Annotated in this window: 47 protein-coding genes, 1 tRNA gene and 1 pseudogene (1 of these 49 running past the window's edge); 20 read left to right on the top strand and 29 right to left on the bottom strand. The window is 63.9% G+C overall.

Translation table 11 applies throughout. The annotated features are described in order from the left end of the window. From ACHWUQ_RS10825 to ACHWUQ_RS10800, 6 genes are all read right to left on the bottom strand, one after another. Positions 1 to 538, bottom strand: partial view of an ANTAR domain-containing response regulator gene (locus tag ACHWUQ_RS10825; RefSeq protein WP_239812571.1) — the 5' portion only. It extends 86 nt beyond the left edge of the window; 538 of the gene's 624 nt are visible here — the first part of the coding sequence; the start codon lies at positions 536 to 538; its stop codon lies off the left edge, out of view. A 2-nt stretch (positions 539 to 540) separates the two neighbouring features. Continuing rightward, a complete protein-coding gene (locus tag ACHWUQ_RS10820) occupies positions 541 to 1,686 on the bottom strand; it encodes a transporter substrate-binding domain-containing protein (protein ID WP_394681119.1) in 1,146 nt (381 codons plus the stop codon). A gap of 141 nt (positions 1,687 to 1,827) precedes the next feature. Further along, positions 1,828 to 3,630: a nitric oxide reductase activation protein NorD gene (locus ACHWUQ_RS10815; protein ID WP_394681118.1), complete on the bottom strand. Its 1,803-nt coding sequence runs from the start codon at positions 3,628 to 3,630 to the stop codon at positions 1,828 to 1,830. Between the two features lie 13 nt (positions 3,631 to 3,643). Further along, positions 3,644 to 4,486, bottom strand: coding sequence for a CbbQ/NirQ/NorQ/GpvN family protein (locus tag ACHWUQ_RS10810; protein ID WP_394681117.1), 843 nt, complete (start codon positions 4,484 to 4,486; stop codon positions 3,644 to 3,646). A gap of 5 nt (positions 4,487 to 4,491) precedes the next feature. Further along, complete coding sequence (locus ACHWUQ_RS10805) at positions 4,492 to 4,974, bottom strand: AmiS/UreI family transporter (RefSeq protein ID WP_239812575.1); 483 nt, start codon at positions 4,972 to 4,974, stop codon at positions 4,492 to 4,494. Between the two features lie 74 nt (positions 4,975 to 5,048). Beyond that, positions 5,049 to 6,086, bottom strand: coding sequence for an aliphatic amidase (locus tag ACHWUQ_RS10800; RefSeq protein ID WP_239812576.1), 1,038 nt, complete (start codon positions 6,084 to 6,086; stop codon positions 5,049 to 5,051). Positions 6,087 to 6,717: 631 nt separating this feature from the next. Between ACHWUQ_RS10800 and ACHWUQ_RS10795 the strand changes: the two genes are divergently transcribed. Continuing rightward, positions 6,718 to 7,017, top strand: a complete 300-nt coding sequence (locus tag ACHWUQ_RS10795; protein ID WP_394681116.1) for a hypothetical protein — start codon at positions 6,718 to 6,720, stop codon at positions 7,015 to 7,017. Between the two features lie 112 nt (positions 7,018 to 7,129). Here the strand turns inward: ACHWUQ_RS10795 and ACHWUQ_RS10790 are convergent, their stop codons facing one another. Together ACHWUQ_RS10790 and ACHWUQ_RS10785 are read right to left on the bottom strand one after the other, a co-directional pair. After that, the gene (locus tag ACHWUQ_RS10790) at positions 7,130 to 8,902 is read right to left on the bottom strand and encodes an ATP-binding protein (protein WP_394681115.1); all 1,773 of its coding nucleotides are present in this window, start codon (positions 8,900 to 8,902) and stop codon (positions 7,130 to 7,132) included. Positions 8,903 to 8,911: 9 nt separating this feature from the next. Further along, positions 8,912 to 9,586 carry a response regulator transcription factor gene (locus ACHWUQ_RS10785; protein WP_312526973.1) on the bottom strand — a complete coding sequence of 225 codons (675 nt, stop codon included), beginning with the start codon at positions 9,584 to 9,586 and terminating at the stop codon, positions 8,912 to 8,914. Positions 9,587 to 10,513: 927 nt separating this feature from the next. Between ACHWUQ_RS10785 and ACHWUQ_RS10780 the strand changes: the two genes are divergently transcribed. Next, on the top strand, positions 10,514 to 11,431 hold the full coding sequence (locus tag ACHWUQ_RS10780; protein ID WP_394681114.1) for a midcut-by-XrtH protein: 918 nt from the start codon (positions 10,514 to 10,516) through the stop codon (positions 11,429 to 11,431). A gap of 138 nt (positions 11,432 to 11,569) precedes the next feature. On the opposite strand, the gene ACHWUQ_RS10775 is transcribed toward ACHWUQ_RS10780, so the two are convergent. Together ACHWUQ_RS10775 and ACHWUQ_RS10770 are read right to left on the bottom strand one after the other, a co-directional pair. Then, on the bottom strand, positions 11,570 to 11,956 hold the full coding sequence (locus tag ACHWUQ_RS10775) for a hypothetical protein (protein WP_394681113.1): 387 nt from the start codon (positions 11,954 to 11,956) through the stop codon (positions 11,570 to 11,572). Positions 11,957 to 12,074: 118 nt separating this feature from the next. Next, a complete protein-coding gene (locus tag ACHWUQ_RS10770; protein ID WP_394681112.1) occupies positions 12,075 to 12,542 on the bottom strand; it encodes a GNAT family N-acetyltransferase in 468 nt (155 codons plus the stop codon). A 246-nt stretch (positions 12,543 to 12,788) separates the two neighbouring features. On the opposite strand from ACHWUQ_RS10770, the gene ACHWUQ_RS10765 reads away from it, so the two are divergent. Further along, positions 12,789 to 13,424, top strand: coding sequence for an HAD family hydrolase (locus ACHWUQ_RS10765; protein WP_394681111.1), 636 nt, complete (start codon positions 12,789 to 12,791; stop codon positions 13,422 to 13,424). On the opposite strand, the gene ACHWUQ_RS10760 is transcribed toward ACHWUQ_RS10765, so the two are convergent. Next, positions 13,418 to 14,335: a LysR family transcriptional regulator gene (locus ACHWUQ_RS10760; protein WP_312463214.1), complete on the bottom strand. Its 918-nt coding sequence runs from the start codon at positions 14,333 to 14,335 to the stop codon at positions 13,418 to 13,420. The genes ACHWUQ_RS10765 and ACHWUQ_RS10760 overlap by 7 nt on opposite strands. Positions 14,336 to 14,470: 135 nt before the next feature. Here ACHWUQ_RS10760 and ACHWUQ_RS10755 point away from each other — a divergent pair, with 135 nt between their 5' ends. Then, a complete protein-coding gene (locus ACHWUQ_RS10755; RefSeq protein ID WP_394681110.1) occupies positions 14,471 to 15,220 on the top strand; it encodes an SDR family oxidoreductase in 750 nt (249 codons plus the stop codon). Positions 15,221 to 15,319: 99 nt separating this feature from the next. Here ACHWUQ_RS10755 and ACHWUQ_RS10750 read toward each other — a convergent pair whose 3' ends face one another. Continuing rightward, entirely contained in the window at positions 15,320 to 16,162 is an 843-nt protein-coding gene (locus ACHWUQ_RS10750; RefSeq protein WP_394681124.1) for an aminoglycoside phosphotransferase family protein, read from the bottom strand. Positions 16,163 to 16,259: 97 nt separating this feature from the next. Here ACHWUQ_RS10750 and ACHWUQ_RS10745 point away from each other — a divergent pair, with 97 nt between their 5' ends. Both ACHWUQ_RS10745 and ACHWUQ_RS10740 read left to right on the top strand, forming a co-directional pair. Beyond that, on the top strand, positions 16,260 to 16,439 hold the full coding sequence (locus ACHWUQ_RS10745; protein WP_394681109.1) for a hypothetical protein: 180 nt from the start codon (positions 16,260 to 16,262) through the stop codon (positions 16,437 to 16,439). A gap of 287 nt (positions 16,440 to 16,726) precedes the next feature. Continuing rightward, positions 16,727 to 17,218, top strand: a complete 492-nt coding sequence (locus tag ACHWUQ_RS10740) for a hypothetical protein (protein WP_312463207.1) — start codon at positions 16,727 to 16,729, stop codon at positions 17,216 to 17,218. A gap of 331 nt (positions 17,219 to 17,549) precedes the next feature. On the opposite strand, the gene ACHWUQ_RS10735 is transcribed toward ACHWUQ_RS10740, so the two are convergent. Beyond that, complete coding sequence (locus ACHWUQ_RS10735) at positions 17,550 to 21,632, bottom strand: CheR family methyltransferase (RefSeq protein ID WP_394681108.1); 4,083 nt, start codon at positions 21,630 to 21,632, stop codon at positions 17,550 to 17,552. Between the two features lie 359 nt (positions 21,633 to 21,991). Here ACHWUQ_RS10735 and ACHWUQ_RS10730 point away from each other — a divergent pair, with 359 nt between their 5' ends. After that, a complete protein-coding gene (locus ACHWUQ_RS10730) occupies positions 21,992 to 22,432 on the top strand; it encodes a hypothetical protein (protein WP_239812590.1) in 441 nt (146 codons plus the stop codon). A 174-nt stretch (positions 22,433 to 22,606) separates the two neighbouring features. On the opposite strand, the gene ACHWUQ_RS10725 is transcribed toward ACHWUQ_RS10730, so the two are convergent. From ACHWUQ_RS10725 to ACHWUQ_RS10715, 3 genes are all read right to left on the bottom strand, one after another. Then, the gene (locus tag ACHWUQ_RS10725; RefSeq protein ID WP_394681107.1) at positions 22,607 to 24,199 is read right to left on the bottom strand and encodes an aldehyde dehydrogenase (NADP(+)); all 1,593 of its coding nucleotides are present in this window, start codon (positions 24,197 to 24,199) and stop codon (positions 22,607 to 22,609) included. A gap of 129 nt (positions 24,200 to 24,328) precedes the next feature. Further along, entirely contained in the window at positions 24,329 to 25,660 is a 1,332-nt protein-coding gene (locus tag ACHWUQ_RS10720) for an MFS transporter (RefSeq protein WP_394681106.1), read from the bottom strand. Between the two features lie 112 nt (positions 25,661 to 25,772). Then, positions 25,773 to 26,909, bottom strand: coding sequence for an iron-containing alcohol dehydrogenase (locus tag ACHWUQ_RS10715; RefSeq protein ID WP_394681105.1), 1,137 nt, complete (start codon positions 26,907 to 26,909; stop codon positions 25,773 to 25,775). A gap of 104 nt (positions 26,910 to 27,013) precedes the next feature. On the opposite strand from ACHWUQ_RS10715, the gene ACHWUQ_RS10710 reads away from it, so the two are divergent. From ACHWUQ_RS10710 to ACHWUQ_RS10695, 4 genes are all read left to right on the top strand, one after another. Next, positions 27,014 to 27,952 (top strand): LysR family transcriptional regulator, encoded by a 939-nt coding sequence (locus ACHWUQ_RS10710; protein ID WP_394681104.1) that lies wholly within the window; start codon positions 27,014 to 27,016, stop codon positions 27,950 to 27,952. Positions 27,953 to 28,195: 243 nt separating this feature from the next. Continuing rightward, positions 28,196 to 29,194 (top strand): hypothetical protein, encoded by a 999-nt coding sequence (locus ACHWUQ_RS10705; protein WP_394681103.1) that lies wholly within the window; start codon positions 28,196 to 28,198, stop codon positions 29,192 to 29,194. Positions 29,195 to 29,605: 411 nt separating this feature from the next. Next, complete coding sequence (locus tag ACHWUQ_RS10700; RefSeq protein ID WP_394681102.1) at positions 29,606 to 30,211, top strand: NTP transferase domain-containing protein; 606 nt, start codon at positions 29,606 to 29,608, stop codon at positions 30,209 to 30,211. Further along, complete coding sequence (locus ACHWUQ_RS10695) at positions 30,198 to 31,169, top strand: XdhC family protein (RefSeq protein WP_394681101.1); 972 nt, start codon at positions 30,198 to 30,200, stop codon at positions 31,167 to 31,169. Before ACHWUQ_RS10700 ends, ACHWUQ_RS10695 begins: the two co-directional genes overlap by 14 nt. A gap of 68 nt (positions 31,170 to 31,237) precedes the next feature. Here the strand turns inward: ACHWUQ_RS10695 and ACHWUQ_RS10690 are convergent, their stop codons facing one another. The 5 genes from ACHWUQ_RS10690 to ACHWUQ_RS10670 all read right to left on the bottom strand — a co-directional run bounded on the left by ACHWUQ_RS10690 (position 31,238) and on the right by ACHWUQ_RS10670 (position 37,136). After that, entirely contained in the window at positions 31,238 to 33,424 is a 2,187-nt protein-coding gene (locus tag ACHWUQ_RS10690; RefSeq protein WP_394681100.1) for a xanthine dehydrogenase family protein molybdopterin-binding subunit, read from the bottom strand. Positions 33,425 to 33,442: 18 nt separating this feature from the next. Then, a complete protein-coding gene (locus ACHWUQ_RS10685; RefSeq protein WP_394681099.1) occupies positions 33,443 to 34,435 on the bottom strand; it encodes an FAD binding domain-containing protein in 993 nt (330 codons plus the stop codon). Further along, positions 34,422 to 35,243, bottom strand: coding sequence for a 2Fe-2S iron-sulfur cluster-binding protein (locus ACHWUQ_RS10680; protein ID WP_394681098.1), 822 nt, complete (start codon positions 35,241 to 35,243; stop codon positions 34,422 to 34,424). Before ACHWUQ_RS10680 ends, ACHWUQ_RS10685 begins: the two co-directional genes overlap by 14 nt. A gap of 635 nt (positions 35,244 to 35,878) precedes the next feature. Further along, the gene (locus ACHWUQ_RS10675; protein ID WP_312463188.1) at positions 35,879 to 36,280 is read right to left on the bottom strand and encodes a BLUF domain-containing protein; all 402 of its coding nucleotides are present in this window, start codon (positions 36,278 to 36,280) and stop codon (positions 35,879 to 35,881) included. A 211-nt stretch (positions 36,281 to 36,491) separates the two neighbouring features. Further along, positions 36,492 to 37,136: an NAD(P)/FAD-dependent oxidoreductase gene (locus tag ACHWUQ_RS10670; RefSeq protein ID WP_394681123.1), complete on the bottom strand. Its 645-nt coding sequence runs from the start codon at positions 37,134 to 37,136 to the stop codon at positions 36,492 to 36,494. Between the two features lie 29 nt (positions 37,137 to 37,165). Between ACHWUQ_RS10670 and ACHWUQ_RS10665 the strand changes: the two are divergent. Then, positions 37,166 to 37,444 (top strand): annotated as a pseudogene (locus tag ACHWUQ_RS10665) (SDR family oxidoreductase); the annotation flags it as partial. A 44-nt stretch (positions 37,445 to 37,488) separates the two neighbouring features. After that, positions 37,489 to 39,129 carry an ABC transporter ATP-binding protein gene (locus tag ACHWUQ_RS10660; protein ID WP_394681097.1) on the top strand — a complete coding sequence of 547 codons (1,641 nt, stop codon included), beginning with the start codon at positions 37,489 to 37,491 and terminating at the stop codon, positions 39,127 to 39,129. Positions 39,130 to 39,202: 73 nt separating this feature from the next. Here ACHWUQ_RS10660 and ACHWUQ_RS10655 read toward each other — a convergent pair whose 3' ends face one another. Then, positions 39,203 to 40,129: a LysR family transcriptional regulator gene (locus ACHWUQ_RS10655; protein ID WP_312415548.1), complete on the bottom strand. Its 927-nt coding sequence runs from the start codon at positions 40,127 to 40,129 to the stop codon at positions 39,203 to 39,205. A gap of 98 nt (positions 40,130 to 40,227) precedes the next feature. Here ACHWUQ_RS10655 and ACHWUQ_RS10650 point away from each other — a divergent pair, with 98 nt between their 5' ends. From ACHWUQ_RS10650 to ACHWUQ_RS10635, 4 genes are all read left to right on the top strand, one after another. Beyond that, the gene (locus ACHWUQ_RS10650) at positions 40,228 to 41,181 is read left to right on the top strand and encodes a hydroxymethylglutaryl-CoA lyase (RefSeq protein WP_312415543.1); all 954 of its coding nucleotides are present in this window, start codon (positions 40,228 to 40,230) and stop codon (positions 41,179 to 41,181) included. A 57-nt stretch (positions 41,182 to 41,238) separates the two neighbouring features. After that, entirely contained in the window at positions 41,239 to 42,444 is a 1,206-nt protein-coding gene (locus ACHWUQ_RS10645) for a CaiB/BaiF CoA-transferase family protein (RefSeq protein WP_312835893.1), read from the top strand. 65 nt (positions 42,445 to 42,509) lie between these two features. Continuing rightward, positions 42,510 to 43,514: a Bug family tripartite tricarboxylate transporter substrate binding protein gene (locus ACHWUQ_RS10640; RefSeq protein WP_394681096.1), complete on the top strand. Its 1,005-nt coding sequence runs from the start codon at positions 42,510 to 42,512 to the stop codon at positions 43,512 to 43,514. A 293-nt stretch (positions 43,515 to 43,807) separates the two neighbouring features. Next, positions 43,808 to 45,784 (top strand): HEAT repeat domain-containing protein, encoded by a 1,977-nt coding sequence (locus ACHWUQ_RS10635; RefSeq protein ID WP_394681095.1) that lies wholly within the window; start codon positions 43,808 to 43,810, stop codon positions 45,782 to 45,784. Positions 45,785 to 46,001: 217 nt separating this feature from the next. Here ACHWUQ_RS10635 and ACHWUQ_RS10630 read toward each other — a convergent pair whose 3' ends face one another. Beyond that, positions 46,002 to 46,946 (bottom strand): LysR family transcriptional regulator, encoded by a 945-nt coding sequence (locus ACHWUQ_RS10630; protein ID WP_394681094.1) that lies wholly within the window; start codon positions 46,944 to 46,946, stop codon positions 46,002 to 46,004. Positions 46,947 to 47,074: 128 nt separating this feature from the next. Between ACHWUQ_RS10630 and ACHWUQ_RS10625 the strand changes: the two genes are divergently transcribed. Next, a complete protein-coding gene (locus tag ACHWUQ_RS10625; protein WP_394681122.1) occupies positions 47,075 to 48,640 on the top strand; it encodes an MFS transporter in 1,566 nt (521 codons plus the stop codon). Between the two features lie 304 nt (positions 48,641 to 48,944). Then, positions 48,945 to 49,877 carry a pyridoxal-phosphate dependent enzyme gene (locus tag ACHWUQ_RS10620; protein WP_394681093.1) on the top strand — a complete coding sequence of 311 codons (933 nt, stop codon included), beginning with the start codon at positions 48,945 to 48,947 and terminating at the stop codon, positions 49,875 to 49,877. A gap of 532 nt (positions 49,878 to 50,409) precedes the next feature. Here ACHWUQ_RS10620 and ACHWUQ_RS10615 read toward each other — a convergent pair. From ACHWUQ_RS10615 to cysS, 6 genes are all read right to left on the bottom strand, one after another. After that, positions 50,410 to 50,502 (bottom strand) — tRNA-Ser (locus tag ACHWUQ_RS10615). A gap of 25 nt (positions 50,503 to 50,527) precedes the next feature. Continuing rightward, positions 50,528 to 51,808 (bottom strand): aspartate kinase, encoded by a 1,281-nt coding sequence (locus tag ACHWUQ_RS10610; RefSeq protein ID WP_239808701.1) that lies wholly within the window; start codon positions 51,806 to 51,808, stop codon positions 50,528 to 50,530. A gap of 77 nt (positions 51,809 to 51,885) precedes the next feature. Next, positions 51,886 to 52,857, bottom strand: coding sequence for a tRNA lysidine(34) synthetase TilS (tilS, locus tag ACHWUQ_RS10605; protein WP_394681092.1), 972 nt, complete (start codon positions 52,855 to 52,857; stop codon positions 51,886 to 51,888). An 86-nt stretch (positions 52,858 to 52,943) separates the two neighbouring features. Then, positions 52,944 to 53,918, bottom strand: coding sequence for an acetyl-CoA carboxylase carboxyltransferase subunit alpha (locus tag ACHWUQ_RS10600; protein ID WP_116925082.1), 975 nt, complete (start codon positions 53,916 to 53,918; stop codon positions 52,944 to 52,946). A 77-nt stretch (positions 53,919 to 53,995) separates the two neighbouring features. After that, on the bottom strand, positions 53,996 to 54,646 hold the full coding sequence (locus ACHWUQ_RS10595; RefSeq protein ID WP_312463300.1) for a DNA-3-methyladenine glycosylase 2 family protein: 651 nt from the start codon (positions 54,644 to 54,646) through the stop codon (positions 53,996 to 53,998). 57 nt (positions 54,647 to 54,703) lie between these two features. Next, positions 54,704 to 56,089, bottom strand: coding sequence for a cysteine--tRNA ligase (gene cysS / locus ACHWUQ_RS10590; RefSeq protein WP_312463301.1), 1,386 nt, complete (start codon positions 56,087 to 56,089; stop codon positions 54,704 to 54,706). Positions 56,090 to 56,402: 313 nt separating this feature from the next. On the opposite strand from cysS, the gene ACHWUQ_RS10585 reads away from it, so the two are divergent. Then, the coding region (locus ACHWUQ_RS10585) for a tetratricopeptide repeat protein (RefSeq protein WP_394681091.1) at positions 56,403 to 56,687 on the top strand (285 nt) is incomplete at its 3' end.

The following is a 56,687-nucleotide window of genomic DNA, read 5'->3' as shown; positions in this document are numbered from 1 at the left end:
TGGCCTGCTCGCGCAGCATTTCGTAGGCGCGGTCTTCACTGACCTGGTGGGTGGCGATGAGGATGGCTTTGGCGTCGGTCACACGGCGTTGGCCCAGCAGCTTGTTTTGCAGTTTGTGCACGTGTTGCTGCATCTGCCGGTGCTCCTTGTGGATCTGGCGCGCAACGACCAGGGTGGAGAGCAGGCCAAAGGAGCGTATCGGCGAAGGCAGGACGGCCTGGGCCTTGAGTTCCAGCACGGCAGACACGATGGTGGGGTTTTCATAGTTCACCACCGCGACCAGGGCGGGCGCCTGCTCGCCGCTCGCCCACGGCATGAGCAGGTGTAAAAAATCAGGGCGTACCGCCAACAGCACGATATCCGGATCGCCCGGCAACTGCTGAACCGGTGGCCAGACGCTGCGCACCTGGCAGCCGATACGCTGGAGCTGCTGGGCCAGCAGCAAGCCATCGGCATCATCGGGGTGCATCAGGATGATGTTGAGTTGCCGCAGCTCTTTGAGGTGCTGCGAGGTGGCGCGGGGCTGCTGCTGGTTCACGCTCAGCCCTCGGTCTTCGCCGTCCAGTCGCCCAGGGAATGGGTGACCAGATAAGGGTCAGGCGATACGGCGCGTTTGGCCTCGCGCAGAATGCTGAACGCTCCTTGCGCATTGGCCCGGCCAATACGGGGGTAGACCCAGGTGTGGTGGTTGCCGGGATCGATGCGCACACGCCCCTGCGGGGCATCAAACTCGCTGCCCAGCAGGTGAGGCAGCAACTCGCTGATGGTGTCGCTGCCCGAGCGGCGAAAGGCATTGGCAAACATATGCATCTGGAAGTAGGAGGCTTCCCAGCACAGATTGGGGCGGCAATCATCGCCAAACAGCCGTTTGAGGTGGGCCAGGCAGCGCTGGTTGGCAGCAGACTGGATCGACTGGAAATAAGGCGCCGAGGTGATGTGGCCGGCTGCGATGTCAAAACCCATTTGTCCGATCTCGGCCTCCGACGTCGTGAGGCTGCAAATGGGCATTTCCTTGGTGTCGAACCCGGCATCGGCATAGGCGCGGTACAGCTTGGCGGTGGAGTCGCCGACCACCGTGGAGAAGATGAAGTCAGGGCGTTTCTGGCGTATATCGTCCATGACGGTCTGGTAGTCGTGCTCAGTGGCCGTCAGCGGCAGGTAGCGCTCGCCGAGGATGTCGCCCTCGGGGTGCTGCAGAACCAACTCGCGCAGTATGCGGTTGGATTCATAGGGGTAGATGTAGTCCGAGCCGATGAGGTATACACGCGCACCAAAGCTGCTGGTCATGAAATCGGCCAACTGCACGCTGTTCTGGTTGGGGGCAGCGCCGGTGTAGATGATGTTCGCCGAGAACTCGAAGCCTTCGTAGAGCGTGGGATAGAACAAGAGCTTGTTCCATTTCTCGACCACGGGCAGCACGGCCTTGCGGCTGCTGGACATATAGCAGCCAAAGATGGTGTTGACGCGGTCGTGCATGATCAACTGCTCGGCCAGGCGCGCGTACTCGGCAGGGTTGGACGCCGGGTCATAGCGCACGGCCACCAGCTCCCGCCCAAGAACGCCGCCGGCGTTGTTGATTTCGTCGATGGCCAGCAGGCTGCCCTGCAGCTGCGATTGACCGATGGTGGACGTGGTGCCAGTTTCCGAAAAAAGAATGCCGACGCGCAAGGGATCGTTGTTTGCCAAAACCTGTCTCCTGGTCTGTCCCGCCCCCCTGCGCTGTGCAGTGGGCCGGGCACGGTGAAATGGCTGCAAGCCAGCCAGCTTAGCGCAACTGCGGGCGCTGGCATGCCTGTTCTGTGCCAGGCTGGACAGCGCCCTGCGCATCTAGCGCCCAGCGGCCAGGCGCGCGCTCATCCTGGTCAGGCGCGGCACCAGTTGCGCGGCGTCGTCCGCGATGTCGTAACCCCGCCAGCCGAAGATGTGGCGCACATAGGCATCGGCCTGGGCATCGACGGCCAGACAGCAAACGCGCACACCGGCACGCTTGGCTTCCTGAACGGCATGCCGCGCGTCTTCGATCAGGTAGCGCTTGTCGTGCACATCGATATCGTGGGGCGCGCCGTCGGTGACCACCAACAGGCTGCGCTGCCCTTCGGGTTCATGGCGCAACAGGCTGCTGGCGTGGCGCAGCGCCGCGCCCATGCGTGTGGAAAAGCGCCCGCGCACCGCCTGGATGATGGCGGCCGTGGCGCGGCTGTGCACCTGGCCAAAATCCAGCAAGCGGTAGTAGTTGACTTCGGCACGGGTGTTGGACGAGAACGCATGGATGGCCAGGCGTTGCGTGCTGTGCGAGCTGGCCTGCGCCAGCAACAACGCGGCCTGCTTCTCCAACGCCAGCAGGCTCTGGCCCTGCGGGCCGATGTCGTTGACCGATTCGGAAATGTCGAGCAGCACCAACATGCTGCCAGGGCGTGGGCCCTTGCCGCTGCGCATAAAAAGGCGCGGGTCGGGGCGTAGCTGCATACGCATGTCCACCTGCACTTCGATGGCTGCATTGAGGTCCAGCGCATCGCCCTCCCACTGGCGGCGAAGCCGGTGGTGCCGGTCGAGGATGTGGGGATGGCGCAGCGCCAGACGGTCGACACGGGTGGTACTGGAGGGGCGCGGGCCACCGATCTCGCTCAGCCCCTGCCACGCAGGGAGCTTTTCGATCACCTGGCACCAGTCGTGCTTCATCTGCTCGCGCTGGCAGTCCCATTCCGGGTAGTGAAAGCGGGCGATCTCGAACTCTTCGGCCGCCTGGGGCGTTTGCGCCGGCTCGGGTGGCTGTTGCGCGTCTCTTGGGCGCGCCGCCTGCGGTTGCGCGGCGGCCTGGGGCAGATGCAAGGCCTCGTCCTGGTTGTCTTCGGATTCGGGATGTGCCCAGAGGTAGCTGTTGTCATCCCGGTAGAGCGTGGGCCCGGCGTAGTGCTGTGGATCCATCCGCACGCGCATCTGGCCAAGGTCATTGGCGAGGATGGAGGAAATGGCACGGAATGCCGCATAGTCTTCCAGTCCATGCCGGTGCACCGTGTCTTCAAAAAGCTGCTGCGCCTTGTGCACCCAGTGGTTGGCGCTACCGCTGTCCACCTGCAACAAGATCCGGTCCAGCCGCGCGATGAAGGTGACGAAACCCAGATTGTCAGCCTCGGGCTCAGGCGCGATCTGCGTCTGGAACCAGGGGCGTATGCCGGGGTAGTCGCGCAGCAACAGGCGCTCGACGCGGGCGTCTTCTATCGCAGAGACGACCGCCAGGCCCATGGGCTTCAAGGCCTGGCTAGGGTGGCGCGCTGGCGAATGCAGCAGATGCGCCGCAGCATGCGCCACCATCGCGGTGTGCCGGCGGGCACGCTCGGCCTCGGGCACATCGTGCAGCGGCGGCAGCACCAAGCGCACCGCGCTTGAAGACGCCCCCTCGTCTGCAGCCAGCACAATGGCGCGCTGCGCAGAGGCAGGTGGGGCCGCTGCGCCACCCAGCAGTCCGCCCGCCTGCTGACGCGGGCTGGCAGCCTGCAACGGATGGACTTGCACCTGCATCAACGCCAGACCGGATGCCAGCCTGGCCAGGCGCTCGAAAGCGGGTGTGCCGTCGTCGATCCAGCGTGTCGCTGAGCGCTCGCTGTACAGAGGCGCGGAGGGTGGGGCCATGGCGGTGTGCTTCCTAGCTACCAAATTTGGCATGCACGAGTTTCTTCAGCGCCTCGGTGGTGTCGGGGTCATCCGTCAAGGCCTGGGTGATGGTCATGTCGCAGCTGTCGGCGGGCGATACACCATCGCGCATCAGCAAGCCGGCATAGATGAGCATGCGGGTGGAGGCGCCTTCATCCAGGCCATGGTGTTTGAGCGCGCGCGTGCTGTGGGCCAGCGCGACCAAGCGCTCGGCCTGCGCATGGTCTATGCCCGCTTCGTGCGCGACGATGTCGGCCTCGGTGGCAAGGTCGGGGTAGTCAAACTCCAGCGCGGCAAATCGCTGCCGTGTCGAGGGCTTCATGTCCTTGGCGCTGCTCTGGTAGCCGGGGTTGTAGGAGACCACCAGCTGAAAATCCGGATGGGCGTGCACGACCTCCCCTTTCTTGTCGAGCGGAAGCACACGGCGCGCGTCGGTCAGCGGATGGATGACGACCGTCGTGTCCTGCCGTGCCTCCACGACCTCGTCGAGGTAGCAGATGGCACCGTAGCGCACCGCCATGGTGAGCGGCCCGTCGTGCCAGGCCGTGCCATCGGCATCGAGCAGGTAGCGGCCGACCAGGTCAGAGGCGGTCATGTCTTCATTGCAGGCCAGCGTGATGAGCGGGCGCTGCAGCGCCCAGGCCATGTGCTCGACAAAGCGCGTCTTTCCGCATCCGGTCGGCCCTTTCAGAATCAGCGGCATACGGTGCCGGTAGGCCTGTTCGTACAGCGCGATCTCATTGCGCGCAGACCGGTAAAACGGCTCTTGGGCCAGGCGGTACCCGGCCAGCGGGTCATCGCCGCGAGCGGCTAGCAGAGGGTCTTTTGCGTTCATCATGTTCACCATTTCCCCGTCAACAACATCAAACCTGGAATCCAGCAGGTCACAATGCCCACCAGCACCGTGTAGGCCGCCAGAAAGCGCAGTTGCTTGCCCAACCCCAGCGCAAGAAAGAAGAAAAACCACAGACTCGACCAGACCAGCCACATGGCGATGACGCGGACATCACCCGCAGTGGCGGCAAAGGCCAGCGCGCTGACCGCTACAAACAGACAGTACCAACCCAGGCCCACGCCTTTGAGGGCCCACCACTGCACCACCGCCAGGTACAGGTAGGTGAAAGCAAAAAGCAGGCCGCCTGCGGCAGCGAAAAAATCGGGGTCGGTGTCTGCACGCAGAATGCCTACGGCATTGAGGAACAAAGCCAGCAAACCCACGAGCAGATTGACCGGCGCAGAGTCCCGCGCATCCATGCGGCCGCTCAGCCCCACACCGTTGACGATCAGCACGACGCCAATGAAAAAAAGCGCAATACCCAGCATGCTTGTCTCCTTGTTTTTTATCGGATGGCATGGCTGCGCGCTACCGGGCGGCCATGCCCACTGGGGTGCCGGCTTTAGCGGTGCTGGGGCGCTTCGTGCGGAATCCCTTCTATGGGGCATTCAGGGGTGCCCACTGTCGTGCGCGTGAACGACTCGACCATCTCCCGCGTTCCCTCGGGATCGTTGACCCACTGGCTGTAGAAGCTGTAGGGGCAGGCGGCAACGCCCTTGTCGCCGTCGCCCGAGTTGATGGTGCCGGTGTAGCCCCGGTGCACCAATTTGAAGAGGTGGTTCTGCGACTGGCCGTTCTTGCGGGCATCGCGGATTAGCGATTTGGACAGCTCGGCATACTGGATGCCCATTTCCTCTTCACCCGTCTCGCCCAGGGTGCGGCCGTCAAAACCGATGATGGCGGAGTGCCCGAAATAGGAGTAGACCCCGTCAAAGCCTGCCGCATTGGCCACGGCCACGTAGGTGTTGTTCATGAACGCCATGGCCTTCGACACCATGATCTGCTGCTCTTTGGCCGGGTACATATAGCCTTGGCAGCGGACGATCAGCTCGGCGCCGCGCATCGCACAATCGCGCCAGATCTCGGGGTAGTTGCCATCGTCGCAGATGATCAGGCTGATCTTCATGCCCTTGGGGCCTTCGCTGACGTAGGTGCAGTCGCCGGGATACCAGCCTTCGATAGGCACCCAGGGCATGATCTTGCGGTATTTCTGCACGATCTCGCCCTGGTTGTTCATGAGGATCAAGGTGTTGTAGGGCGCCTTGTTGGGGTGCTCTTCATGGCGTTCTCCGGTGAGCGAGAAAATGCCCCAGACATTGGCCTTGCGGCAGGCATCGGCAAAGATGGCCGTCTCTTCACCGGGAATGGCCGAAGCGGTCTCGTACATCTCCTTGGCGTCGTACATGATGCCGTGCGTCGAATACTCGGGGAACACCACCAGGTCCATGCCCGGCAGCCCTCGCTTCATGCCCACTACCATGTCTGCGATCTTGCGGCAGTTGTCCAGCACCTCGGCCTTGGTGTGCAGGCGGGGCATCTTGTAGTTGACGACGGCAACCCCTACGCAATCATTGCTGCTCGAAATATCTCCATGTCTCATGGCTGTGCTCCAGGTTGGTGAGAGAAAAGTGCGACTGGTCCGGCGGACAGCAGCGCAGGGGTTTCAGAGCAGCGTAGGCAAAGCTCCGCCAGCGGACCGGTACAGGGTCCGAAAAACGGGAATGCAAAAGCGGACAAAAAAAAGCCCGAATCGACTCTGGAATGAATCGATTCGGGCTTTATTGCCGGACATCTGCGCTGGCAACCTTGGCAGCTGATGTCAAAATCTGCAACGAAATCTGCGTGGCGTTGGTCCGCCGCCAGGCCATGTTAAAGCGATTGTGGCGATGGCCGCCTAGAACATCTACCGGTTGCAGCTGGTGAGCGATGGTGGTATTTGGCAAGCCGCGCCTGGCCCTCTGCAGGAATCGGACCGAAGCGCGCCAGGCACAGCACCTAGGGGCACAGCGGTGCAAGGCTGGCAGTGCAGCGCCCCCGCGCGCCGGTCCAGTGCCCACCAAAACCACCTGCCGCCGTGGCCGCCTGCGCAGGCAGCGCGATGCCCAGCTTGACCTGTTTGGCCGGGGTGGCTCCGGTTTCCTGTTTTTCGGCTACATTCGCGATCGGGATCAGCGCGATGGACCCAGCCATCTGCTGAAGGCCCCAACCACTGCAACGAAAGCCGTTCCACCATGAGTCTCGTCACCGATCTTCTCGCCGGGGTCGCGGCATTCTTTGCCGATGTATGGGTGTTCAGGCGCCAGCGCCAGAAACGGGGCCATGCCAGTCGCGGCATCGCCGATGACGCCATCGCGGTGGCCCGTTTTGACTTCGTCACCGCTGTGTGGATCGCGCTGGTCAGCATCGGCCTGACCCTGCTGCTGGTATGGGGCTTCGGCGTCCCTGTGGCCTGGGGAGTCGGCATCGGGGTCGTCGTCGCAGCGGTATGGGGCTACCGACAATACGCGCAGCTGCTCCGGGAGCCGCAGTGATGCCGTTCAACGGCACCGGGCTGATCGGGCACGCGACCGGGGACCGGTAACAGTCTGTCTGCGGCCTGGGCCGGCTGGGCTGCGCGCATGCCCCAAGACCATGGCGCAGTGCCTAGGGATGCAAAAGCCGGATCAGCGCCTGCTGCAGGTCCGCCGTGGATACCGGTTTGTGCAGCAGCAGGGCCGCCGTGGACTGCGCATCACGCAGGCGTTGCGGCGAGGTGTCTCCGGTGACGATGATGGCGGGCACGGGATGCTGCCCATGCTCCCGCAGCAGCTGCAGCGCTTCCTTGCCGGTCTCGCCGTTGCGCAGACGGAAGTCGGTGATGATCGCATCCGGAAGCTGCTTTGTGGCGCTGAGTTGCTGCAATGCATCCGGTCCCGACTCTGCGCAGGTGCAGTGGCAATGCCAACTCTCCAGCAGCGATTGCATCGCGCGCCGCGCCGCCTCGTCGTCATCGATCACGACGATGTGCAGCCCGGCCAGGCGGTCTTCGGATGCCGCAGGGGCTGCGAGCGGGTCCGGCACGCTCTGCAGCGCACCCGACCACAGCGGCAAACACAGGCGGAACACCGAGCCACGCCCGGGCAGCGAGCGCACGTCGATGCGGGTATGCAGTTGCAAGGCCAGGCGTTGTGCGATGGCCAGGCCCAGTCCCAGGCCCTTGCGGCGATCGCGCTCGGGGTTGCCCAGCTGGTGGAACTCTTCAAAAATGGACTGCAGGTGTTCGGGCGCAATGCCGCAGCCGGTGTCCCACACCTCCAGCGCCAGTTGCTGGCCCCGGCGCCGGCAGGCCACCAGAACGCCACCGGTCTGCGTATAGCGCAGCGCGTTGGACAGCAGGTTGCGCATCACCAGATCCACCAATGCCTTGTCCGCCAATGCCGCTGCCGTGGTTTCGCGCGAGCGGTAGACCAAGCCTGTGGCATCGGCCTGCGCTCCGAACTCCCGCTCCAGCGCACTCAACAGCGGCTGGATGGCAAAGGGTGCCTCCTGCGTGCGCACGACCCCCGCTTCAACGCGCGAGTAGTCCAGCAGCGTCGTGAGCATTTCGGATGCGGCGACCGAGGCGGCGCGCGCATGCCCCAGCACCTCTGCCTGCCGCTCCGACAGGGCGCTGCGCTGCAGCGAGTCCAGAAACAGTCCCAGTGCGTGCAGCGGCTGGCGCAGGTCGTGGCTGGCGGCGGCCAGAAATTTCGATTTGGCCCGGTTGGCGGTTTCTGCGCGGTCGCGCTCTTTCTTCAACTGATCGACCAGCGCGGCATTCTCGAAGCGCAGGCGCACGCTGTCCACCAGCGTGCGGTAGGAGACCCGGGTATAGAACAGGTTGGCGCCATACAGACACAGCGCGAACACCCCGTAGACGAGCGGCAGCCCATGCCCCTGGCCCAGGTTGCGCACCGCAAACGGCAGTATCAGCAGCGTTTGCGCTGCCACGGCAGCTGGAGGAAACGCGGCGAAGGAGGTGATGGAGCCACAGGACATGCCCGCGATGACAAAGGCCAGGAACGCCAGCAACTGCGGCTGGTCTGAAAGGTAGAACGCCCAGCCCATGGCGCCCCACAGCGCGCTGGACAGCCCGCAGGCCACGGCAAAGCGCCAGGCCCAGACCCGGCTGGCGTCGCCCCTGGCAGCCATTGCGGGGTTCTGCGTATGGCGGCTCCAGCCACGTGCCAGCGCGATGCGTGCAAGCGTTACCAGCATGATCGATGCACCCCAGGCCAGCAGTAGCGCGTGCGGCAGATGGGACCAGAAGACGGCGACCGCTGGAATGGGGATCACGAAATTGATGAACAGCATCGCGTGCGACTGCCGGTAGAGCAGATCCACGAGCGCCGTCTGCTCGGCGGCACAAAGAGGGGCAAGGCTTGCGTCGTTGGGCATACCAGGCCTTCAAGCCGCGGACGCAGGCCCGGCATAGGCAGGCAATACATCCACCAGGCCCAGGTGCTGCGCGCGCAGCAAGGCGGCGCTGCGGTTGTCGACGCCCAGTTGCGCAAAGATCGCTGTCACATGCCCACGCACCGTGCTTTCGCTCAAGTCGAGCTGCCGCGCAATGACCTTGTTGGGCTTGCCGGCACTCAGCAGGCGCAACACGTCACGCTGACGCGGCGTAAGCGCAACCCCGTCCGGCAGCGGGCCGGAGGACGCTGGCACCGCAAAGCACGGCTGCCCCGCCAGCACCGCGCCGATGGCCTGCAGAATGTCATTGCCGCTGGCGGATTTGGACAGGAAGCCATCGGCGCCCCGTGCGCGCGCCTCGCGCACGCCATCAGGCGCCACGCTGGCCGACACAAACACGATGCGCGCCTGCGGAAATGCCTTGCGCAACGAGGGCATGCCATCGAACCCGTTCATGCCGGGCAGCATGATATCGAGCAACACCAGGTCAACCGCCCCACCCCCACCCGATGCTGGGGTACGCTGCGCGAGCGCACAGGCCTCGGCGATGGAGCCGGCCTCGGAAATGGCACCCACCTCCGGATGCTCCTGCACGATCAGGCGCAGACCTGTCCGAAACAAGGCGTGGTCATCAATCAACAGCAGATGGGCGGGACGGGCAGGCATATGCACAGTATGACGCGGACCGCGTGCAGGCAACCCCAGCTATTTGTCCTATAGACGGATGGCAGCACCGCTGCTGATGCGGGCTGACCGCTGCGGCGGCCAGGCGCTCCAGGGGGATCGTATGCAGACCCCATCGAATGGGCGCGGACCAGATGAGACGCAAGAGGTCGTTTGAAATCAGTGCAATGCGATAGACAAGAAAGACAACGCCGTAAATCGCCCGGGCCCGCATTCTGGCCACGGCAGGGAGTTTTGCAGAGAATCCCTAGCACAGCCAGATATTCAAATCCTTTTATTAATTTGAAGTATCTTTGGTTTTCTTAAAAAATTCATTGGAAAAGCATTTTATAAGCCATTAATAGGGATAGGAAAAACACGCATACAGAAAATAATAAATCACCAAAATAATGGTGCTGCACTGGAATAACTTCAGCTAGATATTCTCAAACGAGAGGCGGCACCATGATAAATTTCAAATCCTGTTTTGGCAGAGCACGACAGCGCATGATGTGCAGCTTGCTGCTTATGCTTGGCGGGCTGACGCAGGCGCAAGCGCAGGATTCATCGTTGCTGGTGTGTCCCGCTGGCCAAATCTACATGTCCACGCTCCAAGCCTGTCAGATAGTGTCGGATGCGACCTATCTCAGCGCGTCACCAGACTCGGGGAGTACGCCCTCCGGCGCGGACACGATCGCCATTGCCAATGTGCTGGCGAATGACACGGTGTTTTGGAGTATGGACGACACCTTTGAGCCGGACAGGGTGGAGCCAGCCAGCATCCACTATTTTCAACTGGCCGTGGTCACCCCGGCGTCCCATCCGGGAGTGACGCTGAATACATCGACGGGTGCAGTGAAAGCAGCCGCTTCGGTGCCCCCGGGCACGTATTCAATGGAATACCAGGTGTGCTTCCCTGGGGGATTCCGAATGAATAATTCCACCGGCGAGATGACCGCAGAAACCTTGTCGGAAAAATGCGCTCCACCGACTGCCGTCTCCATCACGGTCACCGACCAGGTCGTGAACACCTGCGACATATCCTTGGGCTATACGCCGGTGGTCACCGTGCCTGTGGGACCCACGACGCCAGTTCCCAGCCTGGGCATTTTTGCAGTGGCGGCGTTGGCAGCACTCATCGCAGTGCTTGCCTGGCGCAGCCGCCACGATGGCTACAAAGCGCGCATGCTGGCCGTCGCTGGCATGGCTGCAGCGGTCAGCGTGCTGTCGCTGGGGGGTGGATCATGGATCGAATCGGTGCGCGCAGCGGGCCCCTATGAACTTGTCAACCCAGCGGGCGGCACGCTGGCAGACAGCAGTGTGCCCTACGCCGATCCTGCGCCTCTGCTGACGGTCACCAACACCAGTGGCGTGCGCATGCGCATTACCGCCAACGGCAATTCCGCAGAGACGGGAAGCTGCGTGGTGAATTCAGAAATCGCACCGGGCGCCAGTTGCACCACGCAAGCCTATTCATGCACACCGCCCGCGCCGCTTCTGCCCATCAGCGTCACCGCTGCGCCCACCAACACCTGCACGACGGACATCATTGCAAGCTACCCCTACAACTCGTCCGAGCCACTGGATGGACTGCTCTATGCGTATGCACCGCGTCTCGTGAACGAGCCCACCTTCAATGAGACGGGCGTGACGACCGTCATCAGCTATGTCCGCAATGCCACCGAGGCCACCTACGACAGCAACAATTTCGTGTCGAACCGGGAAGCGCTGACCTCGGGGTTCACCATCGTCACCTCCACCGCGCCGGACGGCTATGTGTTTGTACCCGGCAACACCAAGACAATGACCTGGACACTGCCGTACTCCTGCTGGAACGAGCCGGCTTAAATCTGGCAACTGCCAATGATGGAGGCTTGATCAGCGGCCATGCGCAGCGGATCAGGCCTCCACCGTCTGATGGCCACGGGTCTTGATGGCCCCAGGCGGCGGCAGGCAGGCCCGTTTGGCGGTCCGGCACCGCCTGATCTAAGGCCGAACGATGAGATCCGCCCACAACGGGCGGATGCGCTCTTCCAGGTAATAGCCGCCGTATTCGGTGTACCGGAGAAACGCCCCCGAACAGCGGGCGCAGCGCCACAAGGTACTGCGGGTGTAGGGGTGCCAGCCAGGCGCTATCGGTGCATCGGGCGACCACAGGTTGGTGCCCGCTGGATGAAACTCTTCCAGCTGCTCCCACGACGCTTCGCTGCCCAGCGCGCCCAGTAACGCCAGGTGGTCGGTATCCGCTGCGGCAGACATCGACTCCCAACCCGGCCGCCACAGCGGTGTGCAGTCAGCGCAACGGGGTTGGGCTGCCGCCTCGGCCGCAAAGGCCTGGAGTTCGGCGTCGGTTATCTGGTGCTGGGTCGTCACGGTTGGGTTATAGCGCAATGGAGGGATGCGGGGGAGTGTATGCCAATCCCGGCTCCAGTGGGCCGGCAGAGGTGCGGGCAAGCAGCGCCAACGCCACGGCACCCCCGGTGCTCGCCCCCTATGGATGCAGCGGCTGCTGCGCCTTGCCGCTGGCCAGATCCTGGAAGTAGATGAGCTCAGGATCACCCGGGTCGAGATTCTCGACGATGCCGCTTCGCATGAAACCCGCGCGGACAAACAGGCCCTGCGCCGGTGCATTGGAAGCATTCGTACTGGTGAACAGCCTGGGGGTGACGCAGCGATGCGCCAGCTCGATGAGCAAAGCAAGCGCAACCCCTTTGCCGCGGTGTGCGGGAGCGACGCACACCAGCGGTATGAAACCGCATCCGAAGAAGTGGTATTCCAGCACCGCAAACCCCAGCAGCAGGCCGCCCTCGACGGCCACGATGCAGGAGGCTTGCTCGACCATGCGCCTGAGCTCGGACCGTCTGCTTTCATGGTCCTGTGCATACGGATCACAGGCATAGAGCTGCGGCAGATCAGCGTCCAGCGCTGGGCGGAATACGAGATCGGGGACAGCGGGCATGGGCAATGGATCCCTTTAAACTGGTTGGCTGGCAGGATCATGCCTCATCGCGAGGCGATGCAGCAGGCTTTGCAGCGCAGGAAGAGCGCCTTTCGCCGCCCCGGGCCAGGACAAGCATCGCAACGGCTGCGTGGCGCTGGCCTCCACTGCGGTGACCCTTTCACGCAGCTACAGGCCGCCGCTGCACAAGGCGCCCCGACGCGCTGAGAACCAATTTTTTTAAAGTGGGCCGCGCCCACCGTTCAGATGAAAACATCACCCATCGACACCGTCATCTTCGATCTTGGCAACGTTTTGATCCAGTGGGATCCCAGACATCTGTACCGGAAAATCTTTGTAGGCGATGAGGCGGGCATGGAAGCCTTTCTGGCGGAGGTGTGTACCGCCGAGTGGAACGACCAGCAGGATCGGGGCCGGCCGTGGAAGCAAGGCATTGCCGAGGCCATTGAACGGCATCCGGCGCAGGAGGCCGCCATTCGCGCCTACTTCGACCGCTGGCCGGAGATGGTGCCCGGAGCAATCGACGATGCCGTCGCCATTCTGAAGGAGCTGCGGCAACAGCCGCTGCGTTTGCTCGCTTTGACCAACTGGTCCGCCGAAACCTTTCCGATTGCGCAGGCGCGCTTTGATTTTCTCGCCTGGTTCGACGGCATCGTGGTGTCCGGCCATGAACAGCTTGCCAAGCCCCAAGCAGAAATTTTCGAGCTGGTCATCAACCGTTTCAACCTGAATCCTGCATCGGCGGTATTCATTGACGACAGCCTGCGCAATGTCGAGGCGGCGATGCGCCAGGGAATGCAAGCGATCCATTTTGCAGGTGCTGACGATCTTCGGGCGAGATTGCGGGCACTGGGGATGGAGATCAGCGAACGGGCTCAGTAGTTCCTATGCAGCAATGGCGGCACCAGGCGCGGATCACGCAGCTTGTCCACCCACCACTGCAGCGCCGGCCCTGCGCGGTGCGAATGCCATCCGACAAACAGCAGGTTGGGGTCACGCGGGTCCTGCGTGGCCAGCGCCACCAGGCTGCCGTGGGCCAGGTGATCGCGCACTTTCTCCAGCGGTAGCCAGCCAACGCCCAGTCCTGCTACCTGGGCGGCGATCTTGGCGCGCATGCTGGGCAGCGCCAGGCGCTCCTGGTGCGTCTGCACGCCGTAGCTGCGGGCAACCGCCAGGCGCGAGGTATCGGCCACGACGACCGAACGGTGCGCGGCGATGGCCTCCACCGACAGCGGTTGCCCGTCTTGTGCCTCGCGTGCCAGCGGGTGGTGCGGTGCCACGGCAAACACCCATTCCAGCTGCGCCAGCTCAAACCATTGCAGATGCGCCATCGCCGGCGGCTCGTTCGTGGCGGCTACCACCAGGTCGGCACGCTGGTCCAGCAAGGCCTCCCAGGTACCGCCCAGCACCTCATGGGCAACGCGCAGCCGCACGCCACTTTTGAGCGCATCAAAGTCGGCGATCAAGGGCAGCAGCGCCTCGATGTTGGCCAGCTCGTCGGTGACGATACGCAGCTCGGACTCCCAGCCCCGCGCCACCTGCTTGACCCGCTCCGTCAGCCGCCGCGCCTGGGCGTGCAGCTGCGCGCCCTGCTCCACCAGCAGCAGGCCGGCAGGCGTGAGCGCGATGCGGTAGCCCGCACGGTCAAACAGCAGGGCATCGAGCCGCTCCTCCAGCTGGCGCGCCGCATAGGACACGGTGGATGCGGCCTTGCCCAGCCGCTGGGCCGCGCGCGACAGGCTGCCGGTGGCGCGCACCGCTTCGAGCAGCTGGAGATCTTCGAGACTCAACATGTTCGGTATTTTTGCACGAGTTCATCGAAATGCTGGTGTCTGTAGCGCGACCCATCGGCAGATACTTCATCCATCAGCCCTGCATTGGGGCTGATAACCCAGCAAGACATCAACGAAACAAACGAAAGAAAAATCATGAACCGCTTTGAAGGAAAGAATATTTTGGTCACCGGTGGCAGCAGCGGCATCGGCGCTGCAGCCGCCATCGCCTTTGCCCGTGAAGGCGCCCGGGTAGCCATCACCGGCCGCGATGCCGACAGCCTGGCCCGCGTCAAGGCCGCGTTGGGCCCTGACGCGCTGGCCCTGGTCAGCGAAGCCGGTGACGTCTCCGCCCAAGCCGCGCTGGTCGCCGAATTGCAGATGCAGATGGGCGTGATCGATGGCGTGTTCATCAACGCCGGCGTGGCCAAGTTTGGCCCGCTGCCGCAGATCGACGAGGCGCTGTGGGACAGCAGCTTTGACACCAATGTCAAAGGCCCCTACTTCCTGATCCAACGCCTGGCTGCGCTGATGACGCGCGGCGGCTCCATCGTGCTGAACGGCTCGATCAACGCCCACATCGGCATGGCCAACTCCAGCGTCTACGCCGCCAGCAAGGCCGCACTGATCTCCCTGGCCAAGACCTTGTCGGCCGAGCTGCTGCCCCAAGGCGTGCGTGTGAATGTCGTGAGCCCCGGCCCCGTCAGCACCCCGCTCTACGGCAAGCTGGGCCTGGCACCCGACCAGGCCCAGGCCATGGCCGCCGGCATCCAGACGCAGATTCCGCTGGGCCGCTTTGGCACCCCGGAAGAAATCGCCGCCACCGTTTTGCACCTGGTGTCCAAGGAATCTGGGTTTATTGTGGGGACGGAGATTATTGCGGATGGGGGGATGAGCCAGATGTGAGGGGGTGGGCGCACGTTCTGCTGCAAACGCCCCCCGCATGGGCCAGGCGGAGGGGAACAGGGAGTGAAAGCAACCGAGCAGACCGCAGCGATGGGATCGTCAAGCCAACGCCTGCCTGGCCAGATGTGCAACAGCCAACTCCTCATCGGCCTCGGTTCTGCATCCGTCTTCCAAAAACCAGGCCGCTGACAACGCGGCATGGGCCATCACCCACCGGAGCAGGCGCTGACGCTCCAGGCCTGCCACATCGACCACCACGGCCAACTGCCGCGCAAAGCGCTCCGGGTCGGTACAGGTCTTCAGGTCCGGGTTGCACAGCACATTCACGTAGTCGTAATACCGCTCACCGGTGACGCGCTTGGGGTCTATCGCGAGCCATCCGCGCTGTTCAAAATCGAGGATATTGCTATGGTGTGCATCCCCGTGCAGGACGACCTGCTCACGCTGATCCTGCAGCAGCTCTTGCGCCACCATTGCGCATTCAGCCATCAGGCCGCCCTGCTGCGCGGCCATCGGCGCCAGCGATCGAAAGAAATCCGCCAAGGGCAGCAGGTTTTCAGGCGGCGGCGCAGAAGGCCGGTGGGAATGCAGTTGATGAAGGCTGAGGCAGATACAGGTCGTCGCTGCGTCATCTTCTCCCTCTAAAGCCATGCGCAGCAAATGCCTGGAGCCCGTGGCCCGCTCCATCAGCAGCGCGCCTGACGGCGGATCGGAGGCATAAACGCGAGCCGCACCGGCGCCATCCCACCATTGCAACACTTGCCCGCCGATGCGCTCGTCCAGGTCTCGGCTGATTTTGATCATCGCCGGGAGGCCATTCCACTTCCCCGTGAGACTGACAGGCAGAAGATCGCTGGTAGACGTGGCCAAAGGCCTGCCAGCGGGCTGCGCGCCCCAGCGCTGGAGATGGGCTTGGAAGAGATGGAGGTCGAGGTCTGGCATCCACCAGATTGTCGTGGAAGTTCCCAGGCATCCAGCGGCAAGCCCGTTGATGAACATGGGGGCAGGTGCCGCCTGCGCCCGCGCCAGACTGCTGCAGATGATCGAAGACCTGGTGCGCAGCATCGATATCCAACTGCGCACCCAGCAATCACACCGCTTCGGCCTCAAGGCGTCACAAGACGAGCACCGCGCCATCGTTGCAGCCTGCCGTCCAAGGAATCTGGGTTTATTGTGGGGACAGAGATTATTGCGGATGGGGGGGATGAGCCAGATGTGAGGTGGGGGCAGCAGGTGCCGGCGCATGGGCTTAGACCGCTGCGCCGCAGTTACTGCCTGGGTCTTGAAGCTGCAGTTGACGCATTTGCTGCCAGTGACAGCTTTAGGCTGTGGATGCCAGCGATCGACGCAACTACGCGGCCTGGATCTTTGATGTCAGCCGCTTTGAACACCGGGCTTGCTGACGACCTTCTGAAGCCGACACCGTTAAGATAAGACCCAAGCACGCAAGACTGTATGAGTATACAGTAAAATTCTGCCCTTGATAGTTTTCACAAAGGCCCAAAAATGTCTGAAGAGCTCCAACAAGAAGCTGCCTCCGTCTTCGAAGACTGCCTTTGGCATCACAACGGCTGGGAGGCCCGCGTCATCAAGAATGAAGACGACGATGGCTGGGCGGTTGCCATGACCCAGGACGGCCAGGCCGAGCCCAGCCTGGTGGGGCCATGGACGATGGGCCGCGACAAGAAAAATCCCAAGCCGCTTGACGTTTCTGCCTTCAACACCCTCGTCAAGACTGCCCACGAAGTCATGCGGCGGCATGAGCAGCACCTGGCGGCCCAGTTGCACAAGGACATCCAGATCGTGGTGAATGGATCGCGCGTGACCGTCTCTCTCGATATTGAGCCCGACGAGGACAATCCCTCCGCGACCCTCACCGCCACCGCAGAGGATGGCAGCGCGTTGGCCAAGGTTCGCGTCCGGCCGGACCATAGCCTCAGCCGAGCGTCTGCGCAACGTTGGGCCGATGCAGGCTATCCGCGTCCCGGCGAGGACTGAGCTTCAGGCCGCGCTGGCCCAATTTGGCACGCCGGAAGAAATCGCTGCGACGTTGCTGCGCCTGGCGGCCAAGGAGTCCGGGTTCATTGTGGGGACGGCGTTTTTTGCGGATGGGGGATGGGCCAGATGTGAAGCTGGGCCGACGGCGGCGGCAAGTCTACTAGTTCCCGGCGACTCTTGCCTGCTTTGGCACAGCTTCGTCTCCACCGCATGGTTTGTGTCGGACGGCTTCCCCGGAGCCGCCCAGCATTTCGTCATCACCCATAGGCCAGGTCATCAGCCCAAGCCACGAGGAGCCGCCTGTGCCCAGCTTGCAACTGCGTTGCTGATCTCAGCGCGCCCGCTCCAGCAGCATGCCGATGGCGGTCACCAGCACCTGGATCGTGATGGGCTTTTTCAGGTGAAGGTCGAACCCCGCCTGCAGCGACAGTTGCTCATCTTCCGGCCGCCCGAAGCCGCTGACCGCGATGGCCGCTGCATTGGCCGTGCCCGGCAAGTGTTTGAGCTCCCTGAGCATATGGCGCCCGTCCATGACGGGCATCGCAATATCAGAAACGATCACGTCAAAATCGGACTGCTGGGCATGCGCAATGGCTTGGCTGGCATCTCCCGCCTTGGTTACCGCAAAACCACTGTCTTCCAGCAGCAGTGATGTCAGCTCCAGCGCATCTTCGTCATCATCGACCAGCAGCACGCGCACGCCCTGCGACGGCAGCCCACCGGGCTTTCCGGGCTGCGGGCTGCCCCTGGAGCCGACCAGCAAGGGCAGACGCAGGGTAAAACAGGCACCTTGGTCAAGCCCGGAGGAAGTCACACCCACCTCACCGCCATGCAGCTCTACAAGACTCTTGACGAGCGCAAGCCCAATCCCCAGCCCTTCGGACTTGCGGGTGTAGGCGCTGCCATCTTCCTGCATGAACATGTCAAAGACATGCGGGAGAAACTGCGGCGCAATGCCCTTGCCGCTGTCCGCTACCGAGATGGAAGCCCAGCCATCGCTCTCGCCCACAGCCACCTTGACCGTGCCTCCAGGCGGCGTGAACTTGACGGCATTGCTCACCAGGTTCCAGATGACTTGCTCTATGCGAATAGGGTCGGCTTCGATGGTGACATCGTCTCCGCTGCAGCTCACCGAAATCTGCTTGGTGCGTGCATGGACCTGGATCGCTTCAATGATGCGATCAATCAATGGCCGAACGGCGAAGGTGCTTGGCTGCAATGCCAGTTTTCCGGTGTTCAGGCGCGACAGGTCGAGCAGGTCATCAATGATGCGTGCCTGCGAGCGCACCGTGCGCTTGATGTTTTCAGCGGCCCGGATCAGCGGAGCAGCGGACTGGATCTGCTCGGCGCGGCTGAGCACCTCGGCGTTCAAGAGCATCAGGTTCAGCGGCCCCTTGAGCTCATGGGACATCACCGCCAGAAACTCGCTGCGCGCGGCGGTAGCGGATTCCAGGCGCTTGCGCACCTGCTGCTCGGCACGCAGCAGATCGGCCTGCTGCTTCTCCAAGCGTTGCCGCTCGGTCAGATCGCGCGCAATCTTTGCGAACGCATGGGTGGTGCCCTCAAAAAAGCAGCTGGTGATTCCGCTGCAGTAAAAGCGCGAACCATCCTTGCGCAGATGCCAACGCTCATCCAGAGCGCGGCCCTCTGCAAGGGCCTGGCGCAGCTCTTCTTCGGGTTGACCGGCCTGGCGGTCTTCAGGTGAAAACAGCATGCGGAAATGCTGGTCCAGCACTTCCAGCTCGGTGTAGCCGAACATCAGCTCGGCGCCTCGGTTCCAGCCCGTGATGGCGCCTGCACTGTCCATGGTGACCATCGCATAGTCACGCGTGGTCTCTGCCACCATGCGCAGGCGCTCGTCCCGAACGCGTACGGCCTCCTGCGCCTGGCGGCGCTCGGTTACGTCAATGAAGTTGAGCACGGCGCCATTGATACGGTTTTCGCTGGTGCGGTAGACCGAGACACGCATCAGGTACCAGCGGCCATCTGCCGAAGCCAGCTCGCGCTCGATCGGGCTCAGGGTGGCGATCACATGCTGCACATCTTCGCTCAGCCCCTCATGCTTGAGGCGGTGGGTGAGGTCCAGCAAGGACCGCCCGACATCCGACGACAGAACGCTGAACACCGAGCTTGCCAGCGGTGTGAATCCTTTGATGCGGAGATCGCGGTCTACGAACAGCGTGGCGATGTTCATCGACGCGATCAGATTGCTCAGATCGTCATTGACCCGGTCCGCCTCCTCCACCTTGTGCTTGAGCTCAAAGTTGACGGTAGACAGTTCCTCATTGACCGACTGAAGTTCTTCCTTGCTGGTTTCCAGCTCTTCCGTCGTTGAACGCATTTCCTCGTTCATCGACTGCAGCTCCTCATTCGAGGCGCGCAATGCCTCGTCCGAATAGACCGATTCACCCAGTGTCCCCTGCAGCTGCTGTCCCAGCCGCTGCAGCTCCCTCTCCAGGATATCCACGGCGGGATCGACGCCTTCACTGCCCATACCCAGGTCCTGATGCACCTCTTCGAACCTGATCAGCAACTGGCCGCTGGCAGCCATTAGCGAGCCGCCATACACAGACATGCGCACCACAATCGGGCCCACTTCTCCATCGATGGTGACCGGCCGGGCAGCTGCGCTGCCGCCCTCGCGCGCCACCAGCAACAGCGCTGGACGCAGCGATGGCACGAGCTTGGGAAGCAGGGATTCCATCAGCCCTTGCGAGGGCTGGCCCTCGGCATAGCGCAAATAATGGCTCGCACCCTTGCTGGTGTGAAGTATCTTGAATTGCGCATCGACAAAAATGCTGACGCCAGCATGGACTTGCAAAACACGCTGGTGCAGATCAGCAATCGGAGATGACTGCGATTCCAGCTCAGGCACGGGTGCGGTAGGGATCGAGACCGTGCGCAGCGGCAGCAACTCGCGGCGCTGAGCCGCCAATGGGGTGGCGCGGTAGATGCGGTGCTTCTTGTCCACCACCGCAAAATGGTTGGGCATGGCGTCTGCCGTTTCCGCCGAGCCCAAGATGAGCAGCCCGCCCGGATTCAATGCAAAGTGGAAGACCTTGAGCACCTCAATCTGGATGGAACGGTCCAGGTAGATCAGCAGATTGCGGCATGAAATGATGTCGACCCGCGAGAAAGGCGCATCGCGCAACACGTTGTGGCGGGTGAACAGGATCTGCTCGCGCAGTGCCTTCTTGACACGCAGGCCGTTGTCGGTGGGCTCCAGATACCGACGCAAACGTGTCGCAGAGATATCGTGGGCGGCGCCCGATGGATAGTGGCCCGTACGCGCGCGGGCCAAGGCCCGCTCGTCGATGTCCGATGCGAATATCTGTGCACTCACGCTCTTCATCTCGGCCACGTGGTCGTTGAGCATCATGGCCACCGAGTAAGCCTCCTCACCGGTCGCGCAACCTACCACCCAAGCTCTGGCTTGCTCCGGACGCTGCTTGGCAAGCAACTGCCCGTAGAGCTGGTCGAGCATGTCAAAGGCTTCGCGGTCACGAAAGAAGCTGGTCACGCTGATCAGCATGTCCTGCAGCAGCGGGCCGGTTTCTTGCGGATGGCTGACCAGGTATTCGCGGTAATGCTGCAGACTGGGCTGACGGGTGATCTGCATCCTTCGCTGCAGCCGTCGCAGTACCGTCCCCAGCTTGTAGTGGTGAAAATCATTCTGCGTACGTTGCAACAGAATATCGAGAACGTCGCGGATGGCTCTCTGCGCCATCTCGTCCTCGATCTCTGCAGAAGACGATGCCTCAGGCTGCGGCTCGGGCACCTGGGGCAGCAGCATGGTGCGGGCGTTTTGCCACAAGTCCACCAGCTTCTGGCCCATCTCGTGTACCGGCAGTATGAAGTCGGCCAGGCCCGTTTCCACAGCCGCATTGGGCATGCTGGAGTGCTCTGCGTCCGAAGGCTTCTGCACCATCGTGACGCCACCTTCCTGCTTGATCTCGGCAAGGCCCACGGAGCCGTCACTGCCGCCACCCGACAGAACCAGCGCAATCGCCCGCTCACGATGCGCGATGGCGAGCGTGCGGAAAAACACATCGATGGTCACCAGGGCACCGCGGGGACGCTGGCCCGGCTCGACGACCAGGTGGCTGTCATCCATCTGCAGCTGAGAGCCCGGTGCTATCACATAGACATGGTCCGCTTCGATGGCAGTCGTCTCTCTGACCTGGACGACCTTCATCGGCGTTGCGTGCTGAAATATCTCCGGCGCGTGGCTCTCGTGGTTGGACGACAGGTGCAGCACCACCACAAAAGCCATGCCACTGTCGCGCGGCACATGCTGTAGCAGACGAATGACTGCTGAAATGCCCCCCGCGGAAGCGCCAATGCCCACCACGGGAAATGGCAGTGTTGACAACTGGATGGTTTTACACGGCGGGCTGGTATTGTGTTCGCTCATGATGCGTCCCTCTGAAGCCCGCCCAGGACCGACCTGGTAGTGAGTCCAACGCTAAGCGAGATATTGTTGCCCGAATCGGCGAAGGAACATTATGGGCGATATACCGTTACAGCCCGCCTAAGATTGCGCCTGAATTGCGTACCTTTCTTGTGCCAAAGCGCCAAGAGGCTTTCGCCACAAAGTCAGGATCGTGCTGGTCACCTACAGCGCGGCCTGTTTGGCGGGGGGATGGTCGGCAACCACCCCCGCCCTGGCCCCTTCGCGCCGATTCACCGTGCATTCAGGCAAAATCCAGCCGATCGAGGCAGCCTGGGCTCAGGTCTGCCGGTATGCCCACCTTGAAGAATGGAACAACACCAATGGCACTGACGAAAAAGGGCGATTTCATGTACGGGACGACGTCCGGCGACACCCAGGCCGAGCTGCGCAGCTACAGCGTCGCGAATGGCTATGAGGCCACCCGGTTTGCCTCGTCCAAATGCGATTGCGGCTGCCGTACTTTTGCGCTGCAGACCGATGAAGAAGCCGGCGTGGCCATCCGCACCTGCAGCGACTGCGGGCAGGAACACCTGATGGGCGACAGCGCGGACTACCTGGAAGAAGCCACCCCCGAGGGGCATGCCTGCGTGTGTGAGAACGAGGTGTTCGAGCTGGTGTCCGGCGTCTCCGTGTACAAGGGCACACATGACGTGCGCTGGTACTACATCGCTTGCCACTGCGTGGAATGCAATCTGGTGGGCGTCTTCGCGGACTGGAAGTGCGAAGCGGGTGACGCGGCGGCCTTTCTCGCCAAGGTATAAGCGCGCGCCAGGTGGTGGCGGCAGCGTGCGCGCCACCAAAAACAGGCGCTCCAGCGCAGCAAGACGGGCACCGGTGATGCGCGCTACCTCCACCCAGAGAGCCAGGCGCCCCATTGCGGTGGAACGCCTGGCTTGCTACTCAAAAGAGCCCTTGCAGCGCCCTGGCACCCAACCTCAGCCCACCGTCCCCTGGCTGGGCTTCCCATCCACCAACCGCCACAGCCCCAGCGCATTGCCATTCTGCAAAGCCACGGGCCGCAGCGCATCGGGCAGGTCCTGGTAGCAGACCGGGCGCAGGAAGCGGTCGATCGCGCTGGCACCGACGGAGGTGTACATGGCATTCGAGGTGGCGGGGAAGGGGCCGCCGTGGACCATCGCGTGGCTCACTTCGACGCCGGTGGGGAAGCCATTGACGAGGATGCGGCCGCACTTGCGCTCCAGCACCGGCAGCAGCGCGCGGGCGCTGTCGTGGTCGCCCTGCTCCAGGTGCAAGGTGGCGGTCAGTTGGCCTTCCAGGTGCTGGGCGACCTGCAGCAACTCCTCCACGCTGCTGGCTTTGACGACGATGGAGGCTGGGCCGAACATCTCCGACTGCAAGGCCTCATTCGCCAACCAGGTCTGGGCGCTGGTCACATACAGCGCGGCCTGGGCTGCGTTGGCATGGTCGGCGGCCACGCCGGCGGCCAGCTGCTCCACGCCGGCAGCGGCTTGCAGCTGCGCACGGCCGGCCTCATAGGCCTGGTGGATGCCGGCAGTCAGCATGGTTTGTGCGCCCTTGGCGCGGATGGCCGTGGCTGCCGCGCTGATGAAGGTGCTGAGCGCGGGGCTGTCGATGGCCAGCACCAAACCGGGGTTGGTGCAGAACTGCCCTGCCCCCATCGCCAGCGAATCGGCAAAGCCCTGGGCCAGCGCCTCGGGCCGCGCAGCCAGCGCCTGGGGCAGCAAGAAGACGGGGTTGATGCTGCTCATCTCGGCATAGACGGGGATGGGCTCCGCACGGTGGTTGGCAATGCGCAAAAGCGCCAGGCCGCCTTGGCGCGAGCCGGTAAAGCCGACGGCCTTGATCTCGGGGTGGGCCACCAGCGCCTCGCCCAGCCCACGGCCTGCGCCCACCAGCAGCGAGAAAACGCCTTCGGGCATGCCTTGGCGCTGCGCGGCCTTTTGCACTGCCCGCGCCACCATTTCGGAGGTGCCCAGATGCGCGCTGTGCGCCTTCACAATCACCGGCGCGCCAGCGGCCAGTGCCGATGCGGTGTCACCCCCAGCCACCGAGAACGCCAGCGGAAAATTACTGGCACCAAACACTGCCACCGGGCCCAGCGGAATCTTGGCCAGGCGCAGATCGGCACGCGGCAGCGGCTGGCGATCGGGCTGGGCGGTGTCGATGGTGGCGCGCAGAAAATGCCCGTCGCGCACCACCTGGGCAAACAGGCGCAACTGGCCCACGGTGCGGCCGCGCTCGCCCGTCAGCCGGGCCATCGGCAGGCCGCTTTCCGCATGGGCGCGCTCGATCAGCGCATCGCCCAGTTGCAGGATTTCTTCGGCAATCGCCTCCAAAAAGGCCGCGCGCTGCGCCAGCGGCAGATGGCGATACGGGTCGAAGGCGGCAGCGGCCATGCGGGCCGCCAGCTCGACCTCGTGGTCGCCACCCAGGCCAAACTCGGGCTCGGCAATGGGGGCGTTCAGTGTGGGGTTGAAGGCGCGTTGGCTGCCGCTGGTGCCGCGCACTGTGCGGTAGCCAATGACCATGTCTCCAGTGATCTGCATGGAGGGTTTCCTCAAGAAGTTGCGTTGGGGGAAAAGATGAAGGGGATGCGCGAAGGCCGCCAGGAAGGTCAAGACCCACCGCAGGCCAGCAGCGCTGCGGCAGGTCCACTCAGGCCAGCATTCAGGCCATCACTCGTCCAGCGGCAGGCCGCTGCGGTCGCGGGCAATGCCGACGGCGACGATGGAGACCAGCGCACAGAGCACCAGGAAGACCACCACCGGCACATAGCTGCCGCTGTAGTAGGCGATCAGCGCGGTGGCAATCAGCGGCATCGGGCCGCCCACCAGGGCTGCACCAATCTGGTAGCCCAGCGACATGCCGGTGTAGCGGATGTCCGGCGGGAAGGCCTCGGCCAGCAGGGTGCCTATCATCGCGCCATAGCTGGACCAGATGATGCCCAGGCCCACACCGACGGCCAGCGCCGCCGCCCCGACGGATTTCTGATCGAGCAGCCAGAAGTACGGGAAGATCCAGAGCATGAACGCGATGCTGCCGCCGATAAAGACCTTCTTGCGGCCGATCTTGTCCGACAGGTGCCCGAAGAACAGCATGCAGGGGAAGGCAATCAGCGCGCAGACCAGCACGATATTGAGAATCGTCGCGCGGGCAAAGCCGTGGTCCATCATGTACGAGATGGTGAAGGTGGCGTAGAGGAAGAAGGTCGAGGTCTCCACCACCTTGGCGCCGATGGCGATCAGCACTTCCCGCCAGTGGAACTGCAGGGTCTGCTTGATCGGAATGGGCGCGCTGCTGCGGCTGGCCTGGATTTTCTTGAACGAGGGCGTCTCACCCACCGCATTGCGGATCCACATGCCGACCATCACCAGCACAATGGAGCCGACAAAAGGAATGCGCCAGCCCCAGGAGAGGAAGGCCTCTTCGCTCATGCTTGCGCTCAGCAGCGAGGTGATGATGTTGCCCAGCGCCAGGCCCAGCACCGCGCCGGTCTGCGGCACGGCGCCGTAGAAGCCGCGCTTCTTGCGGGGCGAATACTCGACCGCCAGCAGCACGCCGCCGCCCCACTCACCGCCCAGCGCCAGGCCTTGCAGCAGGCGCAATACCGTCAGCAGGATGGGCGCCAGTATCCCAATCTGCGCGTAATTGGGCAGCAGGCCCATCAGCACGGTCGACAGGCCCATCATCGACAGGGTCATCGCCAAGGTCTTCTTGCGGCCAATGCGGTCGCCGATGTGCGAGAAGATCACGCCGCCAATCGGGCGGATCAGAAAGGCCAGCGCAAACGTGGCCAGCGACAGCATCTGGCTGACCAGCGCGTTGTCGCTGGGGAAAAACTGCTTGGCAAAAATGATGGACGACATGGTTCCGTAGAGGAAGTAGTCGTACCACTCGATGGTGCTGCCCACGGCGCTGCCAATCAGCGCGCGCTTGCGTTCCGCATCCGGAACCATGGTTTCCTTGTCGGCCATCGTGGCCGTGTGATTCAGAGAGCTGCTGCTCATGTCTCCACCTCGGGTTGTTGGTTTATCAATGTCTGCCTGTGCGCAAGCCTGCGGCCTGCCGGCCGTTGCGGCGGCAGGCCGGGCTTGCGTCTGTTTTGTAGAAAGTGCCGGATTACATCGACTGGCGCAGCATCTCGACGTAGTCGTCTGCGCTGGCCTCACGCGGGTTGGTGCGGTGGCTGTGGTCGGCCAGCGCGCCCTTGACGATGCGCTCAAACAGGTCTTCGGTCACCCCCAGCTCGGCCAGGCCGGTGGGCAGCTGCAGTGCGCGGGATTTGGTGACCAGGGCTTCCTCCACCGACACGCCCTCGGGCAGGCCCATGGCCTGCGCCAGGCGCGCGATCTTGTTGTCGCGCACCACCGACTCCGCGCCCCGGTTGAAGCGGATCACCGCTGGCAGCAGGATGGCGTTGAGGGTGCCGTGGTGCAGCTTGGGGTTGATGCCGCCCAGCGAATGGCTGAGGCTGTGCACGCAGCCCAGGCCCTTCTGGAAGGCGAGCGCACCTTGCAGCGAGGCACTCATCATGTTGGTGCGCGCCTCCACATCGGCGGGATCGCGGAAGGCCACTTCGATATGGCGCCAGGCGCGCCAGAGGCCATCGAGCGCAATGCCATCAGCCGGCGGGTTGAAGGACGGCGCCAGAAAGGTTTCGATGCAGTGCGCAATCGCATCCATGCCGGTGGCGGCCGTCAGACCCGCCGGCAGGCCCAAGGTCAGGTTGGGGTCGCAGATGGCAACCTTGGGAATCACATGGGGCGAGAGGATGCCGACCTTGCGGCCATCGTCCAGGATGATGATGGCGCCACGCCCTACTTCGCTGCCGGTGCCCGCCGTGGTGGGCACCGCGATGATGGGCAAGGTGGCGGCGGTGATCCTCAGCGCACCGCCCTCGATCAGCGCAAACTGGCGCAGCGGCCCGGCATGGCGGGCCGATACCGCCACCGCCTTGGCCAGGTCAATCGACGAGCCGCCGCCCACGGCGATGATGCCGTCGCAATCGCTGCCATTCAGCGCCTCGACGCCGGCGCGCACGGCCGTCTCCGACGGGTTGGGCGGCGTGCCGTTGAACAGGCCGAACCGGGCCGTGCCCAGCGCCTGCCTGACCTGGTCGATGATGCCAGCGGCCTCCACCCCTTTGTCGGTCACGATCAAAGGATTGGTAATACCCAGCTTCTCGCACACTTCCTTCAGTTCCGCCAGCACACCGGCGCCAAAGCGCACTTCGGTCACATAGTTGATCAGAGCCATAACGTTTTACCAGTTATATCCATTGCTATCAGAAGGCCCGAAGTCTAGGCAGCACGGCCCATTCGGTACACTGACGACTTCCCATACCGATATAACTTTTATTCATGGCCAGCGGCATCCCCAGCCTCAATTCCGTCATGTCGCGCCTGCATGCCAAGCAGCTGCGCCTGCTCATCGCCATCGAGGAAAGCGGCTCCCTGCTTGGCGCCGCGGACAAAGTCGGCCTCACGCAGCCGGGCGCCAGCAAGGCGCTGCGCGAGCTGGAGTCGACGTTGCAGGTGGACCTGTTCGAACGCACAAACCGAGGGTTAATCCCGACGGAGGCCGGGCACTGCGCGCTGCGTTTCGCCCGCCTGATCCAGTCGGACATCAACCAGCTGCGCTTTGAGCTCGATGCCATCGCCAGCGGCGTCGGCGGCCACCTGGCCATCGGCACCATCATGGGCGCGGTGCCGCTGCTGTCCGATGCGCTGTCGAACGTGCTCGCGCGCCAGCCGCATATGTCGGTGGAGATCATCGAGGACACCAGCGAGACCTTGCTGGGCATGATCGAACGCGGCCAGATCCATGCGGCGATCTGCCGCTCCTCGGTCAGCCGCACGCCCGAGGTCTATGACTCCCTGTTCATCAAGCAGGAGTCGCTGTCGGTGATTGCCAGCGTGCGCCACCCTGCCATGGGCGCCAAGGCCGTGCAATTGCAAGACCTGCAGGACAGCCGCTGGCTGGTGTACCGCGCCCGCATGCCAATGCGCCGTTTGCTGGAGCGCGAGTTCCAGGAAGCGGGACTCCATTTCCCCTCGCACCTGATCGAAACCACTTCGGCGCTGGCCACCGTCACCATGCTCGGGCGCAACAACGACCTGGTGGCCCTGGTCTCCGACGACATCGCGACCTACTTCTCGCGCAACGGCCTGGTCGGCATCATCGATCTGACCCTGCAATCGCGCAGCGAGCCCTATGAGCTGGTGCTGCGCAAGGGCGCGCCCCGCAGCGCTGCACTGGGGCTGCTGGTGGATGCGCTGTGCGGCCACGAGAACGACTGAACTCAGCAATGACGGTAGCGGCACGCCCAGCTGCGCATACTGTTGCCTCAAGCGCACACTCGTAACCCAATGTAATAAAAACACTGCTAGGATCGGGCAGCGCAGCCCTGCCTTGCAGGGGCCAACCCATTCAGATTCAAAGATACCTTGGTGCGCCCCAGATGGCGGGGATAGATAAAGATGCACCACCCCATGCGCTTTAAGAGTTTGAATGAATGAACAAAAGTGGATGACAAATAGCACATGAAGACCAAGCAGATCGCGGCCGCAGCGGCCAGCCTTGCGCTGCTGGGAGGATGCACGCCTTATGCCTACCAGGGACGCATGTCTCAGGATGAGCAGCTGAAGATCTACCAGGATGTGGAAACTTCACGGCGCGAAGCCGCCCGGAATTTTGAGAAGTACGTGACGATTTGCCTGGCTGAGTTTCCGAATGCCACCGACGTCAAGAACGATGGCAACCAGCATTTGTCCGAACAGTGGGCGGTGAACGTGGCCATGGTTTCTGATGGCGATCCGCTGGTCTGCTCCGTCAGCCGGGACAGCCTGACGGTGGAACGCGTCCACAGCGGCTCGCGCACGATGGCACTGAGCGAGTACCGGCCTTACCTGAATGGCGAATTGGCGCCCAGCGCCTACCCATCCAAGGATGTGTCGCTGGGCACCTCGGACAAGTACCTGCTGGCACCACGCCCTAACCTGCAGCTGTCGCGGCTGGTATGGGATGAGCTGGCGGCGCCAGAACGCCAGCTGCTGGAAGCGAACTACAGTATCGACTACTTCGCAGCGGCGGAGTTCGGCACCATCATCGACGTGCAGGGTGTCGACGAATCCACGCCGGGCACGCACGCGGGGGCGGCCATTGGCAGCGCTGTCGCCAGCGCCGCCTATATTGACCGCGCCATTCGCGGCGGACATAACTACTCCGTCGGTGTCAACCTGGCGGTCGGGATATTGGGCGCCGTGCTCGGCTCGCTGGCGGACAAGCCCGCCGTCACGCAGTTCCAGTTCCGCTACACCATCAAGAAAGGCGACGGCGAGCTGGACTATGTCCACCAGGTCCAGGAGACGGCCTTCCGCAGTTCGCCAGGCGCCTGCGTGCTGTTGCCCACCTTGCAAGCGGCCACACAGCAGCTGTGCGACCAGACCACGGACAGCCTGAGAAAGCGCCACCTGGCCAAGCTGCAAGCTGCAGCGGCGGCAACCCCGGCAGCAGCGCCACCTGCGCCGCAGGCAGACTGAAGGGAGTGCCTGGCACGGTCCGGAGACGCTGAGGGACCAGCGAGGTCCCCAGCCGCAACACCGGCCCATCGCTTGGCATGCGCCCGCAGGCCGGCACACAGGAGCGCGCGGCAGCCGGACAAAGCCGCCAGGCCATGGCTCCACTGTCCATCTGGTCTGACAGACGCTGCCTCGGTTTCGGAGATGGCGGGCACAGGGGCACTCACTACACTTACCAGCTCCACCCATGCGTTCCCGCGATGGTTGGCATGCGCATCCAGCAGGAGCATCACTGCCGGTGCGCCATGCGCCGTGCCATCCCCATGAGAAAGTTGCCTGTGCCTCAGCCTGCCACCCACACCCTGCTCCGCACCCAGCGGCAACCGGTCAGCCTGCCGCTCGCACAACGCAGCGATGCCTAGGTCTTGCCAGATGCCGCCTCCCTTCAAGCCTACCGTGGTTGTACTGGCCGCCGGCCACGGCCGGCGCTTTGCGCACTCGGGCGGTACAACCTACAAGCTCGACGCGATGCTGGGCGATGGGACGGTGCTGGCGCAGGTGCTGCGCAGCGTTGTGGCATCCGGCCTGCCCTGCCATGTGGTTCGCCGGGCCGAGGGTGTTTCATCCTCCGGGATGGACGGCATGGGCTATTCGATTGCCCGGGGCGTGGCGGCGACGGCAGACGCCGATGGCTGGCTAATCCTGCCTGGCGATCTGCCTTTAGTCCGCGCGCAGAGCCTGGTAGCAGTGGCGCAAAGCCTGGCCACGCATGCGGTGGTAGTGCCACAATGTGGCGGTCAACAGGGCCACCCGGTGGGTTTTGACAGAACTTGCCGTGAGGCATTGCTGCAGCTGCAGGGCGACACAGGGGCCAGTGCCATTGTGCGTGCCCATCGGCAAGCGGGAACGGCCCACAGCTTGCTGCTGGACGATCCTGGCATAGCCATCGATATCGACACCTGCGATGACCTGGCGCGGGCACAGGCGCTGCTGGCCAGCGGAGCTTTTGCACAGGGGGCCGGCGATGGAAAACGTTGATGCGCGGGTGCTGCGCTGCGCGCGCGGCTGGCTGGCCAGCGGCTACCGCGTCATGCTGGTGACCGTCGTCAAGACCTGGGGATCGTCCCCCCGCCCCATCGGCTCGATGATGGCGCTGCGCGAAGACGGGCCCTGCATCGGCTCGGTGTCCGGCGGTTGCATTGAGGACGATCTGGTGCACCGTTACACCAGCGCCTATGGCGCCAGTCCCCTGCCGCAGTCCACGCCGGAGCTGCTGCGCTATGGCATCACGGCTGACGAGGCCCACCGCTTTGGCCTGCCCTGTGGCGGCACCTTGGAATTGCTGCTGGAGTTTGCGCCGGCGCCAGCGGTGATGGATGAGCTGGTGCAACGTCTGGAAGCGGGGCGGCTGGTGCAGCGCACGGTCGATTGCCAATCCGGGCGGGTCAGCCTGGCAGATGCCTCGGCACCTGCGGCGGTGCAATTTGATGGTGCCAGGCTCTCGGTCACCCTGGGGCCCCAGTACCGCATGCTGCTGATCGGCGCGGGCGCACTGGCAGAGTATGTGGCCGTGATGGCGCTGTTCAACCACTTCGAGGTGACTGTCTGCGATCCGCGCATCGAGCACCGCGACACCTGGTCGGTGGCAGGCGCCCAGCTCAGCGCCGAGATGCCGGACGACGCCGTGCGCCGCATGAAGCCGGACGCGCGCAGCTGCATCCTGGCGTTGAGCCATGACGCCAAGCTCGATGACCTGGCGCTGCTGGAAGCACTGCACAGCCCGGCTTTCTTTGTCGGCGCGATAGGATCGCGGCGCAACGCCGACAGCCGCAAGCGACGCTTTATCGAGCACTTTGACGAGACGGAGCAATCGCTGCAGCGGCTGCATTCGCCAGTGGGCCTGCCTATTGGCAGCAAGACCCCGGCCGAGATCGCGGTGAGCGCGATGGCCGAAGTGCTGGCCGTGAAGAACAGCATTCTGCAACCCCGCCGCTAACCGTATCCGAGGGCGAGCGGATGGACTGCAGCGGACCGGTGCGCGGCCCGCTGCCTTACACATTGCACTTACAGCAGCTTGTCCGGGGTGATCGGAAGACTGCGGATGCGCTTGCCGGTGGCATGGTAGACGGCATTGGCGATGGCCGCCGGAATGCCGACCATGCCCAGCTCGCCCATGCCCTTGACCCCCAGCGGATTGACGATGGTGTCGTCCTCCTCGACAAACACGGTCTCGATCGCATGGATGTCCGCATTGACCGGCACATGGTAGTGCTGCAAATTGGCATTCATGAAACGCCCGGTGCGGTGATCCACCTCGGTGCCCTCTTCGAGCGCCATCCCGATGCCCCACACCACTCCCCCGATCTCCTGGCTGTGCGAGGCCAGCGGATTGAGGATCTTGCCGCAGGCGGTGATCTCGATCACGCGGGTGACCTGGACAGTCCCCAGATCGGGGTCTACCTTGACCTCGACAAACTGCGCGCCATGGGCGAGCGAGGCATATTTGTCACGCTCGGGCGATGGGGTTGATTGGTAGACCTCGGTGATCTCGTCCGTGCCGGTGCTGCGCATGAGCCCGGCAATATCCACTCCGCGCGCCGTATCGCTCTTGCGCTGCAAGCGGCCATCGAGCATCTCCACATCGTCAGCACTGGCGCCTTGCAATGGCGAGTGGGCATCGCGCTGGGCCAGCGCCAGCAGCTTGGCGGTGATGGCCAGGGCCGCGCCACGCACCGCCGAGCCGACGCTGGAGGTGGTCCAGGACCCGCCTTGCGCAGGCGCCTTCGGCTGGCGCGTGTCGCCCAGCTCAAAGCTCACCTGGTCCAGCTGCAGGCCCAGAAACTCGGCCGCAATCATCGTCATCACGGTGTAGGTGCCTGGACCAATGTCGCTGGTGGCACTCGAGACGGTCGCCGTCCCATCCGGCCGGAACGTGATCTTGGCGCTTGCAGGCATCTGCATGGCTCCCCACACGCTCGATGCCATGCCCCAGCCCACCAGCAGCTTGCCGTCGCGCATCGACCGCGGCTCAGGCTTGCGGTTTTTCCAGCCGAACTTCTCGGCCCCCAGCCGGTAGCACTCGCGCAGCGCCTTGCTGGAGAAAGGCTTGCCACTCTCGGGATCCACCTCGGCATAGTTGACCAGGCGCAGCTCCATCGGATCCATCTTCAGCGCATAGGCCAGCTCGTCCATCGCGCTCTCCAGCGCAAACATACCGCTCACTGCGCCGGGTGCACGCATCCAGGTGGGAGTGGCCAGGTCCGTGGCGGCCACCTTCAGCGGCATGTTCAGGTTCTCGCAGGCATAAACCTGCTTAAGAAATCCGGTCGTATTGTCCGAGAAGGTCTCGAACGACGAGGTGTTGTGGAAAGCCTCCTGCACCATCGCCTGCAGCTTGCCATGGGCATCTGCGCCCAGCCTGACCTTCTGGATCGTCTGCGGCCGGTAGCCGTGCGCGGTGAACATCTGCGCGCGCGTCAGCACCAGCTTGACCGGACGCTTGAGCTCGCGGGCGGCCATCGCCGTCAGCGAGGGATAGTAGTTGGGCTTGAGCGAGGAGCCAAAGGCACCGCCGACAAAGGGCGACACCACACGGATGTTCTCCGCCGGCACGCCCAGGCCTTCGGCCAGGTGCTTTTGCACGCCATAGACCTCCTGGGTCTTGTCAAAGACCGTGAGCTTGTCGCCCTCCCACAGTGCGATCGCGGCATGCGGCTCGATCGGGTTGTGGTGGTTGATGGGGATGTGGTACTCGGCGTCCACTTTGACAGCCGCGGCTTGCAGTGCTTTGTCAGGGTCACCGCGTGGGGGCGTATTGTCAGACGAGGGCTTGGCCTTGTCCAGCACCGCCTCCAACGCCGTGGTATGGGCCTCGCTCTGGTAGCTGGCCTTGACCAGACGCGCCGCGTGGCGCGCCTGCTCGTAGCTTTCCGCGACCACCAACGCTATCGGCTGGCCGTTGAAAAACACCCGGTCCGATTGCAGCGGCCAGGTCCATTGCGGCTCTGCATCGGCAGCCGGCGCTTTGCCCAGCCGCCCGGCATTGAGATGGGTGAACACGCGCACCACGCCGGCCGCCTGCTCGGCCTCGCGGGTGTCGATGTCCGTGATGCGCCCTTTGGCCACCGTGCTCAGCACGACAAAGCCATAGGCGGCATGCGGCACCTGGAATTCGGCCGTGTACTTGGCCTTGCCAGTGACCTTGGCCACCCCGTCCACGCGGGTGGTTCCTTTACCTAGATAACGTGCCATGGTGATCCTCCTTCGCCGTCAAACCCATTGGGCGGCACGCATCAGCGCCCGCACCACGGAACGTTGGCCCAGCTCCACCTTGTAGCCGTTATGGGCCAGCGGCCTGGCACCGCTCAGCGCCGCTTGGGCGGCCTTGGCAAAAACTGCCTCGTCGGCACGCTGGCCCACCAGGGCCGCCTCGGCCTCGGCACTGCGCCAGGGCTTGTGCGCAACACCGCCCAGTACCACGCGCGCCTGGCGGATGGTGCCCCCTTCCAGTTGCAGCGCTGCTGCCACGGACACCATCGCAAAGGCGTAGGAGCTGCGGTCGCGCACTTTCAGATAGTGGCAATGCCTGGCAAATTCCGCAGACGCGACGGGCAACTCGATGGCCACGATGAGGTCGCCATGCGCCAGGTTGGTATCGTGCTGCGGCGTATCGCCGGGCAAACGGTGGAGATCGGCAATCGGAACCAGGCGCTCGCACCCGTCCGTAGCCCGCACGCGCACACTGGCGTCAAGGGCATACAGCGCGTTGGCCATGTCGCCCGGGTAGGTGGCGACGCAGGCATCGCTCCAGCCGAACACCGCATGGATCTTGTTCAGCCCTTCGCGCGCACCGCAGCCGGTGCCGGGCTCGCGCTTGTTGCAGGGCGAGGCGGTGTCATAGAAATAATTGCAGCGCGTGCGCTGCAGCAAATTGCCGCCATTGGTCGCCATGTTGCGCAACTGCCCCGAGGCGCCAGCGACGATGGCCTGGGTCAGCAGCGGATAGTTCTCGCGCACCAGGGGATGGTTGGCGGTCTCGGTGTTGGTGGCCAACGCGCCCAGCGACACTCCCGCGCGGCTGCGCTGGATCTGCCGCAGCGGCAGTTGGCGGATGTCGACCAGGCGCGTGGGCCGCTCGATATCCTCCTTCATCAGATCGACAAGGTTGGAGCCGCCAGCGAGAAACTGGGCGCCTGGCACGCCACCGATGGCCGAGGCGGCGGACGCGGCATCGGCCACCCGGAGATATTCAAATGGTCGCATGGCCATCCTCCTTGCGGTCGGACGCGATCTGCGTCTGGGTGGCGTAGCCCCAGGTCTGGGCCGCTTGCCGCCCTGAATGGACATCCTGCACGGCCGCAACCATGCCCGGGTAGGCACCGCAGCGGCAGATGTTGCCACTCATGCGTTCCTTGATTTCTTCGTCCGTCAGGCGAGTGGTAGTTTTGCGCACGTCGCCCGTGACATGGCTGACATGGCCGCGCTGGGCCTCGTCGAGCATACCGATGGCCGAACAGATCTGCCCCGGGGTACAGTAGCCACACTGAAAGCCGTCGTGCTTGATAAAAGCCGCTTGCACCGGGTGCAGCTGCTCGCCCTGGGCCAGGCCCTCGATGGTGGTCACCTCGCGCCCTTCCAGCGTCGCCGCCAGGATCAGGCAGGACAGCACGCGCTGGCCGTCCACCAGTACCGTGCAGGCGCCGCACTGCCCCTGGTCGCAGCCCTTCTTGGAGCCCGTCAACGCCAGATGCTCACGCAACGCGTCCAGCAACACCACGCGCGAGTCGAGCTCAAGCGTCTGCGCTGTGCCGTTGACCTGGAAAGCCACCTTCACCACGTTCTGCGCATTGGTGGGCGCCACCGCCGCACCGTGGGGCAGCGGCATCTGCGCCAGCGCCGCCTCCTGCGCCAGCAGATCAGCGGCAAACAGGCCCACACTGCCGGCAGCCGAGTGGATCATGAAGCTGCGCCGTGCCTGGCCTACGCCCTGGAGTTGCGGCATTGCTTGGAGCAAGGCCGCCTCGTCAGCGCTCAGCCTTGCCGGAAAATCAGCATCGTCGGAATGTGTCATCGTGGGTTCCTTGGTGGCGCGCCGGAAAAAGGCGCATGCAATGGGACAGCGCTGACCAGGCCAGGGCGTTCGAGGCGACGCATGGGGCTTGGCATGCAACGGAGCAGTGGGTCGCGGAGGCCATAGCGGCGCTCTCCAGCTTTCCCGCATGTCCCCCCTGGCGCTGCGCGGTGCTGTGGCCCGGCCCGGGACCTGTTGCACCGCACGCCAGTACATCCTAGTGCCGGTAGCGGAAAACGCAGGTGGGACTGCAACCCCGTTTGTCCGAAGGGCTGGTCGTACAAACTGCGGGTGACACGAACGAGGATGGGCGAGGCGGCCGGAGCCTAAGCGCAAGCATGCCGGGATTCACACCCGGCCGCATCTGGCCGGCCCCTTCAGCGCTGGCGGCAAGACTGTGCTGGGCTAGGGCGCTGCAGGCGCCGCGCCCGCCCCCGGATGCGCATCCAGTGGACATGGCAGCACGGCGGCAGAGGGCCTGCCTGCGCTGTTGTCACCACCAACCAGGCGGTGACGGCGCAATGTATGGCGGCTGCGCCATGGTGGGATGAAAGCTGAGCGGATCGCTGATCGGGGGGATCAGGAGGCACCGGGACAGCAGCACCGAGGGTGCCATCGCTGCTGCTGTCAACGGGTTACAAACGGTCCAATTCCGCGACGGCGGTCGTAAACAGGTCCAGCGCCGCATCCCCATCAATGGTGGCCATCAGGTCGATGTCCAGCTCTTCCAGGCTGACATCGCTGTAACCCATCGACCATGTCGCATAGCGGCGCTCTTCCAGTGCGCTGCCTGCATTCAGTTGCAGAAAGTCCGTATGCCGGCGGTCCCGGACAAGATTGCGTACGAGTGCATCGATTTCGCTACCGGGCCCTTCGATGTACTGGGTGAATCGCTCACCATCGAACACCAGGATGCCGGTGATGCCGTGCAGCGCATTGAATTCCCGCGCCACCTTCACAATGGCGCCCACTTCGGTGGGATCGCAATCGGGAGCCAGCCGACTTGAATAGAGGAAGTAACCCAACAGTGTCGACATGGTGGCGCCTTTCAAGAATATTGACCCACTGTAAACCCTTATTCAATAGACCTTTGCTTTTTTGCAGCTTATTTGGTGAAGTAGCGCAATGACTGCCCACAAAATCCGGGCCGGCAGACAGCAGTCGTGCGGGGGTTCAGCAGTGCAGCAGCTACGAGACGCCCTAGGCCGCGTGCCACCGGCCTGGTTCGGCCGACGGCCACTGTCCGCCTCATGCCATCAGAACGGATTGCGCGCAGCGGCGGCCCCAGAACGGTGCCAGGATCACGCCAGGATGCGCGACCAATGCAAACAGCCCGTCGATCCCCTCCACATAGCCGCACAGCGGCCGCCCGTCGGACGTCATCGGGCGCTGGGCAGCGCCTACGGACCGCAGAGGTGGTGCCTTCGCGAGCCCCAACAGCTGTGCGACCTGGCGGCCCGTGCGGGCGGCAAGTGCGGGCAAGCCGGCTTCACCCGCGCGCGGATAGTCCGCGGCCGACACCAGTCCACCGGCCAGCGCGGGCCGAAGCTCCACCTCGTCAGCGCAGACGAGGTGACGAAGGCCATGGGCCTGCATATCCCACCGAAGCAGCACGGCCGGCGACTGGCCAATGGGAAGATCAACGCCGGCGGTCAACGCCAGTGCGCCCGCGCCAAAGCCGTTGGCAAGCACGACGGTGTCTGCCACCAGCTTCTGCCCGTCCACGATGACCGCGGCGACCCGGTTGCCGGCCACTTCAACGGCATCTGCCGTCCCGTGGCGCACGCATGCGCCCAAGTCCAGAGCGCCGGCCCGCAACTGGCATGCCAATAGCGCGGGCTCCACTGCGAAATCGTCGGGCGCCCAGGCGGCCAGAGGCGGCCGCTGTGCCAGCCTCGGCTCCTTGTCAGCGATCTGGGACCCCGGCCAAGGGCGGGCTGGAAGCGCTGACCTTGCTGCTGGCAGCGGAACTCGGCGAGCGCAACATCACGGTGAATGCCGTGCTGCCCGGCGCGACGGCAACCGACCTCAACCAGCGCGCCCGCGATCCGGAAACCGCCAAGGTCATTGCCCAGACGGTTGCATTGGGCCGCGTCGGCCAGCCCGATGACATCGCCGACATCGTCACCTTTCTGGCCAGCAACGCGGGCCGCTGGGTGACCGGCCAGAACATCGATGCCACCGGTGGCCAACGCCTCTGAAGCCGCATTTGACCGGTCCACACCAAGATCGCCAAGATTGATTTATGACTGCCCTGCTTTCCCTCCAGAACCTCACCATCGCGCTGCCGCCCGGTGCTGACCGCGCCCATGCGCTCTCCGGCGTCAACCTGGACATACATCCCGGCGAAGTGCTGTGCGTGGTCGGTGAAAGCGGGTCGGGAAAATCGCTGACGGCAGCGGCCGTGCTGGGCCTGCTGCCCGAGGGTGTGTCTGTCACCGGCGGCCGCATCGCCTGGAATGGTGAAGACCTGCGCTGCGCGAGCCCCGAGCGCCTGCGCCAGCTGCGCGGCAAGGAAGTGGGTACGATCTTCCAGGAGCCGATGACGGCGCTCAATCCGCTGCGAACCATTGGCGACCAGATTGCCGAGTTGTTCCGCACCCACACCCCACTCCGCCGCAAGGAGATCGAGACGCGCACGGTGGCGTTGCTGGAGTCGGTGCATATTCCGAACCCGGCTGCTGCCGCAAAGGCGTATCCGCACGAGCTGTCCGGCGGCCAGCGCCAGCGCGCCATGATTGCCATGGCGTTGGCATTGGAGCCCCAACTTCTGATCGCCGATGAGCCCACCACGGCGCTGGATGTGACCACGCAGGCGCAGATCCTGAAGCTGATCCATGAGCTGCAACGCCGCAAGGGCACCGCCGTGCTGTTCATTACCCACGACTTCGGCGTGGTGGCCGACATTGCCGACCGCGTGGCAGTGATCCAGAAAGGCAAGCTGGTAGAAAGCGGCCCGGCCGAGCAAGTGCTCAACTATCCACAGGACCGCTATACGCGTGCCTTGATTGCGGCCGTGCCGCCGCTGGAGCCAGCGCTGCGCGTGCGTGCCGAAGGACGGCCGGTGGCGTTGTCGGTCAGCCATTTATCCAAGACCTATGGCAAGAAGCGCTGGTTCAAGCGCAATGCGCGCATCACGCATGCGGTGAGCGACGTCTCGATCGAACTGGCCGCCGGCAGCACGCTGGGCATCGTGGGTGAAAGTGGATCGGGCAAATCCACATTGGCGCGCAATGTGCTGGGCCTGCTGATGCCCGAAGCCGGTGAGATGAAGGTGTTCGGCGAAGCGGTGGACCTGCGCACGCCCTCCGGACGCCGGCACCACGCGTCACTGGTGCAGATGGTGTTTCAGGATCCGTATGCATCGCTGAACCCGCGCCGCCGCGTGGGTGACATCGTCACCCAAGGGCCCATCGCCCACGGCAAGACGCATGATGGTGCATGGCGGCATGCGCGCGAATTGTTCGATCTGGTCGGCTTGGCGCCGGATGCGCTGGAGCGTTATCCCCATGAGTTCTCCGGCGGGCAGCGCCAGCGCGTCGGCCTGGCACGCGCACTGGCGATGGATCCCAAGATTCTGGTGGCCGATGAACCTGTCTCTGCACTCGATGTATCTGTGCAGGCACAGGTTCTGGAGCTGCTGGCACGGCTGCAGGACCAGTTGCATCTGTCCATTCTCTTTATCACCCACGATTTACGCGTTGCTGCACAGGTCTGCGACCGCATCGCAGTGATGAAGTCCGGCCAGATCGTGGAACAGGGTGAGAGCGCCCACGTCTTCGGCAAGCCGTCCCATCCCTATACGCAGGCCTTACTGGCGGCAGTGCCGGGCCGGCACTGGCATCCCGAAGCAGCCGTCCAGACGAAGATGGCCGAGGTCGCCTGAGGTCCTTGTTCCCCTGGCCGCCTGCCTGCTTGGCCGCGAAAACCATGCCCCTGCTGCGCCGCAAAAGGATTATTCATGGCGTGTGCAACGCCTGCGGCGACTGCGCCGCCAAATGGCTCAACAACGCCTTGGCTGCCGACGACAGCAAGGCCGCATCCCGGTAGCTGATCGCAAACTGCCGCTGCGCCCAGCTGTCCGCCAGTGGAATCACTCGAACATCCGTGTTGGCGGCAAAGCTCAGTGCCACTTCGCGCGGCACCACGCTGATCGCCAGGTTGGCCTGGACCACGCGCAGCGCGGCATCGAAGTTGGAGACGTGCACGCGGTGGCGCAGCGCCTTTCCTTCTTGCGCGGCAGCGCGGGTGAGCAAGATTTGCACTGCGCTCAACGCCGGCATGCTGACATGTTCGTAGTCCAGTACGTCGGAGAAGTGCACTGCTGCGCTTTGCGCCATGCGTGCGATGGGGTGGCTTTTATGGGCCGCAATGGCCAGGTGGTCGCTGCCATAGGGCTGGGTCTGCAGGCCGCTCAAATCGGCCGCGTCCCAGCAAATCCCCATGGCCGCGCGCCCTTCGCGCACGCCGCGCACCACATCCGGGCTCACGCACTCCTCCAAAGTCACACGGATACTGGCGTGCGCGGGTTGCTGCAAAAAACTCGCGACATGGTCAGCCAAGGATTCGGCCATCACCGACGCCGTGACCAGCACCCGTACCTGCCCCTGTACGCCCTTGCTATAGGCCGCCATCTCCTGCTGCATGTGGTTGGCGGCGGCCAGCATGGTGCGCGCATGTTCCAGCAAAGTCTCACCGGCCGCCGTGGGGCGCAGGCCGCGCCGTTCGCGGATGAACAAGGGCGCGCCCATCTGGTGCTCAAGCTGCGCCAGCCGCTTGCTGATGGCCGATGCCACCAGCGCCTCGGCCTGCGCCACACGGGCAATGCTGCGCTGCTCACAGACCTGCACAAACAGCCGCAGGTTCAGCAGACTCAGGTCATACATGATTTTCCTTTTTGGAACGAAACTGGTTCCGTATTCGATTATTGCTGATACTTTGGAAAATCTAAAATCAGAACCAACGACAAAAGCCTGGAGACACGATGACCGCCACCTCAACCCTTGCGACACAGCGCGCCAGCATCCGCGAAGTTGGCCTGCGCGATGGCCTGCAAAGCCTGGCCAGCATCGTCAGCACCGCCGACAAATGCGCCTGGATTGACGCCGCCTACGACGCCGGCATGCGCGAGATGGAGGTGGGATCGATGGTGCCCGCGCACCTGCTGCCCCAGCTGGCCGATACCGAAGCCGTGCTCGCCCATGCCTGCAGCAAACCGGGCTTGCTCGCCTCCGTGCTGGTGCCCAACCTCAAAGGCGCCGAGCGCGCCTTGGCAGCGGGCGCGCAGTCCATGGTCGTGCCGCTGTCGGCCAGCCACGCGCACAGCCTGGCCAACCTGCGCAAAACCCCTGACGAAGTCGTGGCGGAAGTCGCCCGCATCCGCGCAGTGCGCGACGCAGCGGGGAGCCACACCCAAATTGAGGGCGGCGTGGGCACGGCCTTTGGCTGCACCCTGCAAGGCGATGTGGCCGAAAGCGAGGTGCTGCGCCTGATGCAGGCCTTGCTGGACGCCGGCGCCGACCATGTGAGCCTGGCCGATACCGTGGGCTATGCAGACCCCGACAGTGTGCGCCGCTTGTTTGAAAAAGCCCGGCGCCTGGTGGACGGCCGGCTGCGCACCGCCCATTTTCACGACACCCGCGGCATGGGTCTGGCCAACGCCTATGCGGCCTGGCAAACCGGCATCACCCACTTTGACGCCTGCCTGGGCGGCATTGGCGGCTGCCCGCATGCACCGGGTGCCAGCGGCAATGTCACCACCGAAGACCTGGCCTATATGCTGCAGCGCATGGGCGTTGATACAGGTCTGGATGTTCCCGCCCTTTTGCAGTTGCGCCAGCGCATGCACGCCTGGCTGCCCAACGAGAAACTGCACGGCAGCCTGTGGCAAGCCGGTGTGATTGCAGCACCCCAGGCTTGTGCCGCCCTTTGCACTTGATTCTTAAACCCAATCAGCCGCTGGTGCCACACCATGCGCACTAGTAGCTATCCAAATATGAGTAACCCCTCTCCCACCCCATCGCTCCCCCTCGCCGGTATCCGCGTGGTCGAATTCACCCACATGGTCATGGGCCCCACCTGCGGCATGGTGCTGGCCGACCTGGGCGCCGAAGTCATCAAGGTTGAACCTGTCGAGGGCGACCGCACGCGCCACTTGCTGGGTGCGGGTGCCGGCTTCTTCCCCATGTTCAATCGCAACAAGAAAAGCATTGCGCTGGACCTGCGCCAGCCCCAGGGACTGGAAGCCGCCATTCGCCTGGCCAGCACGGCCGATGTGGTGGCGCAAAACTTCAAGCCCGGCGTGATGACCAAGTACGGCCTGGACTATGCCGCGCTGTCCAAGCTCAACGAGCGCCTGATCTATGTGAACCATACCGGCTTTTTGCCCGGGCCCTATGAGCACCGCACGGCGCTGGACGAGGTCGTGCAGATGATGGGGGGCCTGGCCTATATGACAGGCCGCCCCGGCGACCCGCTGCGCGCGGGCACCAGCGTGAACGACATCATGGGCGGCATGTTTGGCGCAATCGGCGCCATGGCAGCGCTGATGCAGCGCGCACAAACCGGCAAGGGGCAAGAGATTGACTCGGCGCTGTTCGAGAACAACGTCTTTCTCGTCGGCCAGCACATGATGCAGTACGCCGTGACGGGCGAGGCGGCCGATCCCATGCCCAACCGCATCTCGGCCTGGTCGGTGTACGACGTGTTCACCGTCCAGGACGGCGAGCAGATCTTTTTGGCGGCCGTGAGCGATGCCCAGTGGCGCACCATGTGCCAGGCCTTTGGCTGGGCCGATCTGCTGGCCAACCCGCACTACACCACCAACAACGAACGCGTACGCGCGCGCCCGGCCCTGCTCGCCGATCTGCGCGCGCGCCTGGCCCGCATGGATGTCGAACAGGTCGCCAAAATCTTTGAAGACAACGCCCTGCCCTACGCCCCCATCAGCAAGCCAGAACAACTGCTGGATGACCCGCACCTGCTGGCCACCGGCGGCTTGGCCGAGGTAACGCTGACCGACGGCGAACGCGCCGGCCAAACCGCACAGACCACCTTGCTGCCGCTGCGCATGGCGGGCGAGCGCCTGGCCGTACGCCAAAACCCGCCGCGCCTGGGCGAGCACACCGCCGAGTTGCTGGCCAGCCTGGGTTACGACGCCGCGCAGATCAGCGCCATGCAGGCTACCCAGGCAGCGGCATAACGCTACCAATATAAGAGCAAACCATCCTTTACAGACAGGCGCAAAGCCGCAATCAGGAGACAAACATGCACCCCACCCGCCCATTCAACCGCCGCACCGCACTGGCGATGGCCCTGGCCAGCCTCGCCGGCCTCACCAGTGGCGCGTTGCCCGCGCTGGCGCAAACCAAGGCTGCAGGGCACGACAAAGCGCTGCGCGTCATCTTGCCGCTATCGGCGGGCTCGGGGGCCGATGGCGCCATCCGCGCCATCAGCACGCCCATCAGCAAAGCCCTGGGCCAGCCCCTGGTGATTGAGAACCTGCCCGGCGCAGGCGGCATCACCGGCACGGCGCAGATTGTGCGGGCGCCCAAAGATGGGGACACCATCGGCATCGTCAGCAACAACCATGTCGTCAACCCCAGCCTGTACAAAAACATTCCTTTTGATTCGATCAAGGACATCGCGCCCATCACCATCATCGGCACCACGCCCTTTGTGCTGGTCGCCAACCCCAAGGTGCCCGCACGTACCGTGCAGGAGCTGATTGCCCACGCCAAAGCCCATCCCGGCACGCTCAATTACGGCTCATCGGGCAATGGCACCATCCTCCATTTGGGCGCCGCCATGTTTGTCGAGCAGGCCCAGATCGATGTGCCCCACATCCCCTACAAAGGCATGGGCCAGCTGATGAATGACTTGCTCAGCGGCCAGGTGCAGCTGGGCGTGGTGGCGGTTGCACCCGCCATGGCCCACATCAAGGCCGGGAACCTGCGCGCCATCGGCATCACCAGCGCCAAACGCAGCGCCAGCCTGCCCGATGTGCCGACCATTGCCGAACAAGGCCTGCCGCAGTACGAGCTGGATGGCTGGATCGCCGCCATTGCCCCAGCGGGTGTACCCAAGGCCGAAATGGACCGCCTCTACCAAGGCTTTGTGCAAGGCATTGCCTCCCCAGAAGCCCGCGAAGCGCTCATCGCCCAAGGCTACGAGATCCAGCTCACCCCGCCGGAAGTGGCAGCCCGTTTTATGGCGAGCGAAAAGCAGCGCATGCAGGCGGCGGTGAAAGCCGCGCAAGTCAAAATGGATTGAGCCCGCAGATGGGTCAAGCTCCTCCAATGAACTCCGACACCGGACGCTGAATGGCGGGAGCTGCGGCATCGCAACCGGGCAGCACGGCTGAGCACGCATGCCGCCACTTCCCCGCTCTGCGACAGCGTCATTCCCGCCGAGTGTGTTAGCACGCTACACTGGCCCACTGCCCTGCAAGCGGACGATGTATGGGTGGGCGACTTGTTCCCTGGCGGCCTCGGGGCGGTTGCCATGCGGGGACCGTTTCTTGGGCAGGTAGCTCCCCGGCAATCCTGCCGAGCCTTCTAGTACTTATGAACGACAATCTCAGCCAGGCACTGGCAGACCAGTTGCAGAGCTCGACGAAAAACGTCGATGTGTTCCTGGCGCTGGAAGCGCTGTCTCATGCAGACCCCGCAGTGGCCTTCGAGGCCACCACGACCTTCCTACGGTCCGCGCCGGAAAATCGGCTGCCGCTGGCCCGAAGTGCGCTGCACGCATTGGCGGATCGTGCGCCCGCGCTTTTGCTCAAAGCCACGCTGGACGAAGACGCCAAGGTGGCGGACGCGGCCAAGCAGGCCTTGTTGGCCCGCCCCTCGAATGATGCGTTGCCCCTGTACCTGCGCATGGCCAAATCCAAGAGCGTTGACGAAGCCTGCTCGGGTTGCATGTTCCTGGGCCGTATCTCCTCGCCGCAGGCGCGTGCGCCCTTGTTCAAGGCCTTGGGCCACCGCAGCGCGGCGGTGCGCGCGTATGCCGCGACATCCATCCACAGCCATGCCGACGAGCACTGGATTGCCGAGCTGCTGGAGGCCATCCGCACGCTACGGCGCGAAGAGGCCGACAAAAAGAAGGACTTCGACGAGGTGATCAACACGCTGTGCAGCACGGTGGTCCAGAAATCCACGCGCTCCAACCTCGAACTGCTGATCGAAGGACTCGGCGACGCGGACGCGAGAGTCCGCCGGACCTGCATCAGCGCACTAGGGCGCCTGGGCGACGCGGCAGCGGTGGCCCCCTTGATCGAGACGTTGGAACACCCGCGCCGGGGGATGCCGCTGCAGCTGCGGATGGAACTGGTCAAGGTGCTTGGCGAGTTGGGCGACGCGCGTGCGATCGCGCCGCTGCTGCGTGCCGGGGTGGCGGTTGCCGGCCCGGCGCTGGGCCTGCTGAAGGCGCAAGAAGCCGTGCCCGAACTGATGGCCCTGCTGGAGCAGGCCAGGACACCGCGCGATGCCAGCGAATGGGCCGAAGTTTTGGCGCAGTTGGAAGGGCCCGGCGAGCAGCAGTGGCCCCGCGCCGGGTTGCAGTCGGCGTCGTTGCAGGTGCGCCGTGCCGCTGCGCTGCAACTGGCGCGCACGGCGCCCGAGGACGCGGCAGAGCATCTGCGCGCCCTGCTGCCCCAGCTCTCCAGCGGCGACGCCGTGCGCGTGGCCGAGGCGCTGGCCTCCATGGGCTGTGGGGAGGGTTTCGAAGGCTTCGGGCGGGCGTTGGAAGACGATCCCCATCACTGGAACGCCAGCGCCGTCGCATACGCCTGCAAGAATCTTCGCGGGCCCCAGGTGCAGGCCCTGCTCTTGGGCCTGCTGCCCGGCATCCGCAACGAGTATGTCCATAACGTCTGCGCAGCGCTGGCTGCGCAAGGTGCTGAGGTGTTGCCTGCGCTGATCGGCGCAGCCCAGGAGGCCGGCGACGGCTTGCGGTACCGCTACAGTGCGGCGCTTGCCGAGTTCCGCGACCCGCAAGGCGCCAGCTTGTTGGCACCGCTCATGGTCCGCCGCAACCCCTTGCGGGACGCGGCCACGCTGTCGCTGTCGGCCACGCCCAGCGCCGAGACCCATGCAGCGCTGGCTGCTGCATTGCCGCTGGCGGCGTCGCCTGCCGATGCACGGCTGATCACCGAAGCGCTGGCGCAAGCAGCCACCCGCGAAGCGATCCCCGATCTGATACGGGCGCTGCAAACCGATACCGCCACCGAGGCGGTATTGGAGGCCTTGGGCCGCCTGGGCGATCGAGCGGCTGTGCCTGCACTGGTCGACCAACTCAGCAGCCCCCATACGCGCCGCCGCCAGGGTGCAGCGATGGCGCTGGGCCAGATCGCAGACCCTGCAGCAGGGGCGCCGCTGGTCAAGCTGCTGCTGACAGAGCTTGATCTGGCGGTGGCGCAGGCTGCATTGCATGCCTGGCTGGCCAGTGGAGCGGTAGACGGTGGCGCGCTCGACGGGCAGGATGTGCCGGGCGCGCGCGCATTCCTGTTGGCCCATGCCCGGCAGCGGTGCAAGCAACGCTAGCACGCAGGTCCGGCGGTGGCGGCGCAGTGCCTTTGTCAGCGGATCGCCGGATGGGGTGAGCGGGGCTGGCAGGCACCTCCTGCCCCCATTGCGGCGCACCCGGTACATCCCGATCCCGCAGGCATTCTCTCGATCTGCAGTGCCGATGCGGATGGAGGCATACACAGTCCGCCCGCTGGAGACGCGCAGGCTGGAGCAGTGCAGAACGTGACGCCGTTCATGGTGATTTCTGCACCCCATCTGCATTCAGCAATGCAGGGATCTCCGCCACCAGCGCATCGATGGCCACGCGGAGCTTGCAACGCAATTGCCGCGTCTGGGGCCAGATAGCATGGATCTCATAGGAACGGACCCGGTATGCGGGCAGGATGTGTACCAGCTCACCACGTTGGACATAGCTGCTCAGCAGCCAGCAAGGTACCCAGGCAATGCCATAGCCGGCGACGGCAGCAGCAGCCAGGGCCTGGATATCGTCCATGCTGATTTGAGAGCGCAGTTGCGGGCGATGGCTTGCTGGCGCGCTGCCCCCGGTGGCTGGCAGGGCATTCCACGGCGCAAGCACACCCGATCTCGAATAACCCAGGACGGTGTGGCCATCGAGCGCCTCCAGATTCCGGGGTGTTCCATGGCGGGCCAAATAGGCCGGAGACGCACCGATGCTGATGTGCTGCGTGCCCAGCAGGCGCGCAGACAACGTGCCACTGTCATGCAGCGGGCCTATGCGTATGGCCAGATCAAAGCCCTCTTCGATCAGATCGACGGCCCGGTCACTGAAAGACAGATCCATGCTCAATTGCGGATACAACCGCGTCAGATTCAGCAGGATGGGTGTCACGCACAACTGACCGAAGCCTTCGGGCACACTCACCCGCAGGCGGCCGCTGGGCTGCATTCGTCCGCTGTCCAGATCCGACTCGGCCGCCTCCAGCTCCTTCAGGGCGCGAATACAGCGCTCGTAATAGATCTGCCCTTCCTCGGTGAGGGTCTGCCTGCGCGTGTTGCGCTGCAAAAGCCGTGTTCCCAGGCGCGCCTCCAGCTTGGCCACGGCCTTGCCGACCGCCGAACGCGTCACACCCATACGCGCAGCAGCCGAGGTGAAGCCACCGGCGTCCACCACATGCACAAATGTGGATACACCGTCGAGAGGGTCCTGTACTGCCATCTTTATTGGTTCCCAAAAGGCGTCATAAACGGGAATTTATTGCGCTAATCCGGGAATTATATTCCCGCAAACTCGCATGGAGTGTTCTGCACCAGAACGCCGCTTTCCTGTTTTTGGAGGGTTTAACCATGTCCTTGAGAGATACCCATGGGTCAACCACAGGCCGCCTGCCTCTGACCATGGCCCGCCGCAATCGCCTCGCGCTGCTTTCTGTCTGTCTGGCGGCGCTGATGTTCAGCCTCGAGATCTCCAGCGTGCCGGTGATCTTGCCAACGCTGGAGTCCTTGCTCCACAGCGGCTTCAAGGACATTCAGTGGATCATGAATGCCTACACCATTGCATGCGTCTCGGTGCTCATGGCGACCGGATCGTTGGCCGATCGTTTTGGCCGCAAGAGGGTCTTTCTGATCTCTACCGTGCTGTTCGCAGTCGCATCGCTGTTGTGCGGCATGGCATGGAACACGCCGCTATTGATTGCCAGCCGCGCCTTCCAGGGAGCCAGCGGCGGCGCCATGCTGATCTGCCTGGTGTCCGTCCTCTCTCACCAGTTTCCCCAAGGCGCCGAGCGCAGCCGCGCATTCAGCATCTGGGGCATCATTTTGGGTATCGGTCTGGGTTTTGGCCCGCTGATAGGCGGCCTTATCGTCGCCCTGGCGGACTGGCGCTGGGTGTTCTGGGTACATGTATTCCTGGCTGCATTCACACTGATTCCGGCCGCGATGGCCGTGCAGGAATCCCATGATCCGGACGCCGGCACGCTGGATATCGCGGGCATTGTGACGCTGTCTCTCGCGGTGTTCGGTCTGGCTTTCTTTGTGACGCAGGGCGCATACACCGGTTTTACCAGCGTGCCCGCGCTGGCCGCCATCACCGTTGGCCTGCTGAGTTTTGCTGCGTTTGTGTGGGTGGAGTTGCATGCCCCGCATCCGATGTTCGACTTCTCCGTCTTTCGGGTGCGCCATTTCTCGGGTGCACTGATGGGCTCCATGGGCATGAACTTCAGCTTTTGGGCATTTATCATCTACCTGCCGATTTATTTTCAAAGCGCACTGGGCCAGGATGTCGCGGCTGCCAGTGTTTCCCTGCTGGCCTACACGCTTCCAACGCTGGTGTTTCCAGTGGTTGGCGAGCGCATCGCGATGCGCTATGGCCCGCATATTGCGATTCCGCTGGGGTTGTTTGTCATCGGCCTGGGTTTCGTGCTGATGCTGATAGGCAGCCAGCTTGTCCATCTCCACTGGCTGTACGTGCTGCCAGGCTGCCTGATGGCTGGTGCCGGGCTGGGGCTTACCAACACCCCGGTCACCAACACCACCACGGGCTCGGTCGCCCACAACCGCGCCGGCATGGCCTCCGGCATTGACATGAGTGCGCGCATGATCACGCTGTCGATCAACATCTCGTTGATGGGCTTTTTGCTGGTCCATGGCGTGCAGCAGCACCTGCAGGCTGCATTGCCTGGCGCTGTGGATGCCGAGTCACTGCGCAAGATGGCCAATGGGGTTGCGTCCGGGAACTTGCACGCGCTGCAGGCGAGCGCCGACGCCGGCACGTCCACGCCGTCTCTGACCGGCATTGCCCGCGAGGCACTGGCCCATGGCTTCAGCGGCTTGATGCTGTATGCAGCGATTGCGGTATGGCTGCTGGCGCTGGGAAGCGTTGTGATATTTTTCGGCGGCAAGCCCAGGCGGTGACCGCCCCATCACCCAAGGCATCGATGAGGGACGTACAAATGCCGGGGCGCGTCCGCCCAAGCCGCTTGCCGGTATCGCGCAAGCTACCGCCGGCTATTCAGGGAGCACCCGGCAGCGCATACACTGGCTCCTGGTTTTCAGGGCGCTCACGGGCGCCTTGCTGCTTCGCGAGTCCGCACCACCCGTCTGGGCGGGCATGCTGCTGATCCTCAGCAGCTTCGCCTTGGCAAGCCTGCGTATGCCGCCATTGTCAGCACGCCAAATCCCCGCCAACGAACCGCGCCCATCGGGCCCAAGATCTGCCATGCCACTCCACATTGAAACCCCTCTTGTCCGATCGCAACCGCTCAGCCTGCTGAGCGCCAAAGACGTCTGGCTGAAGTTGGACGCGTTGCAACCCTCGGGCTCTTTCAAGCTTCGCGGTGTAGGTGCCCTTTGCGAAGCCCATGTGCGCCAGGGCAAGAAGCGATTCATCTCCTCGTCCGGCGGCAATGCCGGAATTGCGGTCGCCTATTGCGGTCGTCAGCTTGGCATCCCGGTGACGGTCTACGTGCCGGAAACCACGACCGCACGCGCCAAGCAACTGATTGAACAGGAAGGTGCCGCAGTTGTCGTGCATGGCGCCTCCTGGCAGGAAGCCAATGCGCTCGCGCTGGCGCAACTCGATGACGACACCGCATTCGTGCATCCGTTCGACAACGAGACCATGTGGCAAGGCCACGCGACAATGGTCGATGAGGCGGTGCGCGCCGGGGTCGAGTTCGACTGCGTTGTGCTGTCCGTGGGCGGCGGCGGCTTGCTCTCCGGTGTCGTGGCAGGCCTGGACCGCAATGGGCTGAGCAAGATGCCCGTGGTAGCGATCGAGACGGCAGGTGCTGATTCGCTGTCGCAGTCTGTCCAGCATGGTGCCCGCATCGAGCTGCCTGCCATCACCAGCATCGCCACGTCGCTCGGCGCAAAGCAGGTGTGCGAGAACGCTTTCAACCTGACCCGCACGCATGACATTCGCACGCACGTCGTCACTGACCTGGAAGCACTCGACGCCTGCGAACGCTTCCTTTTCGACCATCGCGTTCTCGTGGAGCCAGCATGTGGCGCTTCGCTCGCCCCGCTCTACAGTGCCCAGCCTCCCGCTCTCGACGGGTTGAAAGCGCCGTTGGTCATCGTTTGTGGTGGCGCTACGGCGACTGTCGAACAGTTGCGCGTATGGCGGCAGCAGCTGGGTGCTGCCGCCTGACAGAGACCGCAGCGGCGGCGCCATCCACCCGCGCACTGGTGGAGGTCGCGGGCTCCCGCATCGCCAGAGATGCGCAGAGGCTGTTGGGCGCACGGGCCGCCAGCTGCTGTGCAGCCTTACTCTTTTGGTGCCGCGCTGCGCTATCCGGTCACTGCCCGGTGAACTCTCCTGCTGCATCTGCCGTTGAAGGCAAATCGCAACACCCACACCTTGCGGGCGCCATCGCCCCTCAGCAAAAGCCCCGGGACAGCGTCTAGCGCAGGCGCCCCCCGCCTTCAGCACCGGTGCTTGCACAGCCTCCATGTCGTTGCGAGCCTTGGCATGCTGCCTTTCCAAAAGCCTGTAAGCCATGGCGCAGGGCATGCATACGATGGGGTCGCTGGGCCAATCCTGGATGCATCTGGCTGCCGAGAGGTCGATAGCGGGATTTCTACCCCCGCGATCAGGGAAAAAGCCCGCATTGGCGGATGGAGGAATGGAATGCCCCGAAAACCAAAAACCCCTGAGTGCGAACACTCAGGGGTTTGGTACTTGGCGGAAACGGAGGGATTCGAACCCTCGATGAGGCTCTACACCCCATACTCCCTTAGCAGGGGAGCACCTTCGGCCACTCGGTCACGTTTCCAATACAGCTATTCTAACCTGAAAAATCAGGCCGATTTGGAAACTTCTGCAGAATCCAGACCAAAAGCGGTGTGCAGCGCGCGAACGGCCAGTTCCAGGTACTTCTCATCGATCACGACCGAGGTCTTGATTTCGGAGGTGGAAATCATCTGGATGTTGATGCCCTCTTCGGCCAGCGCGCGGAACATCGTCGATGCGACGCCCACGTGGCTGCGCATGCCGATGCCGACGATGCTCACCTTGCAGATGTTGGGGTTGCCGATGACTTCGTCAGCGCCGAGCTTGGGCACCACTTCGTCGCGCAGCAGCTCAACGGTGCGGTTGAAGTCGCCCTGGTTCACGGTGAAGCTGAAGTCGGTCTTGCCGTCCTTGCCGATGTTTTGCAGGATCACGTCCACATCGATGTTGGCGTCTGCCACCGGACCCAGGATCTGGTAGGCGATGCCGGGGGTGTCAGGCACGCCACGGACAGAGATTTTGGCTTCGCTGCGGTTGAAAGCGATACCGGATACGACGGCCTTTTCCATCTTTTCGTCTTCCTCAAATGTGATCAGAGTGCCCGATTTGGCCTCTTCATCCAATGCAATATCCCAGGGCGTGAAGCTCGACAGCACACGCATTGGCACTTTGTACTTGCCGGCAAATTCCACCGAGCGGATCTGCAGCACCTTGGAGCCCAGGCTCGCCATCTCCAGCATTTCCTCGAAGCTCACGGTCTTGAGGCGCTGTGCGGCCGACACCACACGCGGGTCGGTGGTGTAGACACCATCAACGTCGGTATAGATCAGGCACTCGGCGGCCTTGAGGGCGGCAGCCACGGCGACGGCCGAGGTGTCCGAGCCGCCACGGCCCAGGGTCGTGATGTTGCCGTTCGGGTCAATGCCCTGGAAACCGGTGACGATCACTACGCGGCCGGCGTCCAGATCGGCCCGCACGCGCTGGTCATCGATCGATTCAATACGCGCCTTGGTGTAGCTGTCGTCGGTGCGCACCGGCACCTGCCAGCCGGTGTAGCTGACCGAAGGAACGCCCTCGGCCTGCAGCGCAATGGCCAGCAGGGCCGACGAAGCCTGCTCGCCAGTGGCGGCCAGCATGTCCAGCTCACGGTAATAGGACTTGTCTGCGCGGCTGGGTGCCAGCTCACTGGCCAGACCCAACAGACGGTTGGTTTCGCCACTCATGGCGCTGGGCACCACCACCATCTGGTGGCCAGCCCTTGCCCACTTGGCGACGCGTTTGGCGACATTGCGGATGCGCTCGGAAGAGCCCATCGACGTGCCGCCGTACTTATGAACGATCAGTGCCATTGAATATCACGATGACGAAACACGAAGCTCGGCGTTGATGCAAAGTGTTTTGGCACGCCGTCGGAATCGTACATTAGTCAGACCAAAACTGGCGGATTGTACCAATCGATGACATCTCTGTGGCGCTGTATATACCCATGGCCCACTTTTATATGGATTTGGTGGCCCCGCGTGGTGCAGCGCCGCAGCTGCAGCAGCAGTTGCGCCAACTGCGCGGCACTGGGCGTTTGGCCATGGGCTGTGCGCAACCAGTAGCGCAAGACATTGGCCATGCGGGCCTCGGTCAGCGCCTGCAGCGCGCGAATGCGCGGTGGCGAGCCCGTGGCCTGCAGGTCGATCTGCGCCAGGTCATCGAGCAACTGGGCCGCCTGCGCCGCATGGGCGCTGCTGCGCGCCACCGTCTGCGCGATCTGTGGAAAGGCCTGCGCCAGAGCGGGCATGACCTGCAGGCGGATGCGGTTGCGTGTGTAGCGCGTGTCGGAGTTGCTGGGGTCTTCCACCCAGGCAATGCCCAGCGCCGCCAGATCAGCGCGGATCTGCGCACTGCCCAGCGCCAGATAGGGCCGCGCCCACTGCAGGCCTGCGCGCTGCCACTGCGGGCGCATGCCTGCCAGCCCGGCCACCCCGGCGCCGCGCGACAGTGCCAGCACCACGGTCTCGACCTGGTCATCGGCATGCTGGGCCAGCGCAATGGTCTGGATGGCGCCCTGCCCTGCATCAGCGGCAGCCAGCACGGCCTCGGTCAGCGCCCGGTAGCGCGCAATGCGTGCCGCATCCTCCGGGCTTTGGCCAGGTTGCGCATGCGCGTTCACCGCCGCCACCTGCAAAGGCACTGCCCAGGCAGTGCATTGGGCACGGCAATGGGCCTCAAACACAGCCGCCGCCGCCTGCAGCCCGTGGTTGATGTGGATGGCATGCACCTGGCCGGGAAAGCGCTGCAGGCAGGCCCAGAGCAACGCCGTGGAATCCGCCCCGCCGCTGTAGGCTACCGCCAATGGCAGCGCGGGCTGCCAGCCGTTCAGCGCAGCAACAATGGCGGGCTCAGCCATGGCGCACACTCCACAGCAAAAAGCCTCCGCAACGGGAGGCTTGGCAGCAGCAGCGGCGCAGCATCAGCAGCGGCCGGCAGCGGGCATCAATGTTCTGCCTTGGTGTCCGAGAAACGGCCATAGCTTTGCAGGCGCTCATAGCGGCGGTCCAGCAGCTCGGCGGGCTTAAGGTCAGCCAGCTGGCGGAAGGCATCGCTCAGGCCGCGCTTGAGCAGTGCCGCCATTTGCTTGTGGTCACGGTGGGCACCACCCACAGGCTCGTGGATGATCTTGTCGATCAGACCCAAGGCCTTGAGGCGGTGCGCGGTGATGCCCATCGCATCGGCCGCTTCCTGGGCCTTGTCGCTGGTCTTCCACAGGATGGAGGCGCAGCCTTCGGGGCTGATCGTCGAGTACACCGAGTACTGCAGCATCAGCACCTGGTCGGCCACCGAGATACCCAGCGCGCCGCCGGAGCCGCCTTCACCGATGATGGTGGAGATGATCGGCACTTCCAGCTGCGCCATTTCATAGATGTTGCGGCCAATGGCTTCAGACTGGCCGCGCTCTTCGGCATCAATGCCGGGGTAGGCGCCGGGCGTGTCGACAAAGGTGAACACCGGCAGCTTGAACTTCTCGGCGGTCTTCATCAGGCGCAGCGCCTTGCGGTAGCCTTCGGGCTTGCTCATGCCGAAGTTGCGCAGGGTGCGCTCCTTGGTGTCGCGGCCTTTTTGGTGGCCCACCACCATGCAGGGGTTGCCATTGAAGCGTGCCAGGCCGCCCACGATGGACAGGTCGTCGGCAAAGTGGCGGTCACCATGCATTTCAACGAAATCGGTGAAGATCTCGTTCACATAGTCCAGGGTGTAGGGACGCTCGGGATGGCGTGCGATCTTGGTGATCTGCCAGGGAGAGAGCTCGCTGTAGATGTCCTTGGTCAGCTGCTGGCTTTTCTTGCTGAGCTGATCGATCTCTTCAGAGATATCGACTGCGCTTTCGCTTTGCACATAGCGCAGTTCATCAATTTTGGTTTCCAGCTCCGCAATCGGTTGCTCGAAATCCAGGAATGTTCTTTTCGCCAAAATGATTCTCCTCGAGAAAAGCCGCAGGCAGCCTTCTCATAACGACCGACAGTGTAACCGCATGCGGCCAAACCAGATCAATCTGCATCCTGCCCCAGTGGCATGGCATTCTGGGATCGCCAGATCAGCCAGGCCGCCACACTGGCCCAGGGTTGCCAGGCCTGGGCCACCTCGCGCGCATCGCTGCGGCTGACGGCCTCGCCCGAAAAATAATGGTCGCTGATGCCCTGCAGCAGCGCTGCGTCGTCGATGGCCAGCACATTGGGCCGCCCCAGATGGAACAGCAGAAACATCTCCGCGCCCCAGCGTGCGATGCCGCGCTGCGCCAGCAGCTGCTCGATGACGGCATCATCGTCGACATGCACCCAGGACAGCGCATCCTTGGGCTCCTGCACAAACCACTGGGCGAGATCGCGCAGATAGCCCAGCTTGCGCTGCGGCAGGCGGATGGCCTTGGCGGCCTCGTCCGTCAGCGCCAGCATGGCCTTGGGCGTGGCTGCGCCCAGCGCTGCCACCAGCCGCTTCCACAGTTGGCGCGCCGAATTGTCCGAGAGTTGCTGCCAGACCACCGAGCGCATCAGCAGCGCAAAGCCGTCCGCCTCGCGGCGCAGCATCTCACCGGCATACAGCGGCGCGAGCCGGCGCATCACCCGGTCCTTGCGGGCCAGGTGTTTGCAGGCGGCAGCCCAGTCTTCCGCTGACAGCGGTTTGTTGCTGATACCAGGCATAGGGCTAGACGGACCGCGTCAACGCCAGGGACAAAGTCAGACTACCCACAGCGCGCATCAGGCCCCTGCCTGCACGACCGTCCAGGTCGTGCCTTGGGCGGAGTCCTTGAGCTCCACCCCTTGGGCCAGCAGCTCGGCGCGGATGCGGTCGGATTCCGCATAGTTCTTGGCCGCCTTGGCTGCAGCTCGCAGTGCAATCTGCGCCTCCACATAAGCGGCATCCACGCTAGCACCCGCTTGCAGGTAGGCGGCAGGGTCGGCCTGCAGCAAACCCAAGGTAGCTGCCAGTGCCTTGAGCAGGCCTGCCACCGCAGGCGATTTGCTGCGGTTGACTTCGGCAGCCAGCTCAAACAGCACCGCCACCGCCTCTGGCGTGCCAAAGTCCTCGTCCATCGCCGCCTTGAAGCGCGCTGCGCTTGGGTGGCTCCAGTCGATGGCGACCGGCTCTGCCGCTACCAGGCTCAGCGCGGTGTAGAGGCGCTTCAAGGCATTGCGGGCATCGTCCAGGTGCACATCGCTGTAATTGAGCGGGCTGCGGTAGTGGGTGCGCACCACAAAGAAGCGGATGGTTTCTGCGTCATAGCGCTTGAGCACATCGCGGATCGTGAAGAAATTGCCCAGGGACTTGGACATCTTCTCGTTGTCGACGTTGATGAAGCCGTTGTGCATCCACATCCTGGCCAGCGGCTGGCCGTGTGCGCCTTCGCTCTGCGCAATTTCGTTTTCGTGGTGGGGGAACTGCAGGTCAGCGCCGCCGCCATGGATGTCGAAAGTCTCGCCCAACAGCGCGCAGCTCATCGCCGAGCACTCGATGTGCCAGCCCGGCCGGCCCGTGCCATAGCTGCTTTGCCATTTGGCCTCGTCCGGCTCGGTGGGTTTGGCGCTCTTCCACAGCACAAAATCCAACGGGTCATCCTTGCCGTCCTGCACGGCCACGCGCTCGCCGGCATTGAGCTCATCGAGCGACTTGCCCGACAGCTTGCCGTAGCCCGGGAACTTGCGCACGGCGTAGTTCACATCGCCGCCCTCGGTGCGGTAGGCCAGGCCTTTTTCCTCCAGCTGCGAGATGATGGACAGCATCTGCGGCACGTACTCGGTCGCACGGGGCTCATGGGTGGGGCGCTCGATGCCCAGTGCATCGGCGTCCTGGTGCAGGGCCTCGATCATGCGGTCGGTCAGGCTGCGGATGGTCTCGCCATTCTCCACAGCGCGGCGGATGATCTTGTCCTCGATGTCGGTGACATTGCGCACATAGGTCACCTTGAGGCCGCTGACACGCAACCAGCGCTGCACCACATCGAACGCCAGCATCGAGCGCGCATGTCCCAGATGACAGAGGTCATAGACCGTCATGCCGCATACATACATGCGGACATGGCCCTGCTCGATCGGAACAAATGACTCCAGCGCACGCGAAAGCGTGTTGTAGATGCGCAAACTCATGAAAAATTAGCGTGGTTGTGGTTGAGAGGGAAGGACGCCTGGCGCCCCACTCCGGTCCGCACCCACCCTCTGCAAAGAGACTGGTGTGCGGGTTGTGCAGAGCCTGCTTGGGGCAGAGCCGCCCGGCAGGAACCGCCGAACCATGTATGGTAGCTGATGCCGACGCCATGCCCTGCAAACCATGGCCGCCCGCCGTTCCGGGGCGCCAGCCCCCTCAGCTACAATGCGCTGCAGTATAAGCCTGCAGGCCACTTGCACGCGCCCAGCGTGCCCGAACCCTATGAAGTTAGTCAGTTGCCTTTTCTCCCCCCTGATGCCTCGTGCTGCCTTGCTGGCGCTCGCACTGAGCTGCGGTGCCGCCTATGCGGACGATTACGCAGCCGTGGAAAAGCTGATCCAGTCCGGCCAGACCGCATTGGCCCTGGAGCAACTGGAGCCCAAGATCCAGCAAGCGCCGCGTGACCCGCAATGGCGCTTTTTGCAAGGCGTGGCCCAGATGAATGCCGGCCAGCGCGATGAAGCCACGGCCACCTTCGAAAAGCTGGTGCAGGAATACCCCGAGCTGCCCGAGCCCTACAACAACCTGGCCGTGCTCTAC

It is taken from the genome of uncultured Comamonas sp., from assembly GCF_964277875.1.
Taxonomy (GTDB): Bacteria; Pseudomonadota; Gammaproteobacteria; order Burkholderiales; family Burkholderiaceae_C; genus Comamonas; species Comamonas sediminis.
Note: the sequence above shows the minus strand (reverse complement) of the source record. Positions and strands in the feature narration are given on the sequence as shown.

What these genes read in the sequence shown, in the direction of transcription:
- ACHWUQ_RS10705 (WP_394681103.1), top strand. Translation starts at nt 28,196, where the DNA reads ATGAAGACCAAGCAGATCGCGGCCGCAGCGGCCAGCCTTGCGCTGCTG.
- ACHWUQ_RS10765 (WP_394681111.1), top strand. Translation starts at nt 12,789, where the DNA reads ATGAAAACATCACCCATCGACACCGTCATCTTCGATCTTGGCAACGTT.
- ACHWUQ_RS10645 (WP_312835893.1), top strand. Translation starts at nt 41,239, where the DNA reads ATGAGTAACCCCTCTCCCACCCCATCGCTCCCCCTCGCCGGTATCCGC.
- ACHWUQ_RS10785 (WP_312526973.1), bottom strand. Translation starts at nt 9,586, where the DNA reads ATGCCTGCCCGTCCCGCCCATCTGCTGTTGATTGATGACCACGCCTTG.
- ACHWUQ_RS10635 (WP_394681095.1), top strand. Translation starts at nt 43,808, where the DNA reads ATGAACGACAATCTCAGCCAGGCACTGGCAGACCAGTTGCAGAGCTCG.
- ACHWUQ_RS10815 (WP_394681118.1), bottom strand. Translation starts at nt 3,630, where the DNA reads ATGGCCCCACCCTCCGCGCCTCTGTACAGCGAGCGCTCAGCGACACGC.
- ACHWUQ_RS10730 (WP_239812590.1), top strand. Translation starts at nt 21,992, where the DNA reads ATGGCACTGACGAAAAAGGGCGATTTCATGTACGGGACGACGTCCGGC.
- ACHWUQ_RS10780 (WP_394681114.1), top strand. Translation starts at nt 10,514, where the DNA reads ATGAATAATTCCACCGGCGAGATGACCGCAGAAACCTTGTCGGAAAAA.
- ACHWUQ_RS10715 (WP_394681105.1), bottom strand. Translation starts at nt 26,909, where the DNA reads ATGGCTCTGATCAACTATGTGACCGAAGTGCGCTTTGGCGCCGGTGTG.
- ACHWUQ_RS10790 (WP_394681115.1), bottom strand. Translation starts at nt 8,902, where the DNA reads ATGCCCAACGACGCAAGCCTTGCCCCTCTTTGTGCCGCCGAGCAGACG.
- ACHWUQ_RS10735 (WP_394681108.1), bottom strand. Translation starts at nt 21,632, where the DNA reads ATGAGCGAACACAATACCAGCCCGCCGTGTAAAACCATCCAGTTGTCA.
- ACHWUQ_RS10805 (WP_239812575.1), bottom strand. Translation starts at nt 4,974, where the DNA reads ATGCTGGGTATTGCGCTTTTTTTCATTGGCGTCGTGCTGATCGTCAAC.
- ACHWUQ_RS10800 (WP_239812576.1), bottom strand. Translation starts at nt 6,086, where the DNA reads ATGAGACATGGAGATATTTCGAGCAGCAATGATTGCGTAGGGGTTGCC.
- ACHWUQ_RS10625 (WP_394681122.1), top strand. Translation starts at nt 47,075, where the DNA reads ATGTCCTTGAGAGATACCCATGGGTCAACCACAGGCCGCCTGCCTCTG.
- ACHWUQ_RS10655 (WP_312415548.1), bottom strand. Translation starts at nt 40,129, where the DNA reads ATGTATGACCTGAGTCTGCTGAACCTGCGGCTGTTTGTGCAGGTCTGT.
- ACHWUQ_RS10810 (WP_394681117.1), bottom strand. Translation starts at nt 4,486, where the DNA reads ATGAACGCAAAAGACCCTCTGCTAGCCGCTCGCGGCGATGACCCGCTG.
- ACHWUQ_RS10595 (WP_312463300.1), bottom strand. Translation starts at nt 54,646, where the DNA reads ATGCCTGGTATCAGCAACAAACCGCTGTCAGCGGAAGACTGGGCTGCC.
- ACHWUQ_RS10750 (WP_394681124.1), bottom strand. Translation starts at nt 16,162, where the DNA reads ATGCCAGACCTCGACCTCCATCTCTTCCAAGCCCATCTCCAGCGCTGG.
- ACHWUQ_RS10680 (WP_394681098.1), bottom strand. Translation starts at nt 35,243, where the DNA reads ATGACACATTCCGACGATGCTGATTTTCCGGCAAGGCTGAGCGCTGAC.
- ACHWUQ_RS10770 (WP_394681112.1), bottom strand. Translation starts at nt 12,542, where the DNA reads ATGCCCGCTGTCCCCGATCTCGTATTCCGCCCAGCGCTGGACGCTGAT.
- ACHWUQ_RS10720 (WP_394681106.1), bottom strand. Translation starts at nt 25,660, where the DNA reads ATGAGCAGCAGCTCTCTGAATCACACGGCCACGATGGCCGACAAGGAA.
- ACHWUQ_RS10650 (WP_312415543.1), top strand. Translation starts at nt 40,228, where the DNA reads ATGACCGCCACCTCAACCCTTGCGACACAGCGCGCCAGCATCCGCGAA.
- ACHWUQ_RS10740 (WP_312463207.1), top strand. Translation starts at nt 16,727, where the DNA reads ATGTCTGAAGAGCTCCAACAAGAAGCTGCCTCCGTCTTCGAAGACTGC.
- ACHWUQ_RS10760 (WP_312463214.1), bottom strand. Translation starts at nt 14,335, where the DNA reads ATGTTGAGTCTCGAAGATCTCCAGCTGCTCGAAGCGGTGCGCGCCACC.
- ACHWUQ_RS10610 (WP_239808701.1), bottom strand. Translation starts at nt 51,808, where the DNA reads ATGGCACTGATCGTTCATAAGTACGGCGGCACGTCGATGGGCTCTTCC.
- ACHWUQ_RS10685 (WP_394681099.1), bottom strand. Translation starts at nt 34,435, where the DNA reads ATGCGACCATTTGAATATCTCCGGGTGGCCGATGCCGCGTCCGCCGCC.
- ACHWUQ_RS10620 (WP_394681093.1), top strand. Translation starts at nt 48,945, where the DNA reads ATGCCACTCCACATTGAAACCCCTCTTGTCCGATCGCAACCGCTCAGC.
- ACHWUQ_RS10690 (WP_394681100.1), bottom strand. Translation starts at nt 33,424, where the DNA reads ATGGCACGTTATCTAGGTAAAGGAACCACCCGCGTGGACGGGGTGGCC.
- ACHWUQ_RS10710 (WP_394681104.1), top strand. Translation starts at nt 27,014, where the DNA reads ATGGCCAGCGGCATCCCCAGCCTCAATTCCGTCATGTCGCGCCTGCAT.
- tilS (WP_394681092.1), bottom strand. Translation starts at nt 52,857, where the DNA reads ATGGCTGAGCCCGCCATTGTTGCTGCGCTGAACGGCTGGCAGCCCGCG.
- ACHWUQ_RS10700 (WP_394681102.1), top strand. Translation starts at nt 29,606, where the DNA reads ATGCCGCCTCCCTTCAAGCCTACCGTGGTTGTACTGGCCGCCGGCCAC.
- ACHWUQ_RS10725 (WP_394681107.1), bottom strand. Translation starts at nt 24,199, where the DNA reads ATGCAGATCACTGGAGACATGGTCATTGGCTACCGCACAGTGCGCGGC.
- ACHWUQ_RS10640 (WP_394681096.1), top strand. Translation starts at nt 42,510, where the DNA reads ATGCACCCCACCCGCCCATTCAACCGCCGCACCGCACTGGCGATGGCC.
- ACHWUQ_RS10795 (WP_394681116.1), top strand. Translation starts at nt 6,718, where the DNA reads ATGAGTCTCGTCACCGATCTTCTCGCCGGGGTCGCGGCATTCTTTGCC.
- ACHWUQ_RS10660 (WP_394681097.1), top strand. Translation starts at nt 37,489, where the DNA reads ATGACTGCCCTGCTTTCCCTCCAGAACCTCACCATCGCGCTGCCGCCC.
- ACHWUQ_RS10745 (WP_394681109.1), top strand. Translation starts at nt 16,260, where the DNA reads ATGATCGAAGACCTGGTGCGCAGCATCGATATCCAACTGCGCACCCAG.
- ACHWUQ_RS10755 (WP_394681110.1), top strand. Translation starts at nt 14,471, where the DNA reads ATGAACCGCTTTGAAGGAAAGAATATTTTGGTCACCGGTGGCAGCAGC.
- ACHWUQ_RS10675 (WP_312463188.1), bottom strand. Translation starts at nt 36,280, where the DNA reads ATGTCGACACTGTTGGGTTACTTCCTCTATTCAAGTCGGCTGGCTCCC.
- ACHWUQ_RS10630 (WP_394681094.1), bottom strand. Translation starts at nt 46,946, where the DNA reads ATGGCAGTACAGGACCCTCTCGACGGTGTATCCACATTTGTGCATGTG.
- ACHWUQ_RS10695 (WP_394681101.1), top strand. Translation starts at nt 30,198, where the DNA reads ATGGAAAACGTTGATGCGCGGGTGCTGCGCTGCGCGCGCGGCTGGCTG.
- cysS (WP_312463301.1), bottom strand. Translation starts at nt 56,089, where the DNA reads ATGAGTTTGCGCATCTACAACACGCTTTCGCGTGCGCTGGAGTCATTT.